60 protein-coding genes and 1 tRNA gene (1 of these 61 running past the window's edge) are annotated in these 57671 nt (G+C 62.0%); 53 read left to right on the forward strand and 8 right to left on the reverse strand.

Annotation, left to right across the window (positions count from 1 at the left end; genetic code table 11):
• From VES88_04560 to VES88_04585, 6 genes are all read right to left on the reverse strand, one after another.
• A partial coding sequence (locus VES88_04560) for a pilus assembly protein TadG-related protein (protein ID HYN80751.1) occupies positions 1 to 1342 on the reverse strand: 1342 nt, incomplete at its 3' end.
• Between the two features lie 281 nt (positions 1343 to 1623).
• Positions 1624 to 2946, reverse strand: a complete 1323-nt coding sequence (locus VES88_04565; protein HYN80752.1) for a pilus assembly protein TadG-related protein — start codon at positions 2944 to 2946, stop codon at positions 1624 to 1626.
• 253 nt (positions 2947 to 3199) lie between these two features.
• The gene (locus VES88_04570; GenBank protein HYN80753.1) at positions 3200 to 4129 is read right to left on the reverse strand and encodes a BadF/BadG/BcrA/BcrD ATPase family protein; all 930 of its coding nucleotides are present in this window, start codon (positions 4127 to 4129) and stop codon (positions 3200 to 3202) included.
• Between the two features lie 186 nt (positions 4130 to 4315).
• Entirely contained in the window at positions 4316 to 5848 is a 1533-nt protein-coding gene (locus VES88_04575; GenBank protein ID HYN80754.1) for a sodium:solute symporter, read from the reverse strand.
• 39 nt (positions 5849 to 5887) lie between these two features.
• Positions 5888 to 6244, reverse strand: a complete 357-nt coding sequence (locus VES88_04580) for an iron-sulfur cluster assembly accessory protein (protein ID HYN80755.1) — start codon at positions 6242 to 6244, stop codon at positions 5888 to 5890.
• 76 nt (positions 6245 to 6320) lie between these two features.
• A complete protein-coding gene (locus VES88_04585) occupies positions 6321 to 8159 on the reverse strand; it encodes a sodium:solute symporter family protein (GenBank protein HYN80756.1) in 1839 nt (612 codons plus the stop codon).
• Between the two features lie 148 nt (positions 8160 to 8307).
• Between VES88_04585 and VES88_04590 the strand changes: the two genes are divergently transcribed.
• The 16 genes from VES88_04590 (at position 8308) to VES88_04665 (ending at position 20907) form a co-directional block, all read left to right on the forward strand.
• Positions 8308 to 9606: a DUF1343 domain-containing protein gene (locus VES88_04590; protein HYN80757.1), complete on the forward strand. Its 1299-nt coding sequence runs from the start codon at positions 8308 to 8310 to the stop codon at positions 9604 to 9606.
• 302 nt (positions 9607 to 9908) lie between these two features.
• Complete coding sequence (locus tag VES88_04595) at positions 9909 to 10247, forward strand: hypothetical protein (GenBank protein ID HYN80758.1); 339 nt, start codon at positions 9909 to 9911, stop codon at positions 10245 to 10247.
• A 140-nt stretch (positions 10248 to 10387) separates the two neighbouring features.
• Entirely contained in the window at positions 10388 to 11080 is a 693-nt protein-coding gene (locus VES88_04600; GenBank protein ID HYN80759.1) for a CDP-alcohol phosphatidyltransferase family protein, read from the forward strand.
• Between the two features lie 75 nt (positions 11081 to 11155).
• Positions 11156 to 12457 carry an inositol-3-phosphate synthase gene (locus VES88_04605; protein HYN80760.1) on the forward strand — a complete coding sequence of 434 codons (1302 nt, stop codon included), beginning with the start codon at positions 11156 to 11158 and terminating at the stop codon, positions 12455 to 12457.
• Between the two features lie 17 nt (positions 12458 to 12474).
• Complete coding sequence (locus VES88_04610) at positions 12475 to 12888, forward strand: hypothetical protein (protein ID HYN80761.1); 414 nt, start codon at positions 12475 to 12477, stop codon at positions 12886 to 12888.
• Between the two features lie 4 nt (positions 12889 to 12892).
• Positions 12893 to 13186 carry a hypothetical protein gene (locus VES88_04615; protein HYN80762.1) on the forward strand — a complete coding sequence of 98 codons (294 nt, stop codon included), beginning with the start codon at positions 12893 to 12895 and terminating at the stop codon, positions 13184 to 13186.
• 70 nt (positions 13187 to 13256) lie between these two features.
• Positions 13257 to 13538 (forward strand): hypothetical protein, encoded by a 282-nt coding sequence (locus tag VES88_04620; protein ID HYN80763.1) that lies wholly within the window; start codon positions 13257 to 13259, stop codon positions 13536 to 13538.
• Between the two features lie 10 nt (positions 13539 to 13548).
• Complete coding sequence (locus tag VES88_04625) at positions 13549 to 14931, forward strand: dihydrolipoamide acetyltransferase family protein (protein ID HYN80764.1); 1383 nt, start codon at positions 13549 to 13551, stop codon at positions 14929 to 14931.
• 1 nt (position 14932) lies between these two features.
• Entirely contained in the window at positions 14933 to 15193 is a 261-nt protein-coding gene (locus VES88_04630) for a hypothetical protein (protein HYN80765.1), read from the forward strand.
• Complete coding sequence (locus tag VES88_04635) at positions 15194 to 15460, forward strand: hypothetical protein (protein ID HYN80766.1); 267 nt, start codon at positions 15194 to 15196, stop codon at positions 15458 to 15460. It abuts the gene before it with no gap.
• Positions 15457 to 16326 carry a PHP domain-containing protein gene (locus VES88_04640; protein ID HYN80767.1) on the forward strand — a complete coding sequence of 290 codons (870 nt, stop codon included), beginning with the start codon at positions 15457 to 15459 and terminating at the stop codon, positions 16324 to 16326. The genes VES88_04635 and VES88_04640 overlap by 4 nt, the downstream gene beginning before the upstream one ends.
• Complete coding sequence (locus VES88_04645; protein ID HYN80768.1) at positions 16323 to 17054, forward strand: SDR family oxidoreductase; 732 nt, start codon at positions 16323 to 16325, stop codon at positions 17052 to 17054. The genes VES88_04640 and VES88_04645 overlap by 4 nt, the downstream gene beginning before the upstream one ends.
• 106 nt (positions 17055 to 17160) lie before the next feature.
• A complete protein-coding gene (gene trxB, locus VES88_04650) occupies positions 17161 to 18147 on the forward strand; it encodes a thioredoxin-disulfide reductase (protein ID HYN80769.1) in 987 nt (328 codons plus the stop codon).
• Entirely contained in the window at positions 18144 to 18794 is a 651-nt protein-coding gene (locus VES88_04655; protein ID HYN80770.1) for an MBL fold metallo-hydrolase, read from the forward strand. The genes trxB and VES88_04655 overlap by 4 nt, the downstream gene beginning before the upstream one ends.
• Before the next feature lie 16 nt (positions 18795 to 18810).
• Positions 18811 to 20238 (forward strand): aspartate ammonia-lyase, encoded by a 1428-nt coding sequence (locus VES88_04660; protein HYN80771.1) that lies wholly within the window; start codon positions 18811 to 18813, stop codon positions 20236 to 20238.
• Positions 20239 to 20448: 210 nt separating this feature from the next.
• The gene (locus VES88_04665) at positions 20449 to 20907 is read left to right on the forward strand and encodes an Rrf2 family transcriptional regulator (protein ID HYN80772.1); all 459 of its coding nucleotides are present in this window, start codon (positions 20449 to 20451) and stop codon (positions 20905 to 20907) included.
• 108 nt (positions 20908 to 21015) lie between these two features.
• Here the strand turns inward: VES88_04665 and VES88_04670 are convergent.
• A tRNA-Leu gene (locus tag VES88_04670) sits at positions 21016 to 21099 on the reverse strand.
• 118 nt (positions 21100 to 21217) lie between these two features.
• Here VES88_04670 and smpB point away from each other — a divergent pair.
• From smpB to pyrF, 6 genes are all read left to right on the forward strand, one after another.
• Positions 21218 to 21688: an SsrA-binding protein SmpB gene (gene smpB / locus VES88_04675; GenBank protein HYN80773.1), complete on the forward strand. Its 471-nt coding sequence runs from the start codon at positions 21218 to 21220 to the stop codon at positions 21686 to 21688.
• On the forward strand, positions 21685 to 22923 hold the full coding sequence (locus VES88_04680) for an N-acetylmuramoyl-L-alanine amidase (protein ID HYN80774.1): 1239 nt from the start codon (positions 21685 to 21687) through the stop codon (positions 22921 to 22923). The genes smpB and VES88_04680 overlap by 4 nt, the downstream gene beginning before the upstream one ends.
• Before the next feature lie 97 nt (positions 22924 to 23020).
• A complete protein-coding gene (locus VES88_04685) occupies positions 23021 to 23263 on the forward strand; it encodes a hypothetical protein (GenBank protein HYN80775.1) in 243 nt (80 codons plus the stop codon).
• A complete protein-coding gene (locus tag VES88_04690) occupies positions 23260 to 23661 on the forward strand; it encodes a type II toxin-antitoxin system VapC family toxin (GenBank protein HYN80776.1) in 402 nt (133 codons plus the stop codon). Before VES88_04685 ends, VES88_04690 begins: the two co-directional genes overlap by 4 nt.
• A 10-nt stretch (positions 23662 to 23671) precedes the next feature.
• A complete protein-coding gene (locus tag VES88_04695) occupies positions 23672 to 24628 on the forward strand; it encodes a dihydroorotate dehydrogenase (protein HYN80777.1) in 957 nt (318 codons plus the stop codon).
• Positions 24616 to 25350 carry an orotidine-5'-phosphate decarboxylase gene (gene pyrF, locus VES88_04700; protein HYN80778.1) on the forward strand — a complete coding sequence of 245 codons (735 nt, stop codon included), beginning with the start codon at positions 24616 to 24618 and terminating at the stop codon, positions 25348 to 25350. Before VES88_04695 ends, pyrF begins: the two co-directional genes overlap by 13 nt.
• 191 nt (positions 25351 to 25541) lie before the next feature.
• On the opposite strand, the gene VES88_04705 is transcribed toward pyrF, so the two are convergent.
• Positions 25542 to 26951, reverse strand: coding sequence for a M20/M25/M40 family metallo-hydrolase (locus VES88_04705; protein HYN80779.1), 1410 nt, complete (start codon positions 26949 to 26951; stop codon positions 25542 to 25544).
• 200 nt (positions 26952 to 27151) lie between these two features.
• Between VES88_04705 and rpmJ the strand changes: the two genes are divergently transcribed.
• The 31 genes from rpmJ to VES88_04860 all read left to right on the forward strand — a co-directional run.
• Positions 27152 to 27268, forward strand: a complete 117-nt coding sequence (gene rpmJ / locus VES88_04710; protein ID HYN80780.1) for a 50S ribosomal protein L36 — start codon at positions 27152 to 27154, stop codon at positions 27266 to 27268.
• A 2-nt stretch (positions 27269 to 27270) separates the two neighbouring features.
• Positions 27271 to 27648: a 30S ribosomal protein S13 gene (gene rpsM / locus VES88_04715; GenBank protein ID HYN80781.1), complete on the forward strand. Its 378-nt coding sequence runs from the start codon at positions 27271 to 27273 to the stop codon at positions 27646 to 27648.
• Positions 27649 to 27651: 3 nt separating this feature from the next.
• Entirely contained in the window at positions 27652 to 28029 is a 378-nt protein-coding gene (gene rpsK / locus VES88_04720) for a 30S ribosomal protein S11 (protein HYN80782.1), read from the forward strand.
• 3 nt (positions 28030 to 28032) lie between these two features.
• On the forward strand, positions 28033 to 28665 hold the full coding sequence (gene rpsD, locus VES88_04725; protein HYN80783.1) for a 30S ribosomal protein S4: 633 nt from the start codon (positions 28033 to 28035) through the stop codon (positions 28663 to 28665).
• A gap of 237 nt (positions 28666 to 28902) precedes the next feature.
• Positions 28903 to 29979, forward strand: coding sequence for a DNA-directed RNA polymerase subunit alpha (locus tag VES88_04730; protein HYN80784.1), 1077 nt, complete (start codon positions 28903 to 28905; stop codon positions 29977 to 29979).
• A 4-nt stretch (positions 29980 to 29983) separates the two neighbouring features.
• Complete coding sequence (rplQ, locus tag VES88_04735; GenBank protein HYN80785.1) at positions 29984 to 30337, forward strand: 50S ribosomal protein L17; 354 nt, start codon at positions 29984 to 29986, stop codon at positions 30335 to 30337.
• A complete protein-coding gene (rpmB, locus tag VES88_04740) occupies positions 30338 to 30556 on the forward strand; it encodes a 50S ribosomal protein L28 (GenBank protein HYN80786.1) in 219 nt (72 codons plus the stop codon).
• A 264-nt stretch (positions 30557 to 30820) separates the two neighbouring features.
• Positions 30821 to 34063 carry a carbamoyl-phosphate synthase large subunit gene (gene carB / locus VES88_04745; protein HYN80787.1) on the forward strand — a complete coding sequence of 1081 codons (3243 nt, stop codon included), beginning with the start codon at positions 30821 to 30823 and terminating at the stop codon, positions 34061 to 34063.
• Positions 34060 to 34632, forward strand: a complete 573-nt coding sequence (locus VES88_04750; GenBank protein HYN80788.1) for an acyltransferase — start codon at positions 34060 to 34062, stop codon at positions 34630 to 34632. Before carB ends, VES88_04750 begins: the two co-directional genes overlap by 4 nt.
• Positions 34632 to 35675, forward strand: coding sequence for a Gfo/Idh/MocA family oxidoreductase (locus tag VES88_04755; protein ID HYN80789.1), 1044 nt, complete (start codon positions 34632 to 34634; stop codon positions 35673 to 35675). The genes VES88_04750 and VES88_04755 overlap by 1 nt, the downstream gene beginning before the upstream one ends.
• A 103-nt stretch (positions 35676 to 35778) precedes the next feature.
• On the forward strand, positions 35779 to 36891 hold the full coding sequence (locus VES88_04760) for a DegT/DnrJ/EryC1/StrS family aminotransferase (protein ID HYN80790.1): 1113 nt from the start codon (positions 35779 to 35781) through the stop codon (positions 36889 to 36891).
• On the forward strand, positions 36881 to 38245 hold the full coding sequence (locus VES88_04765) for a nucleotide sugar dehydrogenase (GenBank protein HYN80791.1): 1365 nt from the start codon (positions 36881 to 36883) through the stop codon (positions 38243 to 38245). The genes VES88_04760 and VES88_04765 overlap by 11 nt, the downstream gene beginning before the upstream one ends.
• A gap of 16 nt (positions 38246 to 38261) precedes the next feature.
• Complete coding sequence (locus VES88_04770; GenBank protein HYN80792.1) at positions 38262 to 39605, forward strand: UDP-glucose/GDP-mannose dehydrogenase family protein; 1344 nt, start codon at positions 38262 to 38264, stop codon at positions 39603 to 39605.
• Positions 39602 to 40366, forward strand: coding sequence for an outer membrane protein assembly factor BamD (gene bamD / locus VES88_04775; protein ID HYN80793.1), 765 nt, complete (start codon positions 39602 to 39604; stop codon positions 40364 to 40366). The genes VES88_04770 and bamD overlap by 4 nt, the downstream gene beginning before the upstream one ends.
• 3 nt (positions 40367 to 40369) lie before the next feature.
• On the forward strand, positions 40370 to 40966 hold the full coding sequence (nadD, locus tag VES88_04780; protein HYN80794.1) for a nicotinate-nucleotide adenylyltransferase: 597 nt from the start codon (positions 40370 to 40372) through the stop codon (positions 40964 to 40966).
• Positions 40967 to 40999: 33 nt separating this feature from the next.
• On the forward strand, positions 41000 to 44338 hold the full coding sequence (gene secA / locus VES88_04785; GenBank protein ID HYN80795.1) for a preprotein translocase subunit SecA: 3339 nt from the start codon (positions 41000 to 41002) through the stop codon (positions 44336 to 44338).
• A gap of 213 nt (positions 44339 to 44551) precedes the next feature.
• Entirely contained in the window at positions 44552 to 45235 is a 684-nt protein-coding gene (gene radC, locus VES88_04790) for a DNA repair protein RadC (protein HYN80796.1), read from the forward strand.
• Entirely contained in the window at positions 45232 to 47415 is a 2184-nt protein-coding gene (locus VES88_04795) for a bifunctional (p)ppGpp synthetase/guanosine-3',5'-bis(diphosphate) 3'-pyrophosphohydrolase (GenBank protein HYN80797.1), read from the forward strand. Before radC ends, VES88_04795 begins: the two co-directional genes overlap by 4 nt.
• Before the next feature lie 77 nt (positions 47416 to 47492).
• Entirely contained in the window at positions 47493 to 47750 is a 258-nt protein-coding gene (locus VES88_04800) for a DUF4160 domain-containing protein (protein HYN80798.1), read from the forward strand.
• A 13-nt stretch (positions 47751 to 47763) separates the two neighbouring features.
• Positions 47764 to 48006: a DUF2442 domain-containing protein gene (locus VES88_04805; GenBank protein ID HYN80799.1), complete on the forward strand. Its 243-nt coding sequence runs from the start codon at positions 47764 to 47766 to the stop codon at positions 48004 to 48006.
• Positions 48007 to 48872: 866 nt separating this feature from the next.
• A complete protein-coding gene (gene uvrB, locus VES88_04810; protein ID HYN80800.1) occupies positions 48873 to 50936 on the forward strand; it encodes an excinuclease ABC subunit UvrB in 2064 nt (687 codons plus the stop codon).
• Complete coding sequence (gene tsaE / locus VES88_04815; GenBank protein HYN80801.1) at positions 50936 to 51391, forward strand: tRNA (adenosine(37)-N6)-threonylcarbamoyltransferase complex ATPase subunit type 1 TsaE; 456 nt, start codon at positions 50936 to 50938, stop codon at positions 51389 to 51391. Before uvrB ends, tsaE begins: the two co-directional genes overlap by 1 nt.
• Positions 51391 to 52077 carry a tRNA (adenosine(37)-N6)-threonylcarbamoyltransferase complex dimerization subunit type 1 TsaB gene (gene tsaB / locus VES88_04820; protein ID HYN80802.1) on the forward strand — a complete coding sequence of 229 codons (687 nt, stop codon included), beginning with the start codon at positions 51391 to 51393 and terminating at the stop codon, positions 52075 to 52077. The genes tsaE and tsaB overlap by 1 nt, the downstream gene beginning before the upstream one ends.
• Positions 52074 to 52559, forward strand: coding sequence for a ribosomal protein S18-alanine N-acetyltransferase (gene rimI, locus VES88_04825; protein ID HYN80803.1), 486 nt, complete (start codon positions 52074 to 52076; stop codon positions 52557 to 52559). Before tsaB ends, rimI begins: the two co-directional genes overlap by 4 nt.
• A gap of 69 nt (positions 52560 to 52628) precedes the next feature.
• Positions 52629 to 53132, forward strand: a complete 504-nt coding sequence (gene ssb / locus VES88_04830; GenBank protein ID HYN80804.1) for a single-stranded DNA-binding protein — start codon at positions 52629 to 52631, stop codon at positions 53130 to 53132.
• 291 nt (positions 53133 to 53423) lie between these two features.
• Entirely contained in the window at positions 53424 to 54617 is a 1194-nt protein-coding gene (locus tag VES88_04835; protein ID HYN80805.1) for a LysM peptidoglycan-binding domain-containing protein, read from the forward strand.
• A gap of 126 nt (positions 54618 to 54743) precedes the next feature.
• Positions 54744 to 55709, forward strand: a complete 966-nt coding sequence (locus VES88_04840; GenBank protein HYN80806.1) for a GDP-mannose 4,6-dehydratase — start codon at positions 54744 to 54746, stop codon at positions 55707 to 55709.
• Positions 55673 to 56425, forward strand: coding sequence for a MotA/TolQ/ExbB proton channel family protein (locus VES88_04845; GenBank protein ID HYN80807.1), 753 nt, complete (start codon positions 55673 to 55675; stop codon positions 56423 to 56425). Before VES88_04840 ends, VES88_04845 begins: the two co-directional genes overlap by 37 nt.
• 21 nt (positions 56426 to 56446) lie before the next feature.
• Complete coding sequence (locus tag VES88_04850) at positions 56447 to 56833, forward strand: biopolymer transporter ExbD (GenBank protein ID HYN80808.1); 387 nt, start codon at positions 56447 to 56449, stop codon at positions 56831 to 56833.
• Entirely contained in the window at positions 56833 to 57537 is a 705-nt protein-coding gene (locus tag VES88_04855; GenBank protein ID HYN80809.1) for a TonB C-terminal domain-containing protein, read from the forward strand. The genes VES88_04850 and VES88_04855 overlap by 1 nt, the downstream gene beginning before the upstream one ends.
• On the forward strand, positions 57534 to 57671 hold the beginning of the coding sequence (locus VES88_04860; GenBank protein HYN80810.1) for a hypothetical protein. 1491 nt of this gene lie beyond the right edge of the window; the window shows 138 of its 1629 coding nt (coding positions 1–138); the start codon lies at positions 57534 to 57536; the stop codon falls past the right edge of the window. Before VES88_04855 ends, VES88_04860 begins: the two co-directional genes overlap by 4 nt.

Genomic DNA, 57671 nt, shown 5'->3' on the forward strand with positions numbered 1-57671 from the left:
GTGAGACCCGCTTGAACAGACTCTCGCCCGGGAGTCCGCCGGTAGGGCTTGATACGTATAGCTGGCTGTTACTCGTCACCTCCAGGTTGGTTGCGACAATACCGCCGGTGACGGTCGTCCTGCTGCCGCTGGCGATCTCGAGTGGCTGCGTCGGGAAGTACAGGGTGCCGTTGAACACCGAATTCGAGCCGCTGCTGATCTCGTTCTCATACACAGCGCCCGACAGTCCGCCCGCGGGATCCTGGTAGAACAGAATACCAGCCAGAGCGCCCGTCGTCGGCGCCGACAAATTCGCGTACGAGGCGCTTCCCAACTTGATCTTCATAAACTTGTCGCGGCCATTGGGGTCGATGCCGTTGGTGTTGACCAGGGTCACGCCGGTGCCGGTGATCACACCTCCACCCATCTCGAGCCCTCCCCCTCTCAGGATGTAGAGGCCCGGATTGAGGGTAGCTGTGCCGGTACCGGTGATGTTGATACCCCCGCAATAAATCCCGGGCGACAGCGTGAGGGAGGCGTTGTCAACCTTCATATTGGTGTAGTCGCAGGTCGTCGCCTCAACGCAACTGGGGTTCGGTGACGCCGAGCAGAACGGCGGCACGCTCAGGTACGCAAGCGGATCCGTCGCAAGCGGCAGTCCCGTGGCCGTGCTTCCGGCTGGGACTACGACGGTGCCACCCGATTGGTTAATCCCACCAGTGACGGCAAGGGAGGTGGCCACAAGCACCGCGCCGCTCTCTATCGTAGCCGCGTTGTTTCTATTTGAGTTCACGACGATACCGCAACTGGCCTCCAATCGCGATGGATTCCCACTCACGTAGAGTGACTTCTCGTCGTTAGGATCGAGAGTGTAGATGCAGCTCAAAGAAGGGGCGGGCATACCGGCAACAGCGCGCACGTGGATTGTAACCGAGGTCCGTCCGAGCAGGGTAGAAAAAATGGTTGTGGCCGGGCGGGTAACCAGCACCTCGACGTACTCGAGGTTGTTTATGTAGAATCCGCTCGCCGGCCCGTTGTAAACGGACACCGTCACGCCGTCAGTGGCGTCAGTGAAGCCGTTCCTCGTCGTCTCGGCGCGCGCGGATGCGAACACCGAATCCTGGGGTTGTGCCCGGAAGATCTCGTGGGCGCCGGCCGTTGCCCCGGCATCGGCAGCCGTCTGGGCGATGCGCCTCTGGCGCTGGAGTGATCCCACGTCTATCGCCAGAGCCGAGACGCTCATGACTCCGACCAGCGACACAGCAACAAGCGGCAGAACAGCACCGCGCCTGGTGCTCGGCAACCGTCCACGCCCGGCCGGCGCGTGTCGGCGGGCTGGATGCCCGGATCCGATCTCACCCATTCTCAATTCCCTGTTTTAGGACCATGCCGATGATTAACGCTAACTTCACCGGGGAGCGCATGCCAGATACACCAAAGACGACGACATACGGAATCTGTCACCTTCGGCAGTAATATCGGCGTGAGATGCTCAGCCGGCAGGCAAGCGTCATCCCGAGCGATACAACGGCACTTAAATGACGCAGTACCCGTTTTCCCGTCACCAGATACACCAGAGACGACTGCGTAGGGAATCTGTTACCTGCGGCCACCAGAAGCGCGACGCCGGCGGCGGCCCGTCGGTCACTCGACGAGAGAGACGCGCCTGATCAGTGGCTCACCCGTGAGTCCGCCGGTCATGTCCACGCTTACTATGCTGTTGCTCGTCACCGTCACTTTGGTGGCGACCACACCACCGTTGATTGTCGTCGTGCTCGTGCTGGCGCCCAGCTCGATCGGCTGAGTCGGAAAGTAAAGCGTCCCGGTGAACACCGCATTCGAGCCGCTGGCGATCAGGTTCTCATACACAACGCCCGGCTCTCCGGCCGCGGGATCCTGGAAGAACAAGATGCCGGCCAGAGGCCCCGTCGTCATCGCCGACAGAGTCGCCCGCGAGCCGCTCCCCAGCTCGAACTTCTTGAAGCCGCTGGCGCCACCGTTGGCGGCAGTGGCGTTGGTGTTGAAGAAGGTCACGCCTGTGCCGGTGATTACGCCCGAGCCCGACTTGAGGCCGCCCCCTCTCAGGATATAGAGGCCCGAATTGAACGCGACGGTGCCGTCGATCTCGATCCCCCCGCAGTAGATCCCCGGTGACAGGACGGCGGTGGTGCTGGAAGCGATTTTCGTATTGGTATAGTCGCACTGCGCGGGGTCGAAGGACGGAGGCTCCAGGTATGCAAGCGGATCCGGCGAAGGCGCCACTCCCGTTTCCATGGTTCCGCTGATCACGACAGTGCCACCCGACTGGTCTATCCCACCGGTGACGGCAAAGGAGTCGCCTGTAAGCGTTCCGTTGCTCTCTATCACGACCGCCTTGGAGTTCGACGAGTTCACGACGATCCCGCAGCTGACGTCCAATCGCGATTGCGACCCGCTCACGTTGAGGGCCTTCTCGTCAAAGGGCTCGAGAGCGTAAATGCAACTCTCAGAAGGGGCCGGGATTCCGGCAACACCGCGTACGTTGATTGTAACCGAGTTCCGTCCGAGCAGGCCGCCAAAAATGGTGGTCGCGGGGCGGGAGATCACCACTTCGACGAACTGGTCGTCGCCGATGTAGAATCCGGTCACCGGCCCGTTGTAGACCGACACCGTCACGCCATTGACACCGTGCGCAAAACCGTTCCTCGCCGTCTCGGTTTTTGCGGATAGTTCCACTGAATCCGGGAACTCCCTGTAGATCTCGTGGGCACCGGCGGTCGCACCGGCGTCGGCCGCCGTCTGGGCAGTGCGCCTCTGGCGATGGAGTGATCCCACGTCAATCGCTAGAGCCGTGACGCTCATGACCCCGACCAGCGACACAGCAACCAGCGGCAGAACAGCACCGCGACTGTTGCTCGGCAACCGTCCGCCTCGCTCACGTGAGCGTTGGTTGCGCAGGCGCAGCCGCTCCGATTCGATCTCACTCATACCCAACTCCGGTTCGGGACTAGCCGCGCTGCCCCCGACTTACCGCGCGACCCCGCGTCAGCTCATGCTCGGCATAAACACATGGGGTCGGGTAAGCCCTAATATTAATAGAATAGCAATGACCTGCCCCCTGTCAACGGCCGTTGGCTTGAGCCGTTGGCTTGAGCGTGACGAGCGGAGCCCGAAAACGCGGTCCACTTCGCTTCCTTACATGAGAATCCTGACGGATGGCGATGCTTTATTTGGTCGGGCACTACATTTGTGATCCGAGGGCGCGAATCGCTGCACGAACCGCCCCCCGGGCGGGGACTATCTCGGACGAGTTGAGCTGAGCGCCGGGGACCGCCGATCGGATCCGCCGCTCGACTTTTTTTCGGAGCAGCGAACCCTTCTGGAGGAGGCCACCGGAGAACGCCACGTTGATTGAAGCGCGCTCGTCGCCGAACAGCCGCACCGCGAGAGCCCTCACGTGAACGACGAGCTCTTCGGCGGCGAGCGAGACGAGCGCATTTGCGCGCGCATCACCGGCTGCGGCGGTGGCCATAACGACCGGCGCCAAGCCGGCGATAGTCGTGGTGCTGGCGGCGATTGCCCAGGGAATCAGCTCCTCGACAGTGCTCACTTGAGCGGCGGTCACGATGCTTCCGGTCAATCCGGTAGGCGGTTCGCGGCCGTCTGCCGCGGCGGCGACGACACCAAGCGCCCGCTTGCCGAGCCAGCCGCCGCTGCCTTCGTCGCCGAAGGCGGGGCCCCACCCCCCGCACCGCGCATGTTCTCCGTTGACTCCCCGGGCGTAGGCGATCGATCCCGTTCCGGCGAGAATGATTATCCCAGGCCCGTCGCCGAACGCGTCCACCAGCGCAATGGCAGCGTCACTGTCGACCACCACCTCGTCTGCGACACCGAGCCGATTCAGCTCGTTTTCGAGATCGCGCCGCTCTTCGTCGCGACCGACGCCCGCGAAGCCGGCGTAAAGAACCGCGGGTACCGCGTCGAGGATGCCGGCGCGGGAGAGCGCCGCTCGCATGAGGTCGGCAACTACGGCGCCTGATTTCTCTGCCGCACCGGGACGCATCGCGGATCTGCCGCCTTCAACGGAGGCGAGCTCCTCTCCGGTTTCCGTCGCGAGGATGAGGGTCGTTTTAGATCCGCCGCCGTCAACCCCTGCGACCAGCTCCCTCATGGCGTCACAACGGCAACTGAGAACGACACGCGACCCGCTGGCCGCTGAGCGCTGAGCGCTGCGCGCTGATAACGGAAGCGGAGTCTCCGTCGCGCGATGCGTGGAATAGCGTCAGGTCGTTAGCGCCGAGCGGAAAGCGGTGAGCGTCAAGCGGGTAGCGGGTAGTCCTCAGTTGAAGTCGCAAACTCATTTCCAGGTTCGCCCCGCTTCCTGCTCGGTAGTCAGCTGCGCGTGCGTGAGCGAGGAGAGAATACCGACTCCAACCGTAACGGTAGTCCCGATGAGGACGTACCACGGCCACGCAATCTTTCCCAGCGTCGTCAGTGTATCCGTCATTCCCGGGAACACCGGGATGAGCTGCTTTGCAAAGACCACGACCGACATGACCAGCAGGCCGACGGCCATTCCAAGAATGGCGTCTCGCTGGATTGCCCGTCGCCACAGCCAACCGAGAAAGAAGCCGCCGAGCAGCGCGCCGTACGTGAACGATGCAATCGACAGGGCAACCACGACGACCGGAGTCCCCTGTTGTCTGTACAAGAGCGCGGCTATCAACAGGATCGCTCCCCAGACAAGAGAGAAGATCCGTCCCATGCGGAACGTGTTCTTCTCTGTCGGCTCGCGCTTCGAGAGCGGCAGATAGATGTCGTGAGTTGTCGCTGCCGCGAGCGAATTGATGGATCCGGAAAGCGTGCTCATTGCCGCGGCCAGAATTGCCGCAACCACCAGCCCGGTGAGACCCGGTGGCATGACGTCGATGACGAACGTCGGGAAAATGGAATCGGGGACGGCGAACTTCCGCCCGCCGTAATAGGCGAAGAGCCCGATCCCGATCATCAGGAACAGAACGAATTGCGCAAACACCGCAATGCCGCTTCCGATCAGCGCACGCCGCGCATCGCGAAGATTGCCCGATGCCAGCAGGCGCTGCACGATGAGCTGATCAGCACCATGCGATGCCATCGACAGGAACGCTCCGCCAATGAGACCCGCAAGCAGCGTCTGCGCTCTGTCGAAGCCGGTGTAGGTATCGACCACACGAAGCTTGTCCGAAGCGCTGGCAACGTCGAAGATCGTGCCCCATCCGCCTGCAACTCCACGTCCCAGCAGGTAAAGCGCGGCGATTCCGCCGAGGATGTAGACGCCCGTCTGAATCACGTCCGTCCAGACTACCGCGCGCATTCCACCGTGATACGTGTAGAGAAGAGTCAGCACGCCCAGTATCAGAATGGAGAGCGGCATCAGGTACTGCTGCGGAACGGCCGGCCCGATGATCAGCGCAATCGGAATCGCTGTCGCAAACACACGCACCGAATCGCCGAAAGCGCGGGTGAACATGAACACCACGGACGCGAAGCGACGCGTCGGCAATCCAAACCGCTGCTCGAGCAGCGCGTACGCAGTTACCAGCTCGCCCTGGAAGTACCGGGGCAGAAGTGTGTAGGCGACGACGATCCGGCCGAGAATGTAGCCCGCCGCGATCTGCAGAAAGCCAAGGTTCGTGGTGTATGCCAGGCCCGGAATGCTGATGAACGTCAGCGCACTCGTCTCGGTGGCGACCACGGAGAAAAGAATTGCCCACCAGGGAATTCTCTTGCCGGCGACGAAATATTCCCGGCCCGTCTCCTGGCCGCGGCCGAGCCATATGCCGAGTACCGTAGTCCCGACGAGATAGACAACCAGCACCAAATAATCGAGGGCGGTGAAATGGGATGTCATCTCACCGCCCTCGTGGCGCTTGCACCGGCGACGATCGGATTACGCTGTGAATGAGCTACCGCAGCCGCACCCGCCGGTAGAATTCGGATTCTTGAAGGTGAATCCAGATCCCTGCATGGAGGTGACGTAGTCGATGGTCACGCCCGAGATGTACTGCGCGGAAAATGGATCGATGAACACCTTGAACCCCTCGTTGTCGATGACGAAGTCGTCCTCGGCGCTCTTGTCCTCGATGACAAGGCTGTACTTGAAGCCGCTGCAGCCGCCGGGCTGGACGGCGACGCGGAGTCCGCCCTCCTCACCGGTGACGCCCTCGGCTACCATGAACTTCTTCACCTCTACCGCCGCTGTGGGCGTCAGGGTGAGCTCGATATCAGTTGAAGTCGAAGTCGACATTTACAATCCTCCGTTTGACCCCGAAAGTTAGGGCGAACCCGTCATTTCTGGTAGAGCAAGTTGCGTACGACGCAATCTATTCCGAAGAGGCGGCGGCCATCACCGGAGAGCGCGGCCCCGTCGAAGTTGCAGTCTCGGCCGCTCCGCCTGGACCTTCCTCCTGCCGGAATGATCGCGCAATCCAGAGAAACGCCGCCAACGCCACGGTAAGCATTATCACTGCCTGCATCATCTCGCCAAAGATCAGCTTGCCGATTCCGAACAGTGTTGCGTACACCGCGATGATTCCGGCGATCCAGTTCGTCCACGCCAGCGCTCCGCCGGGAATCCCCTCGCGGCCGAATCCGGCCTGCTCCTGGATCCTGCGCCATCCGGGTCCGCCCGGACGTACCCGTCGGTAGAACGATTCGAGGACGCTGTCCGGCTCAGGACTCGTGAGGAATGTCACACTGACCCAGACCACCGTGCTGACCGCAACCGTCAGGAGCATGATGACGGCGTCGGCATTCGGGTCACCTGCGGGGAACCTGCCGGGCACGGTGCGAAACGCGATGGTCGAGACGACGAACGAGGTGACCATCGCGCTTATCTCGGACCAGGCGTTGATGCGCCACCAGTACCAGCGGAGGATGAGGACGAGCCCCGTGCCGGCACCGAGCGCGAGGAGGAATCTCCACGCCCGCTCGATCGATTCGAGCTGCGAGGTGACGCCGATCGAAGCGATGAACAGGAACACTGTCGCGATCCGCGCCACTGTGACGTAGTGATGCTCCGTCTCGTTTGGCTTGAGGAAGCGCTTGTAGAAATCGTTGACGAGATACGACGCTCCCCAGTTAAGCTGTGTGCCAACCGTGGACATGTATGCCGCCGCGAAGCCCGCCATCATCACTCCGCGCCACGGAGTCGGCAGGTAATCGACAAAAGCGTGAACGTACCCGGCTTCCTTGTCCACGAGATTCGGATAGAGGATGACCGTGGCCAGCCCGGTGACGATCCACGGCCAAGGCCTGATGGCGTAGTGCGCAACCTGAAAGAAGAGCGTCGCCAGCACGCCGTCGCGCTCAGTGCGCGCGGAGAAAATGCGCTGCGCGATGTAGCCGCCACCGCCGGGCTCCGCACCGGGATACCACGCCGCCCACCACTGCACCGAGAGGAAAACGGTGAGCGCAAGGATCGGCATCCAGGCGTAGGCGACGAGGCCATCCGGCGTCACCGACACGGGCAGCACCGAGAGGGCGGCAGCCTCCGACCCGAAATGCGCGACGAGCCCAGTGCGAAGTGCATCGATTCCACCGACCGCGTCCACGACGTAGACCGCGAGGATTATCACAGCCGCCATCTTGATCACGAACTGAATGAGATCGGTCCACAGCACCGCCCAGAGCCCCGCAGCGACGGAGTAGATCACCGTGATGACGAAGCAGATTCCGACGGCGAGGATGGGCGAGACGCCGAGGGAGATCGTGAGGATCTTTATCATCGCCCGCGTTACCCAGCCGAGGATGATGAGGTTGATCGGAATGGCGAGGTAGAGTGCGCGGAATCCGCGCAAAAAACGCGCTGGCGGGCCGCTATACCGGATCTCGGCGAATTCCACGTCGGTCATCACGTTGGCGCGCCGCCAGAGCCGGGCGAAGAAGAACACTGTGAGCATTCCGCTCATCACCATGTTCCACCACAGCCAGTTTCCGGCGACGCCGTGCGCGACTACGAGTCCGGTGACGACGAGCGGTGTATCGGCGGCGAATGTCGTGGCGACCATCGATGCGCCGGCCAGCCACCAGGGGACGTTTCGCCCCGAGAGAAAGTATTCATTGAGACTCTCGCCGCCCCGTTTGGTGAACATCAACCCGATCACGGTTGACAGCAGGAAGTAGGCGGCGACGATGGCCCAGTCGATCGCGGTAAGATTCATCGGCGTCGGGAGGAAAGTGTCGGAGGCCGACCGGCGTGCATCTTCGCTGCACCTTGCCGAGACAGAGCACGGGCCAGCAGGATGGAACGCCGGTTCGTATCATTAGGTACCCAGTCCCTACAAAGTCCAACTTACGAGAATCCACGCAATGGCGCGACATCGTCGCTTCTTACTGTTGTCACTTGCCGCTGTAGCAGGCGGCTGCACCGTTACGAGCAACCGTATGGATCCGCCCGACGAGCTTCCGGAAGCGATAGTGAAGCCGGGCATCACGGTTCTCGCGGGAGACAGCCTCGGGGTCATCAGCGGAAAGAAGATCGGGCTCGTCACGAACCAGACCGGGATCAACGAAAACCGCCAATCGGATATCGATGTTTTGCGCGAGCCGAGGGTCCGAAAAGCGAATGTGACCCTGACGATGCTTTTCTCGCCCGAGCATGGGATCCACGGTACGGAGGACACGGAGAACATCTCGAACGAGGTAGACCGTCGTACGGGTCTGCCGATCTACTCGCTGTACACGAACCAGACCATAGGACCGCCGGACAGTCTCGTGCGGCAGCTCGACGCTCTCGTGTTCGATCTGCAGGACATCGGTACGAGGACGTGGACTTACGTGGGAGCGATGATCTACTCGATGCGGGCCGCGGCGCGAACAGGCAAGCAGATCATCGTGCTCGACCGCCCCAACCCGATCACCGGCTTTTTCGTGGAGGGGCCGATGCTCGACAGTGCGCTGGCAAATGCGGAAGATCCAACCCCCACGCGCGCGGGGCAGGCATACGCGCTCTACCCGATGCCGCTCCGGCACGGGATGACGATGGGGGAGCTGGCTCTTTTTTTCAACGATGTGCTCGGCATCCGGGCGAACCTCAAGGTGATCCCGATGCATGGCTGGCGGCGCGACTTGTGGTTCGATCGAACGGGGCTTCCCTGGGTTCGTCCCTCGCCCAACCTGCCGACGCTTCAAAGCGCGATCATGTATCCGGGTCTGGTGGCCTTCGAGGGAAGCAATCTCTCGGTCGGACGCGGAACGCCGACGCCGTTTCAGTTCATCGGCGCGCCGTGGCTGAAAGCGCGCGAGACGCTCAAGCTGCTTCAGGACCGGGAGCTGACGGGCGTTCGATTCGTCGAGCAATCGTACGCGCCGCTTTCACCGGGTGACGGCAAATACGCGGGCAGGACGATTCCGGGAATCAGGATGATCGTCACCAATCGAAGCTCGCTGCAGCCGGCGCGAGTTGGTGCGGCGCTGCTCTGGGCGATTGGAAAAACGTCTGCCGATTCACTCCGCCTCAACGATCGTGCGTTCGATCTTCGATTCGGCTCGGCGCGCGTTCGCGAAGCGCTCCTTCGGGGTGAGGATCCGGACGGTGTCATCGACCGGGAGTATCGGTCGGCGTTCGCTTTTCGAGAGCGGACGAGAAGATACCTCTTATACCCGTAGCTGACAGGGCACCACGTATTGCAAACGCGGAACTGAGAAATACACGCTACCCGCTGATCGCTTGGCGCTGACCGCTGCGCGCTAAGGCGGAAACCCTGAGCGCACGAAGGGATCAAATCGATGATTCAGCGAAACCTTCGCTGTCGTTAGCGCGTAGCGATGAGCGCCAAGCGATTAGCGGGTAGCGTGTGGTTCTCAGTTCGCCGTTTACGTGGTGAAACTCCAATCGGAGCCAGGTTACTAAGCATGGCTCTTGCAAGCCTCCACCTCGACTCACTTACGCAGGACATCAGGGAGGCGCGATGCGAGCTTTTGTAACGTCGCTGGCGATGGCCGTAACCGTCGCCGCGACGGGATGCGCCGGCCGCCAGGTTGAAGTCACCACCGGACCGCAGCCCGCTGCGGATGTTTCCGTGCGTTTTACAAATAATCTGAGCCAGGCCGTGAATGTTTACGTCACGACGGGAGGCACGGACGTATTTCTGAAGCAGGTATCTGCAAACAGCGTCGAGGTGCTGCCAGTGGCGGGAATACCGGCTGGAACGACGGTCACCCTGAAGGCGCGAACCGTGGACGGAACGCGAACGTACACGCGAGACAACGTCCAGCTCGCGACTAACTACGACTGGCGCGTCCCTTAGAGGGCGGGTGTCGGGGTCTGCTGGCAATGCCCGGCCCGTCAGAATAGCTTTACGGGTCGAAACGCCTCACCGCTTCGACCCGTTTTGCTATTCGTTCCTGCGCCGCCGGGAGCGGTAGCATTTTCTTTGGCCGGTCTTACATGAGCGCAACCTGGCAGTCGATCATCAATGGATTCCTCAGGCTCATCGAGCCTGTGGTGACGCTGATGGTCAGGTTGCGGGTGCATCCAAACGTGCTGACCACCATCGGCACAGCGGCGTCGGTGGCCAGCGGCATCGCCTTCGGGCTGGGCAGTGTACGGGTTGCCGGATTCATCGTGGGTGTCTGCGCGATATTCGACGTCCTCGACGGAGTGGTGGCGCGTCGGACGAACCAGGCAACGGTTTTCGGTGCGTTCTACGATTCGACGCTCGACCGCGTAGCCGACGGCGCGCTGCTCGGCGGCATGCTCTACTTCTACGCAACGCACGCGGTCTACGGCAGCCGCGTGATGGTCGTCATAACTCTGCTCGCGCTCATCGGCACATTCATCATCTCGTACACCCGCGCGCGCGCCGAGGCACTCGGGATCGACGCCAAGGTCGGCTTTCTGCAGCGTCCCGAGCGCGTAGTTCTGATCTCCGTGCCGGCGGCGTTCGGAGGATTGGCGTTCAACGGCGGAATTCTGATCGCGGTCGTTTGCATCCTCGCAGTCTCCTCATGGATCACGGCCGTCCAGCGAATCCTCTACGTCCGGCGCGCAACCGAGACCACTGCGCCCGCCACAATCCGCGTAATCAATGAAAAGAAGAAGTTGTCCGCGCGCTTTGCGTCACGGCGCGCGCAATCCTAGATGAAGTCGAGACAATCCTCCGCGCCCGGCGAATCGCGCGCAAAAGCAGCCTCCAAATCTTCCGCTTCCTCCTCCGTGCCGCCGGCGCCGGCAACCGGCAAGCTCGGAATCCTCACTCCGGGGCTGGGCGCGGTAGCCACGACGTTCATGGCCGGAGTGGAGAGCGTCCGGCGCGGATTCTCGAAGCCGATTGGCTCGCTCACCCAGATGGCGACCATACGCCTCGGCAAGCGAACGGAAAATCGCTCGCCGCTGATCAAGGACTTCGTCTCGCTCGCCAATCTCGACGACATCGTGTTCGGCGCCTGGGATCCGATTCCCGACGACGCTTACACCGCGGCCAGGAAAGCCGGCGTCCTGGAGGACCGCGATCTGGAGAGAGTCGCGGACTTTCTCAAGGCAATCAAGCCGATGCGGGCTGTGTTCGACAACAAGTACGTGACTCGAATCAACGGCACGAACGTCAAGAAGGGGAAGACCAAGCGAGACCTGGCCGAGCAGCTGCGCCAGGACATTCGCGACTTCAAGTCGCGTAAGAAGCTGGACCGGCTGGTGATCGTCTGGTGCGCGTCCACCGAGATTTTCATCCGGCCGGGAGCGCAGCACGCCACGATCGAGCAGTTCGAGAAGGCAATGGAGCGAAACCACGAGGCCATCGCCCCGTCGATGCTCTATGCGTATGCTGCACTGATGGAGGGCGTGCCATTCTGCAACGGCGCGCCGAATCTCTGCGTGGACACCCTTGCACTGCAGCAGCTGGCGATCGATCGCGGCGTACCTATCTCCGGGAAGGATTTCAAGACCGGCCAGACGTGGATGAAAACGGTAATCGCGCCTGCCCTGAAAGCGAGAATGCTCGGGCTGGCCGGCTGGTACAGCACGAACATCCTTGGCAACCGGGATGGCGAGGTGCTCGACGATCCCGCGTCGTTCAAGACGAAAGAGGAATCGAAGCTCAGCGTGCTGCACACGATTCTGCAGCCCGAGATGTATCCTGATCTGTACAAGGATTTCTGTCACGTAGTGCGCATCAACTATTACCCTCCTCGCGGAGACAACAAGGAAGGGTGGGACAACATCGACATTGTCGGGTGGATGAACTATCCGATGCAGATCAAGGTGAACTTCCTCTGCCGCGATTCGATTCTGGCGGCACCGATTGTTCTCGATCTGGCGCTCTTCTCCGATTTTGCCCATCGCGCTGGAATGAAGGGCATTCAGGAATGGCTTTCCTTCTACTATAAAAGCCCGATGGCGGCACCCGGATTACAGCCGGAACATGATTTGTTCATCCAGCAGACGAAGCTCAAGAACACATTGAGACATCTCATGGGCGAGGATCAGATAACCCACCTTGGGCTGGAGTACTACGCGTGATGAGGCGGAGGGAGCGCATGCGATCGTTGCTCGCGGCAGTCTTGATCTGTGGTGCTGCGGCGTGCGGCAATCCCGAGCGCTCACTCGAGAATCGACAGTGGTCGGACAGCTTCGCGTTCCGCATTACGGTCGACCCGATGCCGCCTCGCGCGATCGAGGACGCCAACTACAAGATCGTCGTGCAGGACAAGAAAACGGGCGAGCCAATCGAGACGGGGCAGGGCCGAATCTTCGCGACGAGCAGAGACGGCGCGAATACCGACGATGGTCTCGTGAAGGGGAAAGAGGTCGGCACTTATTACGGCAGGCTCTTTTATCCGACCACCGGTGACTGGGCAATTGCTCTACAATTCCGGCGCGATTCTACCGCGAAGCTCGAGCGTGTCGACTGGACGCAGAGCGTCAACAACGCGACGGGCCCGGGCTCATAGCGTCATGAAGCATTTTTTCAGAACGCAGCTCACGCCTGCGGTTGTGCTTCGCGTAGCGGATGAGTTCTTCCCCACGCTTCCGCTCGACCGAACAGCGCACACTGCCCGCTCGCGCACCTATTCCGGGCTTCTCGGGACCCTGAATCTTTCCGTAAGGAAAGAGGGCGGGCACTACACCTTCGTGCAGGTTCAGACCGACCAGATTGGCGAAAGCCGGCTCGACCGGAACGCAAAGCGTTTTTTCGTCAAGCTCCATCGCGTTGCTGACCCGGCACACAAACTGGAAGCGGCCTACTAGTCAGTAGCGTGGGCACGGCCCCGACGATGAAGAAAATGGCCGGTGCCGTCCGCCGCCTCGCGGCGTACTGATGTCGGAGCAGATACCGACCACGGGCGAGTCGAATGTCACGAGGTACGGGTGCGTCGGCTGTCTGACGCTCGTTGCCGGCCTGTTCAGTGGCGGAATGATCGGCGTGCTGATTGCAAAGATCGTCGGCAGTGCGCGCAACTGCGAGCCGCTGACAGGCCTTCCGGCATGTGATTGGCACGTGTACGCAGGCGTCGGTATGTTGATTGGTGCGGTGACGCTGCCGGTGCTGGCGCTCGTTCGCCTGAGGAGCAGCGACGCGAAGAACGAAACTCGAGAGTGAGGGGATCAGGGTGGCACGAGTAGACATCATCATGCCCCAGATGGGTGAATCAATCGCCGAGGGCACCTTGTCGAAGTGGCTGAAGAAGGTCGGCGACGACGTGAAGCGTGACGAGCCCATATTCGAGATTTCGACGGACAAGGTGGACGCGGAGATCCCCGCTCCGGCTGCCGGCGTGCTCGCTGAAGTTCTGGTGAAGGAAGGCGAAACGGTTGCGGTGCAAACCGTAGTTGCGCGCCTGGAGACCGAGAAAGGCGCGACGGTCGAAGCTACCGTGCCGGCGCCGGCGCCTGCCGAAGCAGTTGCCGCTCCGGCGGCGACTGAGCAGCCACAAGCGGATGCTCAGAGCGGGGGCCCCCCCCCGAAAAGAGAATCTAGCGCGGGCGCGGCTGCGTCTCCTCACCAGTCCACTGCTCCGAGAACCGTTTCAGCGCCCGGGCATAATGGCAATTCGTTCGAGGAGCGCATCCGCACGAAATCCTCCCCGCTCGTCAGGAAGATGGCTGCCGAGCACGGAGTCGACATCAGTGCGCTCCACGGTAGCGGCATCGCCGGTCGAGTGACGAAAAAGGATCTGATGGGCTTCATCAGTGAAGGAATCCCCGCAGGAGCGCGCGCAGGATCGATGCACGCGCCGGGCGGAATTCAGGGTGATGGCGGTCATTTCCCCCTACCTGAGCCGTGGCCCGGCGATGCAGTCGAGCCGATGTCCAAGATGCGCGGACTCATCAGCGACCACATGGTGGCTTCGCGCCGCACGTCCGCCCACGTCACGTCGTTCATGGAGATGGATCTCACGCGCATCGCCCGCATTCGCTCTCGCAAACGTGCCGAGTTCGAGACGACTACCGGACAGAAGCTCACCTTCATGCCGTTCATCATCGCATCGGTCGTGCAGGGCCTGAAGGCTTTTCCAATCGTCAACTCATCTGTGGCCGGCAGGAACGTCATCTATAGAAAGCCTGTCAACATCGGTGTTGCGGTGGCGCTCGACTGGGGACTCATCGTGCCGGTGATCAAGAACGCCGAAAATCTTTCGCTCGCCGGGATTACGCGCGCGCTCAACGACCTCGCGAGCCGCGCGCGGACGAAAAAGCTCTTCCCCGAAGAAGTGCAGGACGGAACTTTCACCATCACCAACCCCGGGGTATTCGGGTCGCTGATGGGCACTCCGATCATCAACCAGCCTCAGGTCGCGATCCTCGGCGTCGGGGCGATCGAGAAGCGTCCGAAGATCATGCCGGGCGCGGATGGTGAGGATACGATCGCCATCCGCACATGCGCCTATTTCTCGATCTCATTCGACCACCGGGTCATTGACGGTGCCGTGGCCGACCAGTTCCTCGCGTTCGTGAAGAAATCGATCGAGGAGTTCCCCGAAGGCGGAGTTTAGGATGCCGCGCCTGCTGACAATTCAGAGGATGACGGTTCCCTCCTCGGACAGGGAGCGTTATTTCGAGAGACTCAGGGCGAGCAAGGCCCATTACGCCGCAGCGAATTGCCGGTTCTGGGTTTTCGAGGAATCGTCCCTGCCCGGGGCGTTCGTGGAATTCACGGAAGCCGATGACGAAGCCGCCCTCGTGAGCGCACACGCAGCCGCGCCGCACCGCCCGATGGACCCGTCGCGCATATATACAGAAATGGAGATTGGCTGAATGCCCGTTAGAAGAATCACTGTCGACGGGAACGAGTGGGAGGTGGCGCCGTCGGGATTCGTGACGGCCTATGACCAGGATGAGTTCGGCCTGATCTTCATGCGCCAATCCGGCAAAGAGAAGGAGGTCAGGGTAACTCGCTATTCGCCGCAGGGGTCGAGGTCGCGGGAGCAATCGTTTCGTGAGCTCACAGACGACCAGCTCCGTCAGTATTTCGCCGAGTCGCAGCCGAGCTTCACTTCGCCGGAAGCCGGCTACGCGCGGTGACTGAAGGCGGCGCCGCCGCGACTCCGTCCAGATTCGTCGATCTTCACACTCACTCGACCGCCTCTGACGGAACGCTGCCCCCGGAAAGCGTGGTGGCGGCAGCACACGCGGCGGGAATCGAAGCGCTCGCCCTTACGGATCACGACACGCTTGCCGGCGTGCCGCGCGCCGTTGAAGCGGGCAGATCCCTCGGCGTTCGCGTGGTGGCTGGCGTCGAGCTCAGCGCGCACGACGGGGACTCCGAGATACACATTCTCGCGCTGCACGTGACGCGACTCGGACTGATCGAGTCGCGCCTCGAGAAATTCCGCGAGGAGCGCCATCTCCGCGCCGCCAGAATCGTCGAGCGCCTGCGCGCGCTGGGCATGGATGTGACGCTCGAGATGGTATTGCAGGAAGCGGGAGACGCCGCGGTTGGTCGTCCGCACGTTGCAAGGGCGATGATTCGCGCCGGTGCCGCGCGTGATTTCCGCGAAGCCTTCGATCGCTATCTTGGGTCGGGACGTCCGGCATTCGTGGCCAAGCCACGCCTGAAGGTAAGCGAAGCAATCGCGATTGTGCACGAAGCGGGCGGCCTCGCAATCTGGGCGCACCCCGGAGGTGATGGACGGCGAGCGCGGCTCGAGCCGTACGTCGAAATGGGAATGGACGGCGTCGAGATCCGGCACCCCAGTCACTTGCTCGAGGACATGAACCGACTGGCCGCTTTGTCCGATTTCTTCAAGCTCGTCCCGAGCGGCGGATCCGACTGGCATGGCACGGCGGAAGGACCGCGAATGATCGGAGCGATGATGATCCCGCACAGCTGGCTCGAGAAGCAGGACGCTCTCGTTGCCTCGCGCATGCAGCCGGCGGGGCAGTCGTGAATCTTGCCGGACGCGTAGCCCTCGTCACTGGTGCGGGCCAGCGAGTGGGCCGCGTGCTGGCTCTAGCGCTGGGCAAAGAGCGAATGCAGGTGGCTGTGCATTACAACTCCTCGGCGGACGGGGCACGCGAGACGCAGGAGATGATCGAAGCGGCCGGGGGAAAAGCGACAATTTTTCAATCCGATCTCACTTCGCCGCGCGAGCCGGCCGAGCTCGTCAGGAAAGTGGCGGCTGCGTTCGGGTCGCTCGCGGTGGTCGTGAATTCCGCCGCGGTGATGGAGAGGACGCCGATCGGAACGGTCACTTCGCAGGTGTGGGACGACATCTTCGCCCTGAATCTGCGCGCGCCGTTTCTTGTCTCGCAGGCGGCCGCGCCGCTCATGAAATCCGACGGCGGTGCGATCGTGAACATCGCCGATCTTGCGGCATTCGAGAACTGGCCGGCGTACGTCCCGCATTCGATCAGCAAGGCCGGGGTAGTGAAGATGACCTCTTCGCTTGCGCGTGCGCTCGCCCCCGAGATCCGCGTGAACGCGATCGCGCCGGGCGCAGTTTTGCTTCCGGCCGACTGGAACGCCGAGGCGGGCGATCGCCTTGCCTCGACGACTCCTCTCAAGCGGCTCGGGAGTCCGGACGACGTGGTCGAGGCGATGCTCTACCTCCTCCGGTCTGACTATGTGACGGGTGAGACTCTTATCGTGGACGGCGGGAGACACATCAGGAAATAGTCCGGTCGGGCGTCACGCGGCATGTTGCACGAGTGAATAACTTTCGTCTGGGTGGCCTCGGGCGCATTTGCCTGGCAGCCTCCCATCAACATCCATTCGATCGACCTTGTCGAAAACTCCTGAATACGACGTAATCATCGTTGGAGCCGGTCCAGCCGGCATGACCGCTGCGTTGTACGCCGGCCGGTCCATGCTGCGGACGATCGTTCTCGAGCGCGGAATCTCGGGGGGCGAGCTCCTAAACACGGAGATCATCGAGGATTACCCGGGTTTCGAGCACATCGAAGGGTGGGACCTGGCCCAGAAGTTCGAGAGTCACGCAAAGAAGTTCGGGGCAGAGTTCGTACAGGAGACCGTGCTCAGTCTGGAGAAGCTTGCGGACGGGAATTTTCTCGCGACCACGGAGAGCGGCAATACATATCGCGCTCCGACTGCCATCCTTACAGCCGGCGGGACACCCATAAAGCTCGGCGTACCCGGCGAGCTCGAGTATGCCGGGAAAGGCGTGAGCTACTGTGCGGTGTGTGACGGCGCCTTCTTTCGCGGCCATACGATCGCGGTAGTCGGCGGTGGGGACGCTGCTGTCGAGGAAGCGGATTTTCTGACGCGTTACGGAGAGAAGGTTTACCTCATTCACCGGCGGGACGAGCTGCGCGCGTCGAAAATCCTTCAGAAACGGCTGTTCGACAATCCGAAGATAGAAGTGATCTGGAACAAGGTCGTCGAGCGAATCGAGGCTGATGAGCAGGGGCTGGTGAACAACATCGCGCTGCGCGATACGGAAACGCATCTGGAGTCATCGCTCGCGGCGACGGCGCTGTTCGTGTTCATCGGATTCAGGCCGAATACAGGCATCATTGCTGGTCACGTCGATCACGATGACATGGGATACATCCGCACCGATACGAACATGCAGACGTCGATACCCGGCCTGTTTGCCGCAGGGGACCTGCGCGCGCAGCTGACGCGCCAGGTCACGACGGCCGCAGGCGATGCGACAACGGCCGCGATCGCCGTCGAGAAGTATCTGACATCGCTCCGCAGCGGTGCCGCCGAGCCGATGATCATCGGCACCGGGGGATACTCGGCGTGATAGTCGTCCCGTTTGTTCTCGGTCCGTTTCAGGAGAACTGCTACGTCGTAACCGATTCAGCGAGCGGTGCAACGGCGATAGTCGATCCGGGCAGTGACGGCGACCGGCTCGTGGCCGAGATCGAGCAGATGAGCCAGGATGTCGTCGCGATCTGGGTAACACACGCACACGTGGATCATATCGGCGCGATTGCAGCCGTGAAGCGGCGGTGGAACGTGCCTGTTTACCTGCATCCTCTGGATCAGCCGTTGTATCGCGTTGGCGGCCGGCAGGCTCAATTATATGGGATCCCATACGAGGAGCCTCCGCCGCCGGACAGGGAATTCAGCGAGGGGGAGGAAGTCTCGCTAGGCGCAACGCAGGTCAACGTGATGCATGCTCCCGGTCATTCGCCCGGCCACGTGGTGCTCCACGCTGAGGGTCACGCTCTCGTCGGTGACTGCCTCTTCGCCGGCTCGGTCGGGCGCACGGATCTTCCGTTCTCGAACGCCGCGCATCTGGAAGCTTCTCTGGCGCGAATTGCCGCACTCCCCGCCGACACGACCATCCACCCCGGACACGGCGACAGCTCGACCATTGGCGAGGAGCGGATCTCGAATCCGTTCCTCAATGGCACGGCGCGACTTGTTCGCACCGCCTCGACATGATACGGAGCCTTTCGCGATGACCGAGAATACGCGCATGGAGAAGGACCCACTCGGCGAGCTCGCCGTACCGGCGTCGGCCCTGTATGGCGTGCAGACCTTGAGGGCGGTCCAGAACTTTCCGATCAGCGGCATAAAGCCTCTCCCCGCTTTTGTGGACGCGACGGTTCGCATCAAACGCGCGGCAGCTCTCACACATCGGCAGACGGGACGTCTCGAGGCCAGGCTTGCGGATGCTATCGTCAAGGCGGCCGATGAGGTCCTCGCGGGGCAGCACAGGGATCAGTTCGTCGTTGACGTCTACCAGGCAGGCGCCGGCACGTCGCACAACATGAACGTCAACGAAGTTCTCGCCAACCGCGCGAACGAGGTCCTGGGCGGGAAGCGAGGTGAGTATTCTCCAGTACATCCGAACGATCACGTGAACATGGCACAGTCGACGAACGACGTCATACCGACGGCGATTCGTCTCGCGTGCGTCACCGAGCTGCCGAAGGTCGTGAACGCGTTCGACAAGCTTGCCGAGGCATTCGAGGAAAAAGGGCGCGAGTTCGACGACGTCATCAAGTCGGGCCGCACCCATCTCCAGGATGCGATGCCGATCAGGCTCGGCCAGGAGTTCACGGCGTATGCGGGCAGCCTGCGCCGCGGTGTTCAGCGAGTCGTCCAGGCCGCGAACTACCTGCGCGAGCTGGGCATCGGAGGAAGCGCTGTCGGAACCGGAGTCAACGTCGAGCCGGAGTATCCCGCGCTGATAGTCCGGTTTCTCAACGAGACGACCCACCTCGATCTCCGCGAGGGGGCCGATCGCATTCAGCTGATGCAGAGCATGGGCGATGTTGCTGCGTTCAGCTCGCAGTTGAAGGTTCTGGCGGTCGACCTCAGCAAGATCGCAAGTGATCTCCGCATCCTCGCCAGCGGGCCCCGGACCGGATTCGACGAGGTCCGACTGCCCGCTGTGCAACCCGGATCTTCCATCATGCCCGGGAAGGTGAATCCGTCCATACCCGAGATGGTCAATCAGGTGTGCTTCCAGGTGATCGGAAACGATGTCTGCGTGAGCACATCGGCCGAGCACGGTCAGCTGGAGCTGAACGTGATGATGCCGGTGATCGCGTACAACGTGCTGTTATCCATGCAGATTCTCACGAACACGGCCAGTGTGCTCGACAGCAAATGCGTGCGCGGGATAGAAGCCAATCGCGAGCAGGCCGCGTACTGGGTGGAGCGCTCAGCGGCGCTCGCCACGGCGCTCGCTCCTCAGATCGGCTACGCCCGCGCGGCCGAGCTCAGCAAGCAGTCCGTGAAAGAGAACGTATTGATTCGTGATCTCGTGAAGCGGGAGAAAGTTCTTCCCGAGGATCAGATCGATGAAGTGCTCGACCTGCGGAAGATGACCGAAATCGGCGTTCCCGGCGGAGCGCACGGCGGAGCGTCGACGGGCTAGTACTGGTACAGTTTGCTTTGAGACCGGAGAGTTTTTGGATCCTATTGCCAGTCTTGGCATTCAGGCCTATTACTGCCCCAGACGCTCAAACTCAGCTTTATGCCAAGACTGGCAATGAGATCCAAAAACTCTCCGGTCTCAAAGCAAACTGTACCACTGCCGGCGGGATAACACACTTGTAGTTTCAGCGTCTCACCCGTATCGTAAATCATGCGCATCACCACCTGGGCCGAGTACGGTGTCATCTGCGCGCTTCATCTGGCGAAGCGCACCGAGAAAGGTCCGGTCACCGGCCGCGAGATTGCCGCGCAGGAGCGACTCCCCGCCGACTACGTTGAGCAGATCCTGCTCAGGCTCAGAAGGGCGGGAGTGATCACCAGCACGCGGGGCGCGCGGGGCGGTTACACGCTGTCCCGACCGGCGGAAGAGATATCGATTCGGGCGGTGATCCACGCCTCCGAGCTGGAGACATTCGACCTGCACTGTCTCAGCCACCCTGTCGAGGAAGATCGGTGCTCGGCTTCGCACAACTGCAGCATACGCCCGGTGTGGGTGCTGCTGCAGACCAGGATCGACGATGTACTGGAGAGCGTGTGTCTGGCCGACCTGCTTCAGGACGAGCCGGCGGTGCGAGAGCGGGTCGGCCTGCCGATTCTGGAGCACGTCTGACCGGTAAGCGGTAGCCGCAGCCGGTGCCGGCAAACGAAAACGGCGCGCGAGCAAATGCTCACGCGCCGTTGTTATTGAGTATGGTCTTTCATCGTCAACCCACGAGAGTGCCGAAGGGGGGACTCGAACCCCCACGGGCTTGCACCCACTGGCTCCTGAAGCCAGCGCGTCTACCAGTTCCACCACTTCGGCGTCCAGTTTTTGAAACTAGAGATACCCCACAGTGAAGTCAACGAAACCAGCGACGGACCGCAGCACGATTTCGCCCTTTCTCCCTATATAGAACCGTCCTATACTTGCCCCAAGAGTGATGGCCGAGACAGCGGAAAAGCCGGACAGACAATCGATCGCGCGGAACAGACGGGCGAGACACGACTATCAGATCCTTGACACCTGGGAGGCTGGAATCGTGTTGACGGGCAGTGAAGTCAAGTCGCTCCGCGACGGCAAGGCGAACATCTCGGACGCTTATGGCATAGTGAAGGACGGGGAGGTTCATCTCCTCAATCTGCACATCTCCCCATACGAGCAGGCCAGCTACTTCAACCACGAGCCGACGAGAACGCGGAAGCTCCTGCTTCACAAGCGTGAGATCAGGAAGATGATTGGGGCAGTCGAGCGGCAGGGCCTGACGCTCGTTGCTCTGGAGCTCTACTTCAGGCGCGGAAAGGCAAAAGTCGCCCTGGGGCTGGGCCGCGGGAAAAAGCTTTACGACAAACGCGCCGATGAGAAGCGACGCGACGACGAGCGGGACATGCAGCGCGCAGTGAGAACCAGATGATCGCGCTCCTCCTGTTTCTGCAGACGGCCATCACGACGCCTCCGAACCTCGTGATCCGGCAGGGCGACGTGCTGAAGGTTGTAGCGGTCACCGGGACGACTCAAGGCTCATACATCCGGGCCGATCTACTCGCCGCCGCGCTCGGCGGCTCCGTGGCGAATGCGCCCAATGGTCATTATCGCGTGACGCTGGGCGAAACCAAAATCGAGCTGGTCGAAGGAGTGCCGTTCCTGCGAGCCGGGACTGTAATGGTTCCAATGATGCTTCCCGCATTGCGCAGCGGGGCGACGTTCCTCCTCCCTTACCAGGTCGTATCGGCGGTGATTCCGCGCTACGCAAGCGGCTTCTTCTACGACGCCGGGTCGCGGGAGCTGAGAATCTTTACGACGATCACGCGGAACTATCCTCCGCCCGCGCCCGCAGCCACTACGAATTTCCCACCGACGGTTGGTGCGGGCAGCGCCAGGCTGCCAGGCTCGTCTCGCCCGCGCGGCTTGAAACGGGGAGGAGGGCGATATCTCGTCGTTGTCGACGCCGGGCATGGGGGCGTGGACCCCGGCATGACCGGGCCAATAGGCGGAGGTCCCACACTGATAGAGAAGGAAATCACGCTGGCCGTTTCGCGGATCGTTGCGCAGGAGCTTCGCGGCAGCGGAGTGGATGTGCTGATGACGCGAACAACAGACACGCTGATCGCGCTCTCGGATCGCGGCAGAATTGCAAACCGCAACAAGGGTGATGTGTTCGTCTCCATCCATGTGAACGCGAGCGGCTCACGCGGCGCGTCGGGAGCGCGGCAACGCGGTTACGAGACGTACTTCCTCGCCGAAGCAAAGAGCGAAGACGCGCTCAGAGTGGAGCGTATGGAAAACGAAGCCGTCCGGTTCGAGACGGGCGCAAACGCACCAAAGGGCGATCCTCTCAGCTTCATCATCAACGACATGGCGCAGAACGAGCACCTGCGAGAATCGAACGATCTTGCCGAAACGATCCAGCAGGGTATGGGGACTTTCCACCCAGGGCCGAATCGTGGCGTGCAGCAGGCGAACTTTGCGGTTCTGCGAGGATCGTACATGCCGGCGGTTCTCGTCGAGATAGGTTTCGGGACGAATCCCGACGAGGCGGACTATCTGCGCGATTACACCAGCCAGCGGGAGATCGCGGTCAGCATCGCGCGCTCGGTGCTCGACTATCTGAGTCATTACGAGGCGCGGGTAGGAGGTGGAACGAAGTAACGAGCGTCGAACCGGAGCCCGTTGTCCGTATTGACGGGGACGCCCCTTGATTGTAGGTTCCATTATGGAACCATAATGGAACCATCCGGGAGGGAAGATGGCGACCATGACGATCAAGAACATGCCCGACGATCTCTATGCCGCGCTGAAGGAGACCGCGGCTGCTAACAGGAGAAGCTTGAACAGTCAGGCAATTCTCTGCCTCGAGCGGGCCGTTCAGAGCACGCCGATCGACACGCGACGGCTGTTATCGCGGATTCGCGCCCGCCGAGCCCGGCTCGAGGGTATTTTCGTCACCGACGCGGATATCGACGAAGCGAAACGCCAAGGACGGCCGTGATCGTAGCCGACACAAACCTGGTTGCGTATTTCCTTATCCCTGGAGAGCGGAGCGCGGAAGCCGAATCAGTTTTCCGAAGGGATTCGGAATGGGTTGCGCCCCTTCTCTGGCGGACTGAGTTCAGGAGCGTCCTTGCCTTCCATCTCCGGCGAAGTGCTCTCTCGCTCGATCACGCGCTCGAGATAATGACCGACGCCGAAACACTGTTGCGCGGTCGCGAATATTCGCTCCCCTCCGAACCAATCATGCGTCTCGTCGCGGGATCGGCTTGTTCTGCCTACGATTGTGAGTTCGTAGCGCTCGCCAGGGAGCTTGGAGTGTCGCTGGTGACCTCGGATGCGAAGGTGCTCGGCGCGTTTGGTGAGACGGCAATCTCTCCCGTGCAGTTCGCCAGGTGACCACGCACCCATGGACGAGGTGAACCGACCCGCGTCGGGAGCTGCGCGGCCGCTCGCGGTTTCGTTTGCCTCGCTGGAGTTTCAGAACCCGCTGATTCTCGCATCGGGCACTGCGGCATTCGGCCGTGAGATTGCCGGCGTCATCGACCTCGACTCGCTGGGCGGGATCGTAACAAAGGCCGTGAGTCCCGCGCCGCGGCGTGGCGCTCCTGCGCCAAGAGTCGCGGATTTCGAAGGTGGGATGATCAACGCAGTTGGTCTCGCGAATCCCGGAGTGGAGACCGTTCGCGACCAGGAGCTGCCGTGGCTCGCCGCCAAGCTGCGGCGCGCGCGCGCGATCGTGAACGTCGTGGGCGACACGGTCGAGGACTTTGCCGCAGTGGTGACCGAGCTCGATGAGGTCCCCGGGGTTTCGGCGTTCGAGCTCAACGTGAGCTGCCCCAACGTGAAATCCGGCGGAATGGAATTCGGAGCCGATGATGAGACACTGGCGCAGCTCGTACGCCTTGCGCGTGCGGCCACGAAGCGCCCGCTGACGGTGAAGCTCTCGCCGACGCTTCCGGATATCGCGCGCACGGCCAGCGTTGCCGTCGATGCAGGTGCCGATGCGCTGACACTGGTAAACACAATTCCAGGTCTTGTCATCGATGTCGAGACCCGGAGGCCGGTGCTCGGCTTTGGGTCCGGAGGCGTGAGCGGCCCGGGCCTCCTACCGGTCGGAGTGCTTGCGGTGTGGAAAGTCAGACGAGCGGTGAGCGTGCCGCTCATCGGCGTCGGTGGAGTGAGCAACGGCACGCACGTCGTGCAGTACATGCTCGCGGGTGCGACGCTCGTCGGGATGGGCACGGCGGCAATGAAGGATCCTCGGGCTCCCACGCGTATTTTGAAAGAGCTCGACTCCTGGCGCCGGTCGCACAACGTGAATTCGCTGACGGACATCATCGGCACGCTTGAATGGCCGGCGTAGGCGCTTCCGCGCCTGCCGTTCGCGGCGGACGATCGACGGTTGTGCCGATCGTTGCACTCGACTATCCCGATTCCGACAGCGCACTCGAGCTCGTGTCGCTGCTCGGCGAGAGCTGCCGGTTCTACAAGATTGGCAGCGAGCTCTTCACGGCGTCGGGGCCATCCATCGTGGAAGCAGTTCGTCGTACCGGCTGCGACGTGTTCCTCGATCTCAAGCTTCATGACATCCCGAACACTGTCGCGGGGGCAACTCGGCGCATTCGGGAAATGGGCGTGAAGCTTACGACAGTGCATGCCTCTGGCGGGAGGGCGATGATAGAAGCGGCTGTCGAAGCCGCGGAAGCGGAGTGCGGTATTCTCGCAGTGACAGTCCTGACTTCTCTCGACAGCAGCTCACTCGGGGAGGTCATCGGTGCCGAGAGCGGGGACGTGGCAAAGTCGGTCATCCGACTCGCGGCGCTTGCGGCAGCCAGTGGGGCGCGAGGTGTGGTATGCAGCGGTGAAGAAGCGCGGCAAGTGCGCGCTCAGTTCGGACCAAATCTCGAGCTGTTGGTGCCCGGTGTACGATTGCCCGGCGACGCAGCCGGCGATCAATCGCGCATCGTCACGCCTGAAGCCGCCGCAGCAGCCGGTGCGGACTATCTCGTCCTCGGGCGTACCGTGACTGCTGCTCCTGACCCGCGAGCCGCGATGCAGTCGGTTCGCGACCGACTGCGGATCTGAGGGTCATTCTGGTCCGCGAGCCAGGCGCTCGACCAGCCGCGGGCTGCCGCCAACGACTCTGTTTTACGAGAACCTCGGCGCCGTGGAGCCTGGGGAGCACAGATGACACAGATGGAACACAGATGACAGAGAAAACGGCGGGATATTGGAAAGAACAGGCCGCTCAATCGGCATATGGCGTGGGACCACTTTCATTTTGATCTCGAAGTTGTTGTCGTAAGGCGCTCGATGAGTGCCCTCGCGAACTCGATGCCCTCGTAATATCTCCGCGCTTCGATTCGCTCATCCCGCCCATGCGCTCGCGCCTCATCCGGTGTGGAGAACATGCCTGCGACTCCGTACACCGGAATTCCAGCGTTGCGCACATAGCTTCCGTCAGTCGCACCCGACGACATGACCGGCACCACAACCACTCCGGGCCAGAAACGCTTTGCGACGGTCTCGATTGAAGACAAAAGATCAGGGGGTAGAGGAGACGGCGGAGACACGGTCGCCGGCTGAGCCTCTACGACTTCGACCGCGGTATCTGCCACTGCCGCGCGAAGCGCCCGCACCACCATTGCCGTGTCGGTCCCCGGCAGCATTCTGCAGTTCACAGTTGCCTGCGCCATTTGCGGTAGCGCATTGTCCGCATGCCCTCCCGTTAGGCGCGTGGCAACACATGTGGTACGCAGCTGCGCATTGAATCGTGTGATCCGTGTGAGGCGCCTCGCGGCGGCGCTATTCATTGGCTGCCGCGCAACGAGTCGCATCAATCGCGCGATGCTGTCGGTCTCGAATGCCGCAGAGCGCTCCAGCGCCAGCCGCGTCGTCGCACTCACCTCTATTGGAAAGCGATGCTCGGCGAGACGGCCAAGAGCGCGCGACAATGAATAGATCGCATTGTCGGCCCGCGGCTGTGACGAGTGTCCTCCCGCATTCCGAACCGTCATGCGATAAGTGACGTAAACCTTCTCGCTCACCTGAACTCCCAGCTCGGCCTCGCGCCCGCCGTAGATAGTGCCGCGCCCAGCATCAAAATTCAGGGCGATCCTCGGGTCACCGATGTGCCTGCGCCCAGCCCCACTGGAAAACCACTCGATCTGCTCGGAAGTCGTCTCCTCGTCTCCGGTCATCACCGCCACGATGTCAGCATGGGGAACGAACCCCGATCTCTTCCATCGAATCAGATTCGCCACAATCGTGGCGACGCCCTCTTTGTTGTCGATCGTTCCGCGGCCATACCACCATCCGTCCTTCTCGGTCATCACGAAGGGATCGGTAGTCCAGTCTTCCCGCAGGGCCGGAACCACATCGAGGTGCGCCATCAGCAGGATCGGCTTCACTGTTCCGTGCCCACGGAGACGAGCAACCACGTTCCCGACACTGTCCGAGCTCCCGGTGACGAAGGCGTCCTGCTCGCTGAACCCCGCCGCTCGCAACCGCCGAACGATCGCATTGGCTGCGTCGACTGTCGCACGCGTCGAAGAGATCGACTGGATTCCGATGAGCTCGGTCAGGATTGCGCGCGACATCGCCGAATCGGCGGAGGCCATTCGTGGCTGCGCCTCGATGCTGCCGGCACCAAACACCAGCAGGGCAAGAGTTACACGGAAACGCATACTGCAGCTCCACTGTGATGGGGACGATGAGGCCAGCGGGTTCATTTCTATTTCAACGAAAGCGGACATTTCTATTTCAATGCTACACTTTAAGGCCAGTTCGGCTTGATTTCGGCTGCTAGACCCTGTAATTTCAAAGGCTAACTAAGAAAATCCTCCCCGCGACAAGCGGGGAGCTTTGCACGTACATCGGAGTCTCCGTGAAAGTTCGCAGCAGCGTCAAACCAATCTGTGAGCACTGCAAGGTGATCAAGCGCCAGGGCGTCGTGCGCATCATCTGCAAGCGCAACCCCAAGCACAAGCAGCGGCAGGGCTGATAATGGCACGTATCGCCGGCGTGGATCTGCCACGCGAGAAGAAGCTCGAGATCGGGCTGACGTACATCTACGGCATCGGACGCGCTACCGCGCGAAAGATCCTCGAGGACGCGGGAGTGAATCCGGAGCAGCGGGTGCGCGACCTCAATGACAACGACACCAACCGCCTGCGCCAGACGATCGAAAAAGATCTTCGCGTGGAAGGCGCGCTTCGTACCGAAGTCGCGATGAACATCAAGCGACTGATGGACATCGGATCCTATCGCGGCAACCGCCACCGCCGGGGACTTCCCGTCCGCGGCCAGCGCACACATACGAATGCCCGCACGAAAAAGGGGCCCCGCCGAGCAATCGCCGGAAAGAAAAAGGTGACGAAGTAATCCATGGCTACTGGAAAGAAGACAAAGCGCATCATCGAGGCCGAAGGAATCGCCCACGTCAGCGCGACGTTCAACAACACGACAATCACCATCACGGATTCGCACGGCAACACGATCTCGTGGGGATCGTCGGGCAAGGCAGGATTCAAGGGCTCCAAGAAGTCCACTCCGTTTGCCGCGACTGTCGCGGGAGAACAGGCCGGACGCGAAGCGGTTACGCTTGGCGTTCGCCGAGTTCACGTGCGCGTGCAGGGGCCTGGCTCGGGTCGCGAGTCGGCGATCCAGGCGCTCGTCGCCGCCGGGCTTCAGGTGAAATCGATCCGCGACGTGACGCCGATTCCGCACAACGGCTGTCGTCCGCCGAAGCGCCGGAGAGTCTGACCGATGCGCTATACCGGACCAAGCTGCAGGCAGTGCCGCAGAGAAGGTACGAAGCTTTTTCTCAAGGGAACGAAGTGCTTCACGGAGAAGTGCCCCGTCGAGCGCCGGCCTACTCCGCCCGGCCAGCACGGATCGAGCACAGCCCGCCGTCGCAAGATGTCGGAGTACTCGAAGCAGCTTCGTGAGAAGCAGAAGATCAAGCGCATCTATGGTGTGAGCGAGAAGCAGTTCCGAAACACGTTCGAGCGAGTCGCCACGATGCCTGGAATTACGGGCCACAATCTTCTCGCCGCCCTCGAGAGCCGGCTGGACAACGTCGTGTACCGAATGGGATTCGCGTCGAGCCGAAAGGCGGCGAGGCAGCTCATCCGTCACCGTCACGTGGAGATCGCGCAGAAGCCCGTCGACATCCCGAGCTACCTCGTGTCGCCCGGTGAAGAGGTTCGAGTTCGAATGAAGTCGCGCGAGCAGGTGTCGGTGATGGCAGCGATGGATCAGTCGACGCGTGGCGCGCCGCTTTCGTGGATAGCGGTCGACCGCGACACGTTCAGCGGCCGGATGCTGGAGCGTCCGACGAGGCCGAACATTCCGATCGCGGCGCAGGAGCAGCTCGTCGTAGAGCTGTACTCCAAGTAACAACGGACCCGTTACCCGCTGACCGTACCTGTTGGCCGGTACCCGCTCGCAGTTGTCCGCAATCCGCGGTTAGTCCGCAGTTCGCAGTTTAGTCCGCAGTCCGCAGTGCAGTACCGCAATCCGCAGTGCAGTTGAGACAGGATCAGCATTAACAACGATGCTAGTTCGGGACCCTAACTCCCGTACGGGCTCACCGCGCGTTAGGGGCGGGGTGGGACGTGAGGAAATAAAGAGAAAATGGCACAGGCAATTGAATTGAGAGGTCTCGTCCGTCCGCAGCTCGTCGAGATGACAAAGCGCGAGGACAATCCCAATACCGCCGAATTCCGACTTCAGCCGCTGGAGCGGGGTTTCGGTCACACCCTTGGCAACGCGATGCGGCGAATGCTGCTGTCATCGCTTAGAGGCTCCGCCGTCTGGGGCATCCGGATCGACGGCGTGCTGCACGAGCATCAGACGATTCCGGGAGTCGTGGAGGACGTCCATCAGATCATCGGCAATCTCAAGATGCTGACACTGATTCTCGACGAGGGCGTCGAGGAAGTGATTCTCCGCATCACCAAGGGAGAGTCCGGACCGGTCACTGCCGCCGATGTCCAGGCTGCACCGGGCGTCGCCGTGCTCGACCCGTCGCATCACCTGTTCACGATGCAGGACGATCGCGACATCAACGTCGAGCTCTACGTCAACAAGGGCCGCGGCTATGTCGAAGCGGACCAGCATACGGTCGATCGCGCGCTTCCCGTGGACGTCGTCAGAATCGACTCCATTTACAATCCCGTTCGCCGCGCGAACTTCTCGGTCGCAGAAACGCGCGTTGGGCAGAGAACGGACTACGATCGTCTGACGCTGAACGTCGAGACGAACGGAACGATCTCTCCTGAAGAGGCAGTGAGCTACGCAGCGGCGCTGGCGCAGACACACTTCCAGTACTTCGTCGGCTTCGGCTCGCACGCTTCGGCGCCGCTCGTGCCGGGAAGCGACATCGCGGCCGGCGACGGCCAGCGGATGGCCGACCTGCTCAGAACGCCGATCGACGATTTCGAGCTGTCCGTCCGCTCGGTAAACTCCCTGAAGAATTCCAATATCCGCACGCTGGGTGATCTGGTGAAGATGACCGAGAGCCAGATTCTTCAGGTCAAGAACTTCGGCAAGAAATCCCTCAACGAGATCGCCGATCTGCTGGAGAAGCACGCTCTCAACTTCGGCATGAAGTACGAGGATTCGCCGGACGGCGTACGCTTCACCGATCGCGGCACGCCGCCTAATCGAAACGTCGCGACGGTAGCAGCCGACGAGGACGAGGAGCAATAGTCAGATGCGTCACCGCAAAGTTGGTCGCTCTCTAAAGCGCACGGCCGAGCAGAAGCTCGCGCTGATGCGCAGCCTCGCCACGGCTTTGATCGAGCGTGGCGCGATCGAGACGACTGAAGCGAGAGCGAAGGAGCTTCGTCCTTTCGTCGAGAAGCTGATCACCAAGGCCCGCTCGGGCACCCTGCACGATCGTCGTCTCACCGGTCGTCATGTGCACCAGCGCGCAATCAACGATAAATTGTTCGCTGAGATCGGGCCGAGGTTCGCTTCGCGCGCCGGTGGATACACACGCATCCTGAAAACCGGACATCGCAAAGGCGACGGTGCCGAAATGGCCCGCATCGAGCTGGTGGATTAAATGGCAATCGCAAGAAATCGCTGCTTTGTGTGCGACAAGGGTGTCGCCCATGGGAATAACGTCTCGCACGCCAACAACCGGACCCGCCGGGTGTGGAAGCCCAACCTGCAGGCCGCGCGGGTGGTCGTCGATGGCAAGATCACCAAGATCAAGGTGTGCACGCGCTGTCTGCACGCCGGAAAGATCCAGCGGGCCCCGAGGGGCGTTGCAGCCTCATAAGTTGGTGAGCCCGGCCGAGGTGAACAGAGAGGGGAGCGCGTTATCGGCTCCCTCTTTTTGTATATGAACCACAACTAACGCCACAGAGACACAGAGACACAGAGAATGCACAGAGAACCGCAACAGAAGGGGGAACAGCGCTCGCTTCAGCCAGCATTGGTGTCCTTCTGTAGTTGCCGTTCACAAAACGAAAGGGACAGTTCTCTGTGCTTCCTCTGTGTCTCTGTGTCTCTGTGGCGTTAGTTCGGATCCTGCCGAGCTACGATGCCTAGAAGAAACGACCTTCATCGAATTCTCGTAATCGGCTCAGGCCCGATAGTCATAGGGCAAGGAGCGGAGTTCGACTACTCCGGCACTCAGGCCGCGAAGGCCCTCAAGGAGGAAGGCTACGAGGTCATCCTCGTGAACTCCAATCCGGCGACGATCATGACGGACCCGGAGTTCGCGGATCGAACGTACATCGAGCCCGTGACCGCGGAATTTGTCGAGCTCGTGATCGAGAAGGAAAAGCCCGACGCATTGCTTCCGACGATGGGCGGCCAGACCGCGCTCAACGTCGCGATGAAACTGTACGACTCGGGCGTGCTCGCGAAGCACGGCGTCCACCTGATCGGTGCTGACGCGCGCGCCATACGAATGGCCGAGGACCGCGGCGAGTTCGCGGACGCGATGCGACGTATCGGGCTCGCTGTTCCCGTTGGCGGAATCGCTACTACATTCGACGAGGCGCTCGGCCTCGTCGACCTCGTCGGATTCCCGGCAATCATCCGCCCCGCGTTTACCCTCGGCGGCACCGGCGGCGGCATCGCATACAACCGCGACGAATACGAGGGGATCGTCCGTCGCGGACTGGAGCTGTCGCCGGTCAGCCAGGTGCTGATCGAGCGCAGCGTGATCGGGTGGAAGGAGTTCGAGCTCGAGGTGATGCGCGACTGCGCCGACAACGTCGTCATCGTGTGCTCGATAGAGAACGTCGACCCGATGGGCGTGCACACGGGCGACTCGATCACCGTCGCGCCCGCCATGACGCTCACTGATCGCGAGTACCAGAAGATGCGAGACGCGGCAGTCGCTGTGATCAGGGAGATCGGGGTCGAAGCGGGCGGCTGCAACATCCAGTTCGCTGTCAATCCTGACAACGGTGAGATGCTCGTGATCGAGATGAATCCGCGCGTGTCGCGGTCCTCGGCACTGGCTTCGAAGGCGACCGGGTTCCCGATCGCGCGCATCGGCACCAAGCTCGCCGTCGGCTACCGCCTCGACGAGATCCCGAACGACATCACGAAGACCACTCCGGCATCGTTCGAGCCGGTGCTCGATTATGTCGTCGTCAAATGCCCGAGATTCGCGTTCGAGAAATTCACGGCTGCAAATCCCCAGCTTACGACGCAGATGAAGTCGGTGGGCGAATCGATGGCCATCGGGCGCACGTTCAAGGAAGCGCTCCAGAAAGGCCTGCGCGCTCTCGAGACCGGACGACCGGGCTGGGCAACAGCGCCGAGGATTTCCGACGACCGTCTGACTGACGAGACGCTGGAATCGCTGCGCGGCGCCCTGAGGCAGCCGACGCCTGAGCGCATCTTCCAGATCAAACGCGGGCTCGAAGCGGGGCTCGACGTCAATGAGCTTTACGATCTGACCCGAATTGACCCATGGTTCCTGGCGCAGATGCAGGAGCTCGTCGAGGCCGAAGCCGATTACGCCAGTCTCGATCAGCCGGACGCCGAAGACGTCCGAAAAATGAAGCGGATGGGATTCTCCGACAGGCAGCTCGCCGTTCTTCGCGGGACGACCGAGAAGGCCGTGCGCGAATGGCGCTGGCAGCTCGACGTCAGGCCGGCCTACAAGATGGTGGACACCTGCGCCGGCGAGTTTCCTTCCGCCACTCCCTATCTCTACAGCAGCTACGACGAAGAGGACGAGGCGCCGCGCAGCGGTCGGCATTCGGTGGTGATCCTCGGCAGCGGCCCTAACCGGATCGGGCAGGGCGTCGAGTTCGATTACTGTTGCGTACGCGCCGCGCTCGCGCTCCGCGAGGCCGGATACGAGACGATCATGATCAACTCGAACCCGGAGACCGTCTCGACCGATTTCGACATCTCGGACAAGCTCTTCTTCGAGCCGCTGACTCTCGAGGATGTTCTCGAGGTCGTCGATCGGGAAAAGCCGGTCGGTGTAATCGTCCAGCTCGGCGGCCAGACGCCGCTGAAGCTGACACGCGGACTTGAAGCGGCGGGCGTGAAGATTCTCGGCACGTCTCCGGACGCGATCGACATTGCGGAGGACAGGCGGCGGTTCGACGCGATCGCCCGCGAGCTCGGAGTGCGCCAGCCCGACAACGGTACGGCGACGAGCATCACCGAGGCGCTTGCAGTCGCCGAAAGCATTGGCTATCCGGTCCTGGTGCGCCCCTCTTACGTTCTCGGGGGCCGGGCGATGGAGATCGTCTACGACTCGGCATCGCTGATGGACTACTTTGAGCGCGCAGTGCGAGTGTCGGAGGAGCGGCCAGTGCTGATCGACAGTTTCCTCGAGGACGCGTTCGAGGCCGACGTCGATGCGATCGCCGACGGCGAGCGCGTGGTGATCGGCGGCATCATGCAGCACATCGAGGATGCTGGCATCCACTCCGGCGATTCAGCCTGCGTGCTGCCGCCGTACCTGATCGGTGAGACCGACCTCGACGTGATGCGGGCGCACACAGTCTCGTTTGCGAAAGCGCTCGGGGTCGTGGGACTGATCAACGTCCAGTTCGCGATCAAGAACGGCGAGGTTTACGTGCTGGAGGTGAATCCACGCGCGAGCCGAACCATACCTTTCGTGTCGAAAGCGATTGGCGTATCACTGGCCGCGATCGCTGCGCGAGTGATGCTCGGTGAGACACTCGCCGACCTTGGTTTCACCGAGGAGATCGTGCCGAGTTACGTGGCGGTGAAGGAAGCAGTCTTCCCATTCACCAAGTTCCGCGAGTTCGATCCAATACTCGGGCCTGAAATGCGCTCGACCGGTGAGGTCATGGGAATCTCGACTTCGTTCGGCAGTGCCTTCGCGAAAGCGCAGATCTCGGCCGAGAACGTTCTGCCCGACGGGGGCACGATTCTCCTGACGGTCAACGACTTCGACAAGAACAGTGTCACGCCGATTGCCCGCCGCTTTCATGAGATGGGCTTCACGCTGCTGGCGACTCAGGGGACGGCCCGGCATCTTCGCGGCCGGGGGATTCCGGTTGAGCGCGTGTTCAAGGTTCACGAGGGAAGACCGCACGGAATCGATCTCATTCTCAACGGCCAAGTGCAGCTTCTCATCAACACGCCTTACGGCAAGCACGCTCAGCAGGACGACTATACCCTGAGGCAGGCCGCGATCGCCCACGGCGTCGCCTATACGACGACTCTCTCGGCCGCGAGTGCCGCCTGCGACGCAATTCTCTCGATGAGGTCGCGGGCACCTTCCGTCCGGTCGCTCCAGGAGTGGCACGCGAGTCTGCGGTCCGAGGTGCCTGCGTGACTCAAGGCCTCGTGCACGAATCTGCCTGCGTAGACGAAGGCGCCTCCATCGGAACGGGCACGCGCATCTGGCATTTCTGCCACGTACTCGGCGGCGCAATCATCGGCGACAGGTGCTCGCTTGGACAGAACGTCGTCGTGATGAACGGCGTTCGCATCGGCAACAACGTCAAGATTCAGAACAACGTTTCCGTCTACGAGGGGGTTGAGCTGGAAGACGACGTTTTCTGCGGGCCGTCGATGGTGTTCACGAACGTCATCAATCCGCGCAGTCACGTCTCTCGGCGGAACGAGTACCAGAAGACTCTGGTGCGGCGAGGCTCGACGATAGGCGCCAACGCAACGATTCTCTGCGGCACTACGCTCGGCGAATACTCCTTCATCGGCGCCGGAACCGTCGTTACGAAGGACGTGCCGGCGTATGGACTGATGGTTGGGGTTCCCGCGCGTCGTGTGGGCTGGATGTGCAAGTGTGGCGTGAGACTCCCCGACAGCGGGGAGGGGAAGTGCAAGGCATGCGGGGAGACTTACCGCTCACACGGCAACTCGATCGAGCGGGTCGCAGAGTAATGGCTGATTCCTCGAAGGTCTTCCGGATCGCGCTCGTGGGTTGCGGGCGCATCTCCAGGAATCACATCGAAGCGATCGAGCGGGTCGACGGTCTCGCGCTCGTCGCGGCGTGCGACGCGAGCGAGGATCGCGCGCGCGCCGTGGCCGAGCCGCGAGGGATTCCGTGGCATACGTCGTACGAAAAGATGCTTGCCGAAGTGCCCTCGCACATCGTCGCGATCGCAACGCCCTCGGGGTATCATCCGGCGCAGGGTGTGCTCGCGGCCAAGGCAGGCCGGCACGTTGTGACGGAAAAGCCGATGGCGATATCGCTCAAGGGCGCCGACGAGCTGGTGCAGGCATGTGATGCAGCCGGAGTTCATCTCTTCGTCGTCAAGCAGAACCGGCTGAATGCCCCGGTGCAGATGCTCAAGCGGGCCGTTGACCGAGGCCGTTTTGGCCGGCTCTACCTCGCCAACTGCACCGTGAGATGGACGCGGCCTCAGGAGTACTACGAGCAGGCCCCCTGGCGCGGCACGTGGGAGTTCGATGGTGGGGCATTCATGAATCAGGCGTCGCATTACGTCGATCTCATCCAGTGGATCGTCGGTCCGGTGGAGAACGTGATGGCAAAAACGGCGACACTCGGCCGGAAGATCGAGACCGAGGACACGGGAGTTGCGATTCTGCGCTTCAGGTCGGGGGCACTTGGTGTGATCGAGGTGACCATGCTCACCTACCCGCAGAACATGGAGGGGTCGCTGACTGTTCTCGGGGAGAAAGGGACCGTCAAGATCGGGGGAACGGCGGTGAACAAGGTCGAGCACTGGGCTTTTGCCGACAGTGATCCCGATGACGAGCTGATTCACAACCTCGACACGAATCCCCCGAACGTCTACGGGTTCGGCCACGAGGGCTACTATAGAAATGTGCTTGCAGTGCTTCGAGGCGAGGCCAGGCCTGACACCGACGGGCGGGCGGGGCGAAAATCGCTGGAGCTCATCCTCGGGATATACGAATCGGCGAAAACGGGACGCGACGTACCGCTCCCGTTGCGCGTCTGAACCGGCGATCTTTCGAGGCTATGAACAAAAACTGCGGACTGCGGAACGGCAGAGGAATCGGACTGCGGATCCGCGAGGGAGTCGGACTTCGGAGCGAAAGGACATGGTAGTCCCGCTGCTCGATCTGCGCGCCCAGTACGCGACCATCCGCGACGAGGTCGTCGCCGCGATGATGCGCGTTGTGGACGATCAGACATTCATTCTCGGCCCGCCCGTCGAGCAGCTCGAGACTGCGGTGGCCGAGCTGTCCGCAACGCGCTTCGCGATCGGATGCGCCAGCGGAACGGATGCGCTGCTCCTCGCACTGCGCGCGCTCGACATCGGTCCGGGCGACGAGGTTGTCACGACCCCCTTTACGTTTTTCGCGACCGCGGGAACGATTCACAACGTCGGCGCGCGCCCCGTGTTTGCCGACATAGAACCGGGAACGTTCAACATCTCGCCTCAGGCAGCTGCCGCAGCGGTCACGTCGCGCACGAAAGCCGTGATGCCGGTGGATCTCTTCGGGCAGCTCGCGCCGCTGGACGCGATCACCGCGGCGATACCCGATCTGCCGATGATCGAGGACGCAGCCCAATCCATCGGTGCAACTCGCGAGATCGGTGGGCGGAAAACTCAAGCGGGCGAAGCAGCGACGATCGGGACTTTCAGCTTCTTCCCCTCGAAGAATCTCGGCGGATACGGCGATGGAGGCATGATCGTTACGCAGGACGAGGCGCTCGCGACGCGCCTGCGCCGGCTGCGCGTTCACGGCGGTCTCAAAACGTATTTTCACGACGAGGTCGGTTACAACAGCCGGCTCGACTCGCTCCAGGCGGCCGTGCTTCTGGCGAAGCTCCCGCATCTCGAAGGCTGGAGTGCCGCCCGCCGCCGGAACGCTGCCTACTACGACGCCGCGTTCGCGCGGCTCGCGGAAGTGTGCACGCCGGTTGTCGAGCCCCGGAACGTGTCGATCTACAACCAGTACACGCTACGGGTGGCGCGCCGCGATGAGCTTGCCGCCCATCTCAAGGCGAAGGGCATAGGTCATTCGATCTATTATCCTCTTCCGCTTCACCTCCAGCCATGCTTCGCCTACCTCCAGTACGCGGAGGGCGCGTTCCCCGAGAGCGAGCGCGCGTCGAAGGAGGTGCTGTCGCTTCCGATCTATCCGGAGCTGACCGAATCTCAGCTCGATGCAGTCGTGGCCGCCGTCAGGGAATTCTATGGCGACTGAAAAGAGCGCCGACACGACGATGAAGGACCGCCTCCTCGAGAAGCTGGCCGATCGCAGCGCCTGCATCGGCGTGGTTGGCCTTGGATACGTGGGGCTGCCGCTCGCAATAGAGTTTGCGAAGGCCGGGTTCCACGTGATCGGCTACGACGTCAGCGAGGATGTAGTGGCCGAGCTGATGCGCGGCGAATCGCATATCCAGGACATCCCTGCTGCCGCCGTCGCCGAAGTCGTGCGGGCGGGAAGGCTCGAGGCGACGACCGATGAAGCGCGTCTCCGCGAGATGGATGCGGTCTCGATTGCCGTTCCGACCCCGCTTGCAAAGACCCGTGATCCCGACATGACCTACGTCATGGCGGCAGCGGACGCTATTGCCGCCAATTGCCGGCCCGGGATGTTGATCGTGCTCGAGAGCACGACCTATCCGGGCACGACGCGTGACCTGATGCAACCCATGCTCGAGGCGGCGGGACTCACCGTAGGCGAGGATGTGTTTCTCGCTTTCAGCCCGGAGCGCGTCGACCCGGGCAACGCGAAGTGGAGCATAAAAAACACGCCGAAGGTGGTGGGCGGAATTACGGCCGCGTGCACTGAAGTTGCGTCCGCACTGTACGCGTCGTGCCTCGAAACGATTGTACCCGTGTCGAGCACGGAGACTGCGGAGCTCGTGAAGCTGCTCGAAAATACTTTTCGCTCTGTTAACATCGGACTCGTCAACGAGATGCAGATTGTCTGCGAGAAGCTCGGAGTGAATGTGTGGGAGGTGATAGAGGCCGCGGCTACCAAGCCATTCGGCTTCATGAAGTTCACGCCCGGGCCCGGGATCGGCGGACATTGCATTCCACTCGACCCGCATTACCTCGCGTGGAAGATGCGAACGCTCAACTACAAGACGCGGTTCATCGACCTGGCGAGCGAGATCAACAGCGAGATGCCGGCCCTCGTCGTGGAGAAGGTGGCGCAGGCGCTGAACGACCAGAGAAAACCGGTGAAGGGAAGCCGCATCCTCGTGCTTGGGGTGGCTTACAAGAGGGACATCGACGACATGCGGGAAAGCCCCGCACTCGACGTGATTCGACTGCTCGAGGAATCGGGCGCAGAGGTTGCCTATCACGATCCGCACATCCCGTCGTTCCGCGAGGACGGGTACGAGCGCACAGGCGTCGAGCTCAGCGACAACGAGCTCTCGCAGTCGGACGCCGTAGTGATCATCACTGATCACAGCGGCATCGACTATCAGCGGGTCGTGGACATGGCGCCGGTCGTCGTCGACACCCGAAATGCGACTGCCGGCATGGTAAGGAAAGGCGCCGCCAGGGTCACCGACAAGCCAGCGCCGAACATGGCGACTGTATAACCCCCGAACAGAACTCATGAACATCTCAGTCATTGGAACCGGATACGTGGGGCTCGTCGTGGGTGCCTGTCTCGCGGAGACCGGCAACGACGTCGTGTGCGCCGATGTGGTTGCCTCGAAGATCGAGGGTCTCAAGCGCAATGTTCTTCCCATCTACGAGCCCGGTCTCGAGGATCTGGTCGAGCGAAACCAGCAGGACGGCCGACTGACCTTCACGACTGACATCGCGGCGGCGATCGCTTCCGCCGATGTCCTGTTCGTCGCCGTGGGCACTCCCCCCGACGAGGACGGCTCCGCGGACCTGCAGCACGTGCTGGTTGTCGCCCGCGAGATCGGCACGCACATGTCCCGCGAGATGGTGATCGTCACGAAGTCGACGGTTCCGGTTGGAACGGCGGGGAAGGTCGCCGCGGAAGTGCGCAAGACTGCGCGGTATCCGTTTCACATGTGCAGCAATCCGGAGTTCCTGAAGGAAGGAGCTGCTGTGGACGACTTCATGAAGCCCGATCGCGTCGTCCTTGGCGTAGCGAGCGCACATGCACGGGAGGTGATGGCGGAGATCTACGCACCGTTCGTGAGAACCGGCAATCCGATCATCTTCATGGACATCGCGTCCGCTGAGATGACGAAGTACGCCGCGAATGGCATGCTCGCGACCCGCATCTCATTCATGAACGAGATCGCGAATCTCTGCGAGCGCGTGGGCGCCAACGTCGACATGGTGAGGAAGGGAATCGGAAGCGATTCGAGAATCGGGCCTTCGTTCCTCTTCCCGGGACCGGGCTACGGCGGATCGTGCTTTCCAAAGGATGTAAAGGCGCTGGTGAGGACTGGCGCGCAGATGGGCATGGAGCTGCACGTGCTGACGGCCGTCGAGGAAGTGAACGAGCGTCAGAAGCTGAGGCTGTCCGAGAAGCTACGAGAGGCGCTCGGCGACGACCTGAGCGGCATGCACATCGCGTTGTGGGGACTGGCGTTCAAGCCCCAGACGGACGACATGCGCGATGCGCCGGCGCTCACGCTCATCGAGGATCTGCTCGCCGCCGGCGCCACCGTCTGCGCGCACGATCCCGCCGCGATGAAAGAGGCCCGTCACCGCCTTGGTAATACGATTCAATACTCGGAGACCAACTACGATGCCCTCCCCGGCGCTGACGCGCTTGTCGTAGTGACGGACTGGAACGAGTACCGTCATCCGGACTTCTCGCGGGTGAAAGAGTCCCTGCGGCGGCCGCTGGTGATCGACGGCCGCAACCTTTACGATCCCGTCAAAATGCGCGAGCTCGGGATCATCTACTACTCGATAGGGCGCGTGGTGCGCGAACAACCTGCTGCCGTGAGGGTAGGAGAATACGCATGAGACCTGGGCGTATTCTATTTGCGGCAACCCTGCTGCTTGCCCTCGCCGCAGGCGGATGCCGGCCGGTGTTCAATCCCGGCAAGTATACCGACATGAACGCGTTGTACAAGGCGGCATTGACCGAGTTCAACGCGAAGCGGTTCGACAACAGCGCCAAGGCGTTCGAGCGGCTCACGGTGGAGCTTCCGGCAAGGGATTCGCGCGTGCCCGTCGCCTACTTCTACCTCGGCAAATCACAGGACAAGATTGGCGAGCGCCTGCTCGCGGCCAAGTCGTACAGCAGGATTTACGAGCAGTTTCCGGAGGACACGCTGGCGGATGACGGTCTCTATTATTCGGGGCTCGCGTACGAAGCAATGTGGCGCAAGCCGGTTCTCGATGCGCAGTATGGTGAGAACGCGCTGACGCAATTTCAGACGCTGCACGCGCTGTATCCCAGTTCGCCGGTGACAGTGCAGGGCGACAAGGAGCTCGCGAAGCTGGACGAGTGGTTCGCCACCAAGGACTACGAGACCGGCCGGCACTATCTCAAGCGCAAAGCGTACGACTCTGCGATCATCTACTTCAAGGACGTGATCAGGCTCCATCCGGCGGCACCGAAGACACGTGAAGCGTACCTGCGTCTGCACGAGGCATACTCGGCGATCAACTACAAGGACGACGCACGCGACACGTGCGAAGCGGCCCGCAAGAACTACCCGACGGATCGCGAAGTCAGACAGCTCTGTGGTGCGGCGGCCGCCCCGGTCGTATCGCAATAGCCTTTGCGACTCGGCGTCTTTGGCGGGACGTTCGACCCTCCACACGTCGGCCACTTACTCGCCGCGGTAGATGCCTTCGAGGCGCTCTCGCTGGACAAGCTGATATTCGTGCCCGTCGCATCGCAGCCGCTCAAGGCGAGCGCGCCGGCCAGCGCTCCTGCCCGGGACAGGCTGGAAATGGTTCGCTCCGCCATCGGCGATGATCCTCGATTCGAGGTCAGCGCCGCGGAAATCGAAAGAGGCGGGTTATCTTACACGGTGGACACGCTGGAGGCGCTCAATCTGGAGCAGCCCGGAGCGACCTTGTTCCTGATTCTCGGGATGGATGCTTTCGGAACGCTCGATCGATGGAAATCGCCGGGGCGCGTCAAAGAGCTGGCAACAATCGCGGTGCTTTCGCGGGCAGAAACAGGTCGCGAGGCGGAGATCGGGTCGATGCACGGCGTTACCCTCATCGGCATGAGGCGAATCGACGTGTCGTCGTCCGAGATTCGCGGGCGTATCCGCGACGGGCGGCCAATTCGAGGGTTCGTGGCTGATTCGGTGGAGAACTACATCGCCACCGCGGGTTTATACCGACCGGAGCCCGGCAGCCGATGATCGGCAGCGGGGAAACGGTCGAGGGGTAAGGGGATGCTCAAGGGAGTATTGCAGGGAGTGTTCGGCACCAGGCACGATCGCGAGCGAAAACGCGTTCAGCCGATTGTCGACAGCATCAACGAGGAGTACGAGCGGCTTCAGTCCGTATCCGAGGAAGAGCTTCGGGGGCAGACCGAGCGTTTTCGAGAGCGCATTCGTGAGGCCACGAGCGAGCTCGAGGCGCGCATCGTGGAGCTCAAGGCGCAAAAGCATGACACTGCGGATTCGGCGGAACGCGAGCGCATCGACACGGAGCTGAGTGGTCTCGATGGACGCGGCGGAGTGGAAGGCGAGCTCCGCGAGGCAACTGCTGAAATCCTGGACGAGATTCTCCCCGAATCGTTCGCGACTGTGCGTGACGCCTGTCGCCGCCTGATCGGCACGACCGTGAGGGTGACGGGTCACGACCAGGAGTGGAACATGATCCCGTACGACGTGCAGCTCATGGGCGGAATCGAGCTGCACATGGGAAAGATCGCGGAGATGGCGACCGGTGAAGGTAAGACTCTCGTCGCGACTCTGCCGCTGTACCTGAATTCCCTCGCCGGAAAAGGCACCCACCTCATTACGGTCAACTCCTATCTCGCACGGCGCGACTCGGAGTGGATGGGGCATGTGTACAAGTATCTCGGGCTGACCGTCGGCTGCATCGACGACACGGACCCCGGCACTCAGGAGCGCAAGAACGCCTACGAGTGCGACATCACTTACGGCACGAACAACGAGTTCGGCTTCGACTACCTCCGCGACAACATGGTTGTCGAGAACAACCAGCGCGTTCAGCGCGCGCACGTCTACGCGATCGTCGACGAGGTGGATTCGGTTCTCATCGACGAAGCAAGAACACCGCTGATCATCTCCGGACCTGTCGGCAACGAATCCGATGCCGAGTACGCGATGCACAACGCGGCGGTCGCGCGGCTTGTCAAGCGGCAGAGCGACCTGGGCAATGCGCTCGTGGCTGAAGGGGAGCGCGCGCTGGAGGCGGGCGACACGGAGCTTGCGGCCCTCAAGCTCTACCAGGCGCGGCTCGGCGCACCGAAGAACAAGCGGCTTTTGAAAGCGCTTCAGGAAACGGGCGTGAAGCAGCTCGTCCAGAAGATGGAGCTCGAGCATATCGCCGACAGAAAGCTTCCCGCGAGCAAGCAGCAGTTCCGGGACGTCGAGGAAAGCCTGCTCTATGTCCTGGATGAGAAAGGGCACTCCGTACATCTGACCGATCAGGGCGTGGAGTACATGTCACCCTCGGATCCTGAGGCGTTCGTACTGCCCGATATCTCGCAGGAGGTCCACCGCATCGATCACGATCCCGACCTCACGCCGGAAGAGAAGCTTTCGATGCGGCAGGCGATCAACGTCGACTATGCCGCGAAGAGCGAGCGCCTGAACATCGTGCACCAGCTTCTTCGCGCGCACGCGCTCTACGAGAAGGACGTGAACTACGTGGTGCAGGACGGACAGGTTCTGATCGTGGACGAGTTCACGGGACGCACCATGCCGGGGCGCCGCTGGTCCGAAGGGCTCCACCAGGCAGTCGAGGCGAAGGAAGGAGTCCAGGTGAAGGGCGAGACACAAACGCTCGCCACGATCACCATCCAGAACTACTTCCGCATGTACAGCAAGCTTGCCGGCATGACGGGAACGGCGGAGACCGAGGAGACTGAATTCCATCAGATCTACGGGCTCGAGGTCTCGGTGATTCCGACGAATCAGCCGGTGATCCGCGACGACAGGCAGGACCTCGTCTACAAGACGCGGCGCGAGAAATACAACGCGATGCTCGAGGAAACGGAGCGGCTCCATAAGCTCGGCTACCCGGTGCTCGTTGGAACGGTGAGCGTCGACGTTTCAGAGACTCTCTCGCGCACGTTCAAGCGCGCGGGGATCGTTCACAACGTTCTCAACGCGAAGTATCACCAGCGTGAGGCGGAGATCGTTGCCGGCGCCGGCCAGCCCGAAGCGGTGACAATCGCGACGAACATGGCCGGTCGCGGGACCGACATCAAACTCGGCGAAGGCGTCACGGTGTCGAAGCCGTCGCAGATCAAGGATCCCGAGGCAAACATCGTCGACGTCGTGGAGATCGGCGGTCTCCACATCATCGGCTCGGAGCGTCACGAGTCACGCCGCATCGACCGCCAGCTACGCGGGCGTTCCGGGCGTCAGGGTGATCCCGGCACGTCGCAATTCTTCCTCTCGCTCGAAGACGATCTGATGCGTCTGTTCGGCAGCGACCGAATCGCAAAGCTCATGGATCGCATGGGCGCCGAGGAAGGCGAGATGCTCACGCATCCGCTCATCACGCGGTCGATCGAGCAGGCCCAGAAGCGGGTCGAGCTGCAGAACTTCCAGTCGCGCAAGCGGCTGCTCGAGTACGACGACGTCATGAACCAGCAGCGTGAGGTCATCTATTCGCTGCGGTCGTTCGCGCTCGACGGCGGCGAGGAGCTGAAGGGCGAAGCCGAGAAGATGATCGAGAAGGGAATCTCGAGGCGCGTGGAGACTGCGCTCGCCGATCTCGACTCCCAGGAGGACTGGGACTTCAGCCTCCTCCGTCAGGACCTGCTGATGCACTACCTGCTGACGGTGCCGTCGTTCGAGGAAGGTGTCGACCGTCCGACGTCGATCACTGAGGCGCAGGAGCACGCAGTCGAAGCCGCGAAGAAGGCGTTCAACGACAAGCTCACGGGACTGGCGGAGTTCGGCGATCGCCTGTTGTCGCTGGTGATGCTGAACGTGCTGGACGAGAAGTGGAAGGATCACCTCTACGATCTCGATCAGCTCCGGAACGCGATTCACTACAGGTCGTGGGGACAGAAGGACCCGCTCATCGAGTACAAGCACGAAGCGTACACGATGTTCGTGGACCTGATGAACGACGTGTATCACACGTTCACGGAGCGCTTCCTTCGGGCGCAGATCAGCTTCAACGCGCCTCCGGTTTTCGAGACCGATAGCGAGCCGGGGGAGGGCGACGGGCAAGGCCGCGCTGTGGCTTCACAAGCGTCGCGTCCGACTCAGCGGTACAACGAGTTCGGCGTGCTCGAGGATGTTCCGGAGCTGGAGCTGGCAGTCAACGGTGAGGAGACGGAAGTCGAGGAAGTGGTTGACGTCGGGCCGGCCGAGCCGCCCACAAAGAAGCGCGCCGCGCGTCCGGAGCCCATCGTGACCGGAGCTGGCCGAGTGCGCTCGCTGAATCCGGTCGCCCAGGCGGGCGTGCCCGGCGTTTCAGGCGGGGGTGCGTCAGCTGACTGGACGAACGTCGGGCGAAACGATCCCTGCCCGTGCGGCTCTGGCAAGAAGTTCAAGAAGTGCCACGGCGCAAATCTTTGAACGGATTCAACGGATTCGACGGATTCGAACGGATCAGGGACGGAAGGACGAATAGTTTTCACCTTTTTATCAGCTTCTGATCCGTTCGATCCGTTAGATCCGTTTTCATGCTTGCTCGCAACAAGCGGCAGTGTGATTGTGGCGGCGTCGCTCCGGTGGTGCCGAGAAGCGGAGGATTGAGTAGCGCTTCGGATCCCTTTCCCGGAGCAGTGAATGTCCTCAAGCATACGAGAGCTGCCAAGCTGTGAGCGTCCGCGCGAGCGGCTCAAATCCCACGGCGCGCGGGCGCTCAGCTCGGCCGAGCTCCTCGCGATACTTCTCGGCACCGGATCCGAGAAGAACTCCGCAATCGGCATTGGACATGAGATCCTCGCAAGCGCGCACGGCTCCCTGCGGCGGCTTTCCTCGCAGCCGGTCGCCGCACTGACGAGCCTCGCCGGCGTCGGTACAGCGCGTGCCGTCGCCGTTCATGCTGCACTCGAGCTCGGCCGGCGCATGGCGGCCGAGGAGCGCGACGAAGGCATACCGGTCCGATGTCCGCGAGATGTCCATGAGATTTTCGGGCAGCGTCTCCAGGATCTGCCCGTCGAGGAGTTCCACGTCGCCGTGCTCGACTCGCAGCACCGCCTCGAGCGCGACATCGCCGTGACTCGCGGGCTCCTCAACTCGTCGCTCGTCCACCCGCGCGAAGTATTTCGAGAGGCGATCGCCGAGAACGCAGCCGCGATAATTCTCATTCACAATCACCCGAGCGGCGACCCGACACCGTCGAGCGACGATCGCGTCGTTACCGAGCAGCTCGTGCAGGCGGGACGCGTACTCGACATCCCGGTGCAGGACCACATTATTATTGGAAGAGGGCGTTATCTGAGCTTCGCGGAGGCGGGACTGTTGTGACGGCTACGCAGACGATTCAAACGCAGGCGATCATTCCTGGCTGGAACGACAACGGCACGCCGCTCCCCGAGCGGCTCGACCAGGAATTGCTCGCCCGCGCCTACCGCTTCAGCGAAGCCGCCCACCTCGGCCAGAAGCGCCTGTCCGGTGAGAACTTCGTCTCCCACTGCGTCGAGGTCGCGAAGATCCTCGCCGAACTGCAGCTCGACACCGTTACAGTCGCCAGTGGTCTCATTCACGATGTGGTCGAGGACACGGCGGTAGACGTCGCCGAGATCGAGACTGAGTTCGGGAAGGAGATTGCGGAGATCGTCGACGGCCTGACGAAGATCGGTCATCTCCCGATCAACTCTTCGCAGGACCGACAGGTAGAGAACTATCGGAAGCTGCTGCTGTCGATTGCCCGCGATGCCCGCGTCATTCTCATCAAGCTCGCCGACCGGCTGCACAACATGCGGACACTCGAGTATCTGCCGGCAGAGAAGCGGCGGCGGATCGCCCAGGAGACGCGGGATCTGTATGCCCCGCTCGCGCATCGCTTCGGAATGGCGCGCATGCGATGGGAGCTCGAGGATCTCGCCTTCAAGCACCTCGAGTCCTCGGAGTACAAGGCGCTGGCAAAGCTCGTTGCACAGCGGCGGGCCGAGCGCGAGGTGACGATCGAGCAGGTCCGCGATCCACTGCTCAAGCTGTTGAATGACTCCGGGATTCCAAACGTCGATGTGACGGGACGGCCGAAGCACCTCTGGTCCATCTATAAAAAGATGACCAAGTGGGACAAGCCATACGAGGAGATCTACGATCTTCTGGCGATCCGCGTGCTCGTCGACTCAGTGCCCGACTGCTACCATGCGCTCGGCGTCATTCACGAGCGGTTCACTCCGCTGCAGGAGAGAATCAAGGATTACGTCGGCCAGCCAAAATCGAACGGCTATCAGTCGCTGCATACGACGATCTTCGGCCCTGGCAAGCAGCTGTTCGAGATACAGATACGAACGCGAGAGATGCATCGCACGGCGGAGTATGGAATCGCCGCGCACTGGCGGTTCAAGGAGGATGCGAAGAGCGCCGACGAGCTCGACCGCGCGCTGCACTGGTTCCGCCAGGTGCTGGAGCTCCAGCTCGATGCGAAGACGCCGGACGAATTTCTCGAGTTCCTGAAGCTCGATCTCTATCAGGACGAGATCTTCGTGTTCACTCCAACGGGCGACGTGATTCAGCTGCCCAAAGGTGCGACGCCAATCGATTTCGCGTTCGCGGTGCACACGGAGGTTGGTCTGCACGCATGCGGCGCGCGGATCAACGGGCGGCAGGCGACGCTTGCCCGCGAGCTGCGGAACTCCGACACAGTCGAGATCGTCACGTCACCTTCCGCGAGACCCAGTCGCGACTGGCTTTCCCACGTACGCACGGGTCGTGCGCGGCACAAGATCAGACAACGGCTCCGCATCGAGGAGCAGAACACCTCGGAGAAGCTCGGCCGCGAGATACTCAATCGCGAGGTGAAGCGGCGCCGTCTGCCCAAGCCGGCCGAAGAGCAGCTGGAGGCGGTGGCAAAGTCGCTGAAGCTGAACGACGCGGATCACCTGATCAAGTCGATCGGTCAGGGGGATCTCGGGATCGTGCAGGTGCTGAAGAATCTCTATCCCGATTCGGAGATGACCGATGCGCCCGCCAAGACGGGGCCGCTCGACTGGCTCGTGGACAAGATGCGGGGAAGCCCGAAGGGTGTCCGCATCCAGGGCGTCGACGGGCTGATGGTGCGTTACGCGCAGTGCTGCCAGCCGGTGCCCGGCGATCCTGTGGTTGGCTACGTCACGCGCGGGCGCGGTGTGAGCATCCATCGAGCGGATTGCCCGAATCTCTTGATGCTGGTGCTCGAGCCGGAGCGACGCCTCGACATCGACTGGAAGGAGCTCGAGGGTGAGCGGTTTATGGTGCGGCTGGTTCTCGACGCGACGGACCGGCGCGGGCTATACGCCGATTTGGCCAAGGCGGTCTCAGCTACCGACACCGATATCCGGAGCTTCGAGCTTCAGAGCTCCGATGGGCATGTCACCGGAGCGCTAGCCGTCGAAGTGGAGAATCTTGCTCACTTGCAGAGGATTCTTAAAGCGGCGCGACGCGTGAAGGGGGTTACCGAGGTCACGCGTAAGGAGAGATTGGCAAGCGATAACTGACCCTGCGAATGCCGCGATTCGATGTCGCGGTGTATTCGCTGATGAGTCATCGGCGGCTTCGCTGGCAACCTTAGGTGATGCCGGCAGTCAGCCGCTTCCTCGGAATCGTGATTTCGATCTTGTATCGGGACCATGGCCCGCCGCACTTTCATGCGAGCTATGGCGGCCATGAAATTACAGTTGGGATCCGAGACGGATCCGTGGTCGGACGGTTTCCAACACGGGCTTTGAAACACGTCTTGGAATGGCGGGAACTGCACGAAACCGGACTGATGGAGAATTGGCAGCTTGCCAGAGAGCGGCGACCACTGAAGCAGATTGCGCCACTTGAGTAGGAGGAGCGACAGATTGTTGAATGTTATCGAAGCGCGGTATTTGCACGACCATGTCGTCTGGCTCCGTTTCAACGATGGGCTCGAGGGCGAAGTTGACCTGGCGCCTGAGCTGGAAGGCGAGATTTTTGAGCCGTTGCGCGAGCGCAAGTTCTTCGCCCAGGTCAGACTCGATCCGGAGGTTCGGACAATTGTCTGGCCTAACGGCGCTGATTTCGCCCCGGAATTCCTGCATTCACTGATTCGAGTCGTCGCGTAGAAGCTTGCAGTAGCCAGACGCAAGCGCCGGAGCACATTGGGGCTTCTGGATCGATTCCGCATCGTCAAAAAACCTGAACTATCGACTGATGAAGCCGGCCTCGCGCTTGCGTTACTCGCATGGACCGCTGAAAACCAGGAGACACTGTCGTCAATTCGTAGCCACAGTTCCTTATCGGACTCTGCGCTTCGCGGCGAGTTGCTTGCGCTCCGCTTCTCGCCATTGAGCTTGGCTCCTTCTTCGCGTTGCAAGGGCCGAGTGCAATGCAGGCTGCAGTCTCAGGCACCGCCTATTTGTTTCACACATTTTTGGTCGGCGGAATCGAAGCGACGAAATCTGCGGACCCACGCGAGCTAGTCGTGAATCTGCACCTATACGGAATGCTTGACTCGGTGCTTGATCAACCTCGCACAAAAGACCCGCGGAAACATCGCGTCATCTCAGCAATGAAAGCGCAGGCACCAAGCGGAAACGTGCTGACCGCGCGCATGAAAGCATACAAGGAAGTACTCGAAACTGATTCAAAGCGATCACTACAGAACGTCGGTGCGAGATTCTCCACTTATTGCCAAGCGGAGTACGACCCTGTTGTTCAGCTCATCGGTTCAGGGGAATTCTCGAGGACGCTGAAGGCGGCCAAAGAGTACGTTGCGGCAATAGCGCTCCGGCTGCCTTCGTAAGCTGTGGGTCGAATCGTTACGACATGCTGCGAGCGACCAAAGCGAGGAATCCCAGCGCCCGCCGTTCTTCGTGTCTCTTCGCAGTCTGCTGATCGGCCCCGATACTGGAACCCCCGGGATGCAGGCGGATCAGCAGACCTCGCGCAGAACCGAACAAAAACCGGTAGCTGGGCTTATATTGTAAGGATGCCAAAGGTCGAATTCGATCTGCTAGCCCCCTTTAAGCCAGCCGGTGATCAGCCGCACGCCATCGCGGAGCTGAGCCGGGGGCTCGAGCGCGGCGACCGGTTTCAGACGCTCCTCGGAGTGACCGGGTCCGGGAAGACGATGACAGTCGCCAACGTGATTAAGAACTTCGGCCGGCCAACACTGGTTCTGTCCCACAACAAGACGCTCGCCGCCCAGCTGTACGGCGAGCTCAAGAGCTTCTTCCCGCACAACGCCGTCGAGTACTTCATCTCGTACTACGATTACTACCAGCCGGAAGCGTACGTCCCGACCACCGACACGTACATCGAGAAGGACGCGTCGATCAACGAGGACATCGATCGTCTTCGGCTTCGCGCAACGTCGAGCCTCATGGAGCGCGAAGACGTGATCATCGTCGCCACCGTGTCGGCGATTTACGGACTCGGCGACCCGGTCACTTATCGCGAGCAGATGGTGACCCTCGCGAAAGGACAGCGAATCCCGCGCGACGAGATTCTCAGATCGCTGGTAAAGATCCAATACTCGCGGAACGACATTGCCTTCGAGCGCGCCACATTCCGGGTACGAGGCGACACAGTCGAGATTCTCCCGGCCTACGAAGAGCAGGGCGTTCGCGTCGAAATGTGGGGGGATGAGATCGAGCGAATATCAAAGATCGACCCGCTCAGTGGGGAAGTCATCGCTAATCTGGAGAAGGCAGCGATTTATCCCGCAAAGCACTTTGTGACAACAAGGCCGACCATTCAGAAAGCAGTCGAGCTCATCCGCGCCGAGCTGGTCGAGCGGCTCAATGAGCTCCGCACGACAGGTAAGCTCCTCGAGGCCCAGCGCCTGGAATCACGCACTAACTTCGACATCGAGATGATGCTCGAGATCGGAACGTGCGCGGGAATCGAGAACTACTCGCGTCATCTCTCCGGCCGCGCGGCGGGCGAGCGGCCGGCGTGCCTGTTCGATTACTTCCCTGAGGATTTTCTGCTCGTTGTGGACGAGTCGCACGTTACTCTTCCGCAGGTCGGAGGCATGTTCAACGGGGATCGCGCACGAAAGCTGACGCTGGTCGAGTACGGGTTCCGCCTCCCCAGCGCGCTCGACAATCGCCCGCTCATGTTCGATGAGTTCCTTTCGCTGACACCACGAGCGCTCAACGTGTCCGCAACGCCCGGCGACATCGAGCTCAGGCTCTCCGAGGGCGCAGTAGTCGAGCAGATCATTCGTCCGACAGGGCTCGTCGACCCCGAGATCGACGTCCGCCCCGTGCGGGGCCAGGTCGATGACCTGCTCAACGAGATCCGCCTCCGAGAGCGAAAAGGCGAGCGGGTGCTCGTCACCACACTCACGAAGCGAATGGCGGAGGATCTCACCGATTATCTGCAGCAGATGGGCGTTCGCGTGCGCTACATGCACTCCGACATCGACGCCATCGAGAGGATGGAGATCGTACGCGGCCTTCGGCTCGGCGAGTTCGACGTTCTCGTCGGCATCAATCTGCTGCGCGAGGGGCTCGACATGCCCGAGGTCTCGCTCGTCGCGATTCTCGACGCGGATCAGGAGGGCTTTCTGCGGAGTGACAGGTCTCTGATCCAGACGGTCGGACGCGCGGCGCGCCACATCAACGGCCGAGCCATCTTCTACGCCGACAGAATGACAGGCTCGATGGAGCGCGCGATCAGCGAGACTGGACGCCGCCGCGAGATGCAGCGGGCGTACAACATCGAGCACGGCGTCACGCCGATAAGCGTTACCAAGAGCACGGAACAGGTTCGCTTCATCACGCGCGTAGCGGATGCGCGCGAGGCAAGAGAGGCGCGCGAAGGGGAACAGGCGCGTCGCGTCGCGGAATCTGCGACGGCGTACGGTGCGATGAATCCGGCGGAGCTCATCGCGCAGCTCGAGCAGGAAATGAAGCAGGCGGCTGCGGCGCTGGATTTCGAAACGGCGGCGCGGCTTCGCGATCAGCTGTTCGAGATCAAGGCTAAGGCGGACTGCACGCGCGCCCGGTCTCGCGGTGCGTTCGCCGGCATTCAGGTGCGACGGTAGTGCAGGCGCACCGCCACGTCGTACCGCCTCTCGCGGAGCGGAGTCGGCTGGTGCTCGACGAGGAAGAGCTCCGTGAATGGGGCAAGGAGCTGGGGCGCGCGAGCTCTCCTCCACTGATGATCACACTTACCGGCGACCTGGGCGCAGGAAAAACGACCCTCGCACAGGCGATCTGCGACGGATATGGCGTCGAGGAGCCGGTCACGAGTCCATCCTATGCTCTCGTGCACCGCTATTCAGCGCCTCGCTCGCCCGTGTATCATGTCGATCTGTACCGACTCGACAATCCGTCGCAGCTCACGAATATCGGCTGGGACGATCTCGTGGCCGAGCACGCGATGATTCTCGTCGAGTGGCCGGAGCGCGCGGGGGCGCGGATTCCCGTAGATCATCTGCCGATCGATATCGACTATTCCGCCGAGGATCCGGATCGGCGGCTGCTCCTCGCCGGCTGATGACCGATTACACTCTCGCTCTCGAAGGCGCGACCTACGCCGGCAGCGTCGCGCTTCTGCGCGGACGCACCGTGATCGCCGAAACAACACTGTCCGACACAGCCATTCCGTCTCGCGATGGCCGCGAAGAAAGAGTGCTGCCATCAGTTGCGGAGTGTCTCGACGAAGCGCGCGTTCGTGTCAACGAAATCAGCCGCGTCGTGTGCGGCTCCGGCCCCGGCAGCTTCACGAGCCTGCGCATCGCCGCGTCAATCGCGAAAGGAGTCGCAGTAGGCACAGGCTGTCCGATGTACGCGGTCTCGTCGCTGCTCCTTTCGGTCTCGTCGTCTCCGGGCGCGCTGGAAAAGGGATTCTATTTGTCGGTGCTGCCCGCGATGCGCGACGAGTGGTTCGCGATGCTCGTCGAATATGAGAATCCGGATTCGATCGCGCAGCGCGGAGACGTCGCCATCGTCGCGGAGACCGGGCTCGCGCGCGCGGCGGCTGCGGAGGGAGCAATTTTGCTCGGGCCCGGGCAGGAGGTTGACTCCCGCCCACACGCTCGAGGGGTGGCAGCTCTCCTCGACGGTATACTGTCGACCGGCCCCGTGCCGATCGAGACCTGGGAGCCGCATTACGGGCGTCTGGCAGAGGCGCAGGTGCGCTGGGAGCTGGCTCACGGAAAGGCGTTGGGGGCTAGTGCGTGACGCCGGCGACGACGGTTGATGCGAATTTCCGATCGGCGACGCTGGCGGACGTGCCTGCGATTGTCGAGATAGAGCGCATCTCGTTCGGCGACCCATGGTCCGAGGCTACGTTTCGGGACCTGCTCAGTTTGCGCCACGCTATCTTTCTCGTCGCGACTGAAGGTCGCGCGGCATCGGTTTGCGGATACGTGATCGCCGCGGTCGTGGCGGGCGAAGCCGAGGTATTGAATCTGGCGGTGGCGCCTCAGTCGCGGGGGCGTGGGCTGGGAGGGAGACTCCTCGACGCTGGACTTGGAATCGTGGGAGAGCGAGGCGCGCGGGAAGTTTTTCTCGAGGTGCGCGAATCGAACATCGCCGCTCTCGCGCTCTACTCGTCGCGTGGATTCGCCAGTCTCACGCGCCGCGCGAAGTATTATCGGAACCCTGTCGAAGACGCGCTCGTTCTCCGGCGCGCGGTTGAAGGATTATTGCGGAGGACTTAAGGATGTGCGCCTTCTCGAAGGCGTGTTTACCATAGTGGGCGAGCATAGAAACCCTCGCCGGGAGGCAACGTGAGTCGGAGTCTTAACAAGGCCAGTCTGATCGGAAATCTCGGAAGCGATCCGGAAATTCGCACAACGACAGGCGGCGCGAAGGTGGCGACGTTTTCGCTGGCCACGAGCCGGCAGTGGAACAGCGCCAGTGGAGAGAAACAGGAAAAAACCGAGTGGCACCGCTGCGTGGTGTGGAACGCGAAAGGCACCGGTCTAGCCGACGTCGTCGAGAAATACTGCAAGAAGGGCGACCGTCTGTACGTCGAGGGGCGCATCGAGTACCGCCAGTGGCAGGACAAGGAGAACCAGACCCGCTACACGACGGAGATCAACGTTCGCGATCTCCTGATGCTCGGCGGCGGTGCCGGCGGTGGACGGGGCGCCGATTACGACTCCGATTCGGACTCTCGCGCGCGGACACCCGCCAGGAGCGGCAGTCGAGCAGGCGCGGCAGCGAGCGATACCAACTTCGACGATTTCCCGGCGGCGCTGGAAGATCAGGACGACGATCTGCCCTTCTGAGGGATTGCCGCCACAGAGACACAGAGAACACAGAGGATTACTTCCGCCGTACCGGATTTCGATTGCTCGACTCGTCTTCAGGGCGAACTCACCCTGGCGATCGGGAGACGGAGCTGCAGCGCTGTCCCCCCTAAAAGTGCCGTTCTCTGTGTTCTCTGTGTCTCTGTGGCAGATTTTCCCTCGACGGCGTCAGTGACGCGGAGCAGAGCCGGATAGTCTACTAATCGGCAGGTTAGCCCCTTCGCCGAGCGCCTCGTTGCGCCGGCGGCAGATCCTTCGCGGAGATAATTCATGCAGCCGATCACCGTCCGTGCAGTCGCGCTCAACGACGAGCGGCTCTCGACGAGCATTCTCACGTCTCTCGTTGTCGGGATGACACTCGTTGCGGCCGGAATGCTGTCAGCGCAGACGCCGGTTCCTCCTGCGGGCACGCCGAAGAAGCCCGCGCCGACGGTCGCACCCGTGTCCGCCCCAGTCGAGGGCGAGGTCGTCCACGTCGTAAAGAGAGGCGACACTCTGTGGGACATTGCCAAAGCCTACCTCAAGGACCCGTTCCGCTGGCCGGAAGTCTTCCAGCGAAACACCGATGTCGTCGAGAACCCGCATTGGATCTATCCTGACGAGGTAATCCGGATCCCGGGCAGCGAGGTCAGACCGGAAGTTCTCGCCCGCGTGATGACGAAGCCGGCGCCTAAGCCGGCGCCAAATCTCGAGCGCACCGTATTCTCGACATTGCCAGCCCTGGTGAGTAGTCGAGTCCCCGGGACCGGCGAAGTCATTGGTCGTGAGCGTCCCGGTGCCGTGCGCGTAGGAGAAGTCGAAGCTGCGCCGTTCGTGGATAGAGAAGGCGGTCCGCGCGGCGCGGGACGGCTGGCTGCAGCGTATGACCGACCTGGCATCGCGGCGAGAGCGAGCGATGCGCGTTTCCAGCTTCAGGATCCCGTTTTCGTAGAGGTGCCGTCAGGCCGTGCGGCGCGCGTCGGTGACAAATATCTCATCGTCGTCCCGGGTGCCTCGATCGGCGAGGAATCGCAGCTGATGATCCCGACGGGAATCGTTCGTGTCGAGAGCATCGAAGCGGGTCAGCCGGCGCTCGCTCGAGTGGTGAGGCAATTCGGCGACATTCGCCTGGATCAGATGCTCGTCGCGGTCGAAAGCGCTGTTCCCTCAGCTACCGCCGCCCGCATTCCCGTCTCCAACGGGCGCTCCGCGCACGTGCTATGGGTTCACAACGATCCCGTTCTCCCAACTCTTCAGAGTTATGTGGTTCTCAGCAGGGAAGCGGGCAACGATGTAGCGGTCGGTGATCAATTCACACTGATGGATGCCACAGTCGACGCGAGTCATCCCGCGCCGGCCGTGCCCGCCGCTGTCGCGCAGGTCGTCCGTGTGACGCCATACGCGATCACAGCTCTCGTCGTGGATCACGATCAGCCGACAGTTCGCGCGGGCATGCCGGCGCGACTCACTGCGAGAATGCGCTAGCGCGAGGCCGTCCGCGGCAAAAATATCGGTGCCTCAGAGGTAGGTAAGGATTAGATTAGGGGCGACAATGACATTGATCGCCCCTATCTCTCCGCAGCTTCGCGCCCGGGACCCTCAACCCGGCGAATGACGGCGCGCGCACTCATTACAGGCGGGGCAGGGTTCATTGGATCGCATGTCGCCGACCTCTTCCTGGGCAACGGCTACGAAGTCGACATCATCGACGACCTTTCGAGCGGAAAAGCCACAAACGTCCCGGAGAGTGCGGCTCTCCACCGGATCAGCGTAACGTCCCCCGAGTCCGCGCGGGTTGTACGCGAGGGGCGATTCGACGTTCTCGTGCACCTCGCGGCGCAGATGGACGTCCGCCGGAGCGTTGCCGATCCGGTGTTCGACGCGACGACGAACATCATTGGCATCGTCAATCTTCTCGAAGCGGTGAGGCAGAGCGGAAACAAGACGCGGGTCGTGTTCACGTCCACTGGGGGCGCTATCTACGGCGACTTCAACCAGCCTCCGAACTTCGAGACGTACGCGAAAGAGCCGGATTCGCCGTATGCAATCTCAAAGCTCTCCTCCGAATACTATCTCGCCTACTACGGCAGAATTCATGGCCTCGAGCACGTTTCGGTGCGCTTCGGAAACGTGTACGGACCGAGGCAGGATCCGCACGGCGAGGCCGGTGTGGTGGCGATTTTCTGCAACCGCATTCTCGAGGGTAAGCCGCTCACCGTTTTCGGCGACGGCGAGCAGACGCGTGACTACGTCTATGTCGGCGACGTTGCTAATGCTGTCTGGCTCGGCGCCACTTTCGCCCTTCCGCCGGCCGGCACGGTTGACGAGCGCAGCTTCAATATCGGCACCGGATTGGGGACGTCCGTGCTCGAGCTGGCGCGCAGCCTACAGGAGGCAGCGGGCAGCAATGTAGAGATACAGTTCGCGCCGCGCAGACCGGGTGAGCAGCAGGAATCGTTTCTCAACGTCGACAAGGCGCGAGCGGTACTCGGCTGGCAACCGCAAGTTTCTCTTGCCGCCGGACTCGCGGAGACATTCGCGTGGGCGGAGGCGACGAGCGGATTGCAGAAATCGTGAGCATCGGGTTGATGCTGCAGGTTGGGGCGGCCGTTCCCTCCTCGCCCATGGAGCTGATCACCAGCTCGACCGGCTCGACAAAGGTGGTGCTCGCAATCCTCGTCGTTCTGTCGCTCATCAGCTGGACGATCATGATTGCGAAGACCGTCGAATTCCGCCGCGCGGCTTCCGCGGGCCGGAGATTCATGGATTCGTTCGAGGAGGCGCCGTCACTCGATGTTGCCGCGGACCTCGCTCGAAGATCGCCGCCCAGCCCGCAGCGGAGCGTGATGCTCCGGGCGCTGCGGTTTCTTCACGAGACCACACCCGCGCTCGGCGCAACGCCGGAGCGGGGAGCACGGCTGAGCGCATCGCAGGTCGAGGCACTCCGGCTCGTACTCGATTCCGAGAGCGGTGCAGTCCGCGATCAGATGGGAAGGTTCGTCCCTTCGCTAGCGACGATCGGCTCTGCCAGTCCGCTCATCGGCTTGCTCGGAACCGTCCTCGGAATCATCGACGCGTTCGTGGGAATTGCCACGGAGGGATCAGGTAACATCGGAGCCGTGGCCCCCGGAATTGCCGAAGCGCTCATCGCAACTGCAGCCGCGCTTTCCGTCGCCATTCCGGCGGTCTTCGGGTACAACATCTTTGCACATCGGTTGAACCGGTTCGATGGCGAGCTGGATGGTTTCGGATCGGAGCTGATTGCCCTGATGGTTCGGGAGGGCCGGATCTAGATGGCAAGGCGGCGCGAGCGAATGCAACTGAACGCTGAGATAAACGTCGTGAGTCTAATTGACGTGATGATGCTTCTGATGGTGATTTTCATGATCACCGCTCCAATCATGCAGGGCGGCGTCGACGTGACGCTGCCGAAAGCGGAGGCGCGTCCGCTCGAGCCGAAGAGTGGCCTGGTCGTGACAGTGGACAGGGGCGGACGGATTCACATCGAAGATGCGAACCTGAGCTTTGCGGAATTCCGGGCGAGCTTCAAAGCGCTCGCCTCGGAGCGCGGACGAGAAGGGATTTATTTGCGAGCGGATGCTGGAGTGCCATATGGCTCGGTTGTGCAGGTGCTTGCAGTGATGCGTGCCAGCGGCATTGCCGACGTCGGCCTCGTAGCCGAGCCTGAGGTGGAGAGATAGTGCGGGCGCGGAGACAGCCTGTTCAGTTCGGCGGCCCGCTCGGAATGTCCGTCGTGCTTCACCTCTCGGCGGTCGCGCTCGCGTTCATCGCGTCGCGCGGGCAGCCGATGGAGGCATTACCGCCGATCTACAAGGTGGACATCGTCGCCGCGCCTCCCGGTGAGCGTGCGATTGGAGAGGTGACGCCCGAGCCCGCACCGGTCACGCCGCCACCGGCCGCTGCGCCGGTTGCGCCTCCGAAACCAACAGAGCGCGCGATACCGCTCACCAAGCGAGTCGCGAAAAAAACCGCTGCGCGATCGACTCCGGTGCCTCCCGCGGCGACGCCAGTGCCGAAGACGGCCGCGCCAAAGGCCGGCGGCGGGCCGATTGGCGGGAAGGGCACCGACGTCGCGACGGTTCAAACCGAGGGAATCGATTTCCCCTTCCCAGGGTACCTAAACAACATCGTCCGGCAAATCGCGCTCAACTTCAAGCCGAGTGACACGAACTCCGCGCTACGCGCAGAAGTGATGTTTCTGATATATCGTGATGGCTCGGTGAAGATCGTGCGCTTCGTGAAGCGCTCGGGAGCCTACGCGTTCGATCTCGAGGCCCAGGGCGCGATCGAATCAGCGGGGCCGAACTTTGGACGACTCCCCGACGGCTTCCCCGACGATGTGCTCCCCGTTGTTTTCAGCTTTGACCCCCGTGTGTTGAGATGAGTTCACGCTTCTACTTCGCCGCGATCTGCGCGTGTCTCGCCGCGCTCGCCAGTCCCGAAAACCTTCGTGCCCAGGATACCACTGCCACCGCGCCCGGCGTTCGCCTCGGGTTGAGCTATCCACGCGGCACGATT

It is taken from the genome of Gemmatimonadaceae bacterium, assembly GCA_035633115.1.
GTDB lineage: Bacteria > Gemmatimonadota > Gemmatimonadetes > Gemmatimonadales > Gemmatimonadaceae > UBA4720.

Excerpts from the sequence above, each read along its gene's own strand:
- VES88_04565 (HYN80752.1), bottom strand. The coding sequence starts at position 2,946 with ATGAGTGAGATCGAATCGGAGCGGCTGCGCCTGCGCAACCAACGCTCA.
- VES88_04570 (HYN80753.1), bottom strand. The coding sequence starts at position 4,129 with ATGAGGGAGCTGGTCGCAGGGGTTGACGGCGGCGGATCTAAAACGACC.
- VES88_04575 (HYN80754.1), bottom strand. The coding sequence starts at position 5,848 with ATGACATCCCATTTCACCGCCCTCGATTATTTGGTGCTGGTTGTCTAT.
- VES88_04580 (HYN80755.1), bottom strand. The coding sequence starts at position 6,244 with ATGTCGACTTCGACTTCAACTGATATCGAGCTCACCCTGACGCCCACA.
- VES88_04585 (HYN80756.1), bottom strand. The coding sequence starts at position 8,159 with ATGAATCTTACCGCGATCGACTGGGCCATCGTCGCCGCCTACTTCCTG.
- VES88_04590 (HYN80757.1), top strand. The coding sequence starts at position 8,308 with ATGGCGCGACATCGTCGCTTCTTACTGTTGTCACTTGCCGCTGTAGCA.
- VES88_04595 (HYN80758.1), top strand. The coding sequence starts at position 9,909 with ATGCGAGCTTTTGTAACGTCGCTGGCGATGGCCGTAACCGTCGCCGCG.
- VES88_04600 (HYN80759.1), top strand. The coding sequence starts at position 10,388 with ATGAGCGCAACCTGGCAGTCGATCATCAATGGATTCCTCAGGCTCATC.
- VES88_04610 (HYN80761.1), top strand. The coding sequence starts at position 12,475 with ATGCGATCGTTGCTCGCGGCAGTCTTGATCTGTGGTGCTGCGGCGTGC.
- VES88_04615 (HYN80762.1), top strand. The coding sequence starts at position 12,893 with ATGAAGCATTTTTTCAGAACGCAGCTCACGCCTGCGGTTGTGCTTCGC.
- VES88_04620 (HYN80763.1), top strand. The coding sequence starts at position 13,257 with ATGTCGGAGCAGATACCGACCACGGGCGAGTCGAATGTCACGAGGTAC.
- VES88_04630 (HYN80765.1), top strand. The coding sequence starts at position 14,933 with ATGCCGCGCCTGCTGACAATTCAGAGGATGACGGTTCCCTCCTCGGAC.
- VES88_04635 (HYN80766.1), top strand. The coding sequence starts at position 15,194 with ATGCCCGTTAGAAGAATCACTGTCGACGGGAACGAGTGGGAGGTGGCG.
- VES88_04660 (HYN80771.1), top strand. The coding sequence starts at position 18,811 with ATGACCGAGAATACGCGCATGGAGAAGGACCCACTCGGCGAGCTCGCC.
- VES88_04665 (HYN80772.1), top strand. The coding sequence starts at position 20,449 with ATGCGCATCACCACCTGGGCCGAGTACGGTGTCATCTGCGCGCTTCAT.
- smpB (HYN80773.1), top strand. The coding sequence starts at position 21,218 with ATGGCCGAGACAGCGGAAAAGCCGGACAGACAATCGATCGCGCGGAAC.
- VES88_04680 (HYN80774.1), top strand. The coding sequence starts at position 21,685 with ATGATCGCGCTCCTCCTGTTTCTGCAGACGGCCATCACGACGCCTCCG.
- VES88_04685 (HYN80775.1), top strand. The coding sequence starts at position 23,021 with ATGGCGACCATGACGATCAAGAACATGCCCGACGATCTCTATGCCGCG.
- VES88_04695 (HYN80777.1), top strand. The coding sequence starts at position 23,672 with ATGGACGAGGTGAACCGACCCGCGTCGGGAGCTGCGCGGCCGCTCGCG.
- pyrF (HYN80778.1), top strand. The coding sequence starts at position 24,616 with ATGGCCGGCGTAGGCGCTTCCGCGCCTGCCGTTCGCGGCGGACGATCG.
- VES88_04705 (HYN80779.1), bottom strand. The coding sequence starts at position 26,951 with ATGCGTTTCCGTGTAACTCTTGCCCTGCTGGTGTTTGGTGCCGGCAGC.
- rpsM (HYN80781.1), top strand. The coding sequence starts at position 27,271 with ATGGCACGTATCGCCGGCGTGGATCTGCCACGCGAGAAGAAGCTCGAG.
- rpsK (HYN80782.1), top strand. The coding sequence starts at position 27,652 with ATGGCTACTGGAAAGAAGACAAAGCGCATCATCGAGGCCGAAGGAATC.
- rpsD (HYN80783.1), top strand. The coding sequence starts at position 28,033 with ATGCGCTATACCGGACCAAGCTGCAGGCAGTGCCGCAGAGAAGGTACG.
- VES88_04730 (HYN80784.1), top strand. The coding sequence starts at position 28,903 with ATGGCACAGGCAATTGAATTGAGAGGTCTCGTCCGTCCGCAGCTCGTC.
- rplQ (HYN80785.1), top strand. The coding sequence starts at position 29,984 with ATGCGTCACCGCAAAGTTGGTCGCTCTCTAAAGCGCACGGCCGAGCAG.
- rpmB (HYN80786.1), top strand. The coding sequence starts at position 30,338 with ATGGCAATCGCAAGAAATCGCTGCTTTGTGTGCGACAAGGGTGTCGCC.
- carB (HYN80787.1), top strand. The coding sequence starts at position 30,821 with ATGCCTAGAAGAAACGACCTTCATCGAATTCTCGTAATCGGCTCAGGC.
- VES88_04755 (HYN80789.1), top strand. The coding sequence starts at position 34,632 with ATGGCTGATTCCTCGAAGGTCTTCCGGATCGCGCTCGTGGGTTGCGGG.
- VES88_04760 (HYN80790.1), top strand. The coding sequence starts at position 35,779 with ATGGTAGTCCCGCTGCTCGATCTGCGCGCCCAGTACGCGACCATCCGC.
- VES88_04765 (HYN80791.1), top strand. The coding sequence starts at position 36,881 with ATGGCGACTGAAAAGAGCGCCGACACGACGATGAAGGACCGCCTCCTC.
- VES88_04770 (HYN80792.1), top strand. The coding sequence starts at position 38,262 with ATGAACATCTCAGTCATTGGAACCGGATACGTGGGGCTCGTCGTGGGT.
- bamD (HYN80793.1), top strand. The coding sequence starts at position 39,602 with ATGAGACCTGGGCGTATTCTATTTGCGGCAACCCTGCTGCTTGCCCTC.
- secA (HYN80795.1), top strand. The coding sequence starts at position 41,000 with ATGCTCAAGGGAGTATTGCAGGGAGTGTTCGGCACCAGGCACGATCGC.
- radC (HYN80796.1), top strand. The coding sequence starts at position 44,552 with ATGTCCTCAAGCATACGAGAGCTGCCAAGCTGTGAGCGTCCGCGCGAG.
- VES88_04800 (HYN80798.1), top strand. The coding sequence starts at position 47,493 with ATGCCGGCAGTCAGCCGCTTCCTCGGAATCGTGATTTCGATCTTGTAT.
- uvrB (HYN80800.1), top strand. The coding sequence starts at position 48,873 with ATGCCAAAGGTCGAATTCGATCTGCTAGCCCCCTTTAAGCCAGCCGGT.
- tsaB (HYN80802.1), top strand. The coding sequence starts at position 51,391 with ATGACCGATTACACTCTCGCTCTCGAAGGCGCGACCTACGCCGGCAGC.
- VES88_04835 (HYN80805.1), top strand. The coding sequence starts at position 53,424 with ATGCAGCCGATCACCGTCCGTGCAGTCGCGCTCAACGACGAGCGGCTC.
- VES88_04840 (HYN80806.1), top strand. The coding sequence starts at position 54,744 with ATGACGGCGCGCGCACTCATTACAGGCGGGGCAGGGTTCATTGGATCG.
- VES88_04850 (HYN80808.1), top strand. The coding sequence starts at position 56,447 with ATGCAACTGAACGCTGAGATAAACGTCGTGAGTCTAATTGACGTGATG.